Source organism: Kitasatospora sp. NPDC001261, from assembly GCF_042896795.1.
Classification (GTDB): domain Bacteria; phylum Actinomycetota; class Actinomycetes; order Streptomycetales; family Streptomycetaceae; genus Kitasatospora.
In genome coordinates, this window is record NZ_JBIAXP010000014.1 from 1 (window position 1) to 56,276 (window position 56,276).

The 56,276-nt window shown below is 74.7% G+C and carries 47 protein-coding genes; 31 read left to right on the top strand and 16 right to left on the bottom strand.

Annotated features, from left to right (window positions below; genetic code table 11):
* The first annotated feature begins 347 nt into the window (after positions 1-347).
* From ACFY4B_RS19655 to ACFY4B_RS19705, 11 genes are all read left to right on the top strand, one after another.
* Positions 348-1,490: a glycerate kinase gene (locus ACFY4B_RS19655; RefSeq protein ID WP_375873447.1), complete on the top strand. Its 1,143-nt coding sequence runs from the start codon at positions 348-350 to the stop codon at positions 1,488-1,490.
* Between the two features lie 147 nt (positions 1,491-1,637).
* Entirely contained in the window at positions 1,638-3,062 is a 1,425-nt protein-coding gene (gene allB / locus ACFY4B_RS19660; protein WP_387969328.1) for an allantoinase AllB, read from the top strand.
* 10 nt (positions 3,063-3,072) lie between these two features.
* A complete protein-coding gene (alc, locus tag ACFY4B_RS19665; RefSeq protein ID WP_387969331.1) occupies positions 3,073-4,269 on the top strand; it encodes an allantoicase in 1,197 nt (398 codons plus the stop codon).
* A 116-nt stretch (positions 4,270-4,385) separates the two neighbouring features.
* Positions 4,386-5,846, top strand: coding sequence for a catalase (locus ACFY4B_RS19670; RefSeq protein WP_049657798.1), 1,461 nt, complete (start codon positions 4,386-4,388; stop codon positions 5,844-5,846).
* 251 nt (positions 5,847-6,097) lie between these two features.
* On the top strand, positions 6,098-6,877 hold the full coding sequence (locus ACFY4B_RS19675; RefSeq protein WP_074004310.1) for an IclR family transcriptional regulator: 780 nt from the start codon (positions 6,098-6,100) through the stop codon (positions 6,875-6,877).
* A gap of 244 nt (positions 6,878-7,121) precedes the next feature.
* Positions 7,122-8,039 (top strand): metal-dependent hydrolase, encoded by a 918-nt coding sequence (locus ACFY4B_RS19680; protein ID WP_049657802.1) that lies wholly within the window; start codon positions 7,122-7,124, stop codon positions 8,037-8,039.
* A gap of 47 nt (positions 8,040-8,086) precedes the next feature.
* Positions 8,087-9,175, top strand: a complete 1,089-nt coding sequence (locus ACFY4B_RS19685; RefSeq protein WP_387969334.1) for a PDR/VanB family oxidoreductase — start codon at positions 8,087-8,089, stop codon at positions 9,173-9,175.
* A gap of 13 nt (positions 9,176-9,188) precedes the next feature.
* Complete coding sequence (locus ACFY4B_RS19690) at positions 9,189-10,082, top strand: M24 family metallopeptidase (protein ID WP_387969337.1); 894 nt, start codon at positions 9,189-9,191, stop codon at positions 10,080-10,082.
* Positions 10,079-11,833, top strand: a complete 1,755-nt coding sequence (locus ACFY4B_RS19695; protein WP_387969340.1) for an SDR family oxidoreductase — start codon at positions 10,079-10,081, stop codon at positions 11,831-11,833. Before ACFY4B_RS19690 ends, ACFY4B_RS19695 begins: the two co-directional genes overlap by 4 nt.
* A gap of 97 nt (positions 11,834-11,930) precedes the next feature.
* Complete coding sequence (locus ACFY4B_RS19700) at positions 11,931-12,128, top strand: type II toxin-antitoxin system VapB family antitoxin (RefSeq protein WP_049654040.1); 198 nt, start codon at positions 11,931-11,933, stop codon at positions 12,126-12,128.
* Between the two features lie 94 nt (positions 12,129-12,222).
* Positions 12,223-12,843 (top strand): LysE family translocator, encoded by a 621-nt coding sequence (locus tag ACFY4B_RS19705; protein WP_049654038.1) that lies wholly within the window; start codon positions 12,223-12,225, stop codon positions 12,841-12,843.
* Between the two features lie 19 nt (positions 12,844-12,862).
* On the opposite strand, the gene ACFY4B_RS19710 is transcribed toward ACFY4B_RS19705, so the two are convergent.
* The 6 genes from ACFY4B_RS19710 to ACFY4B_RS19735 form a co-directional block, all read right to left on the bottom strand.
* On the bottom strand, positions 12,863-13,156 hold the full coding sequence (locus ACFY4B_RS19710; RefSeq protein ID WP_049654035.1) for a hypothetical protein: 294 nt from the start codon (positions 13,154-13,156) through the stop codon (positions 12,863-12,865).
* Between the two features lie 100 nt (positions 13,157-13,256).
* Positions 13,257-14,471 (bottom strand): XdhC family protein, encoded by a 1,215-nt coding sequence (locus ACFY4B_RS19715; RefSeq protein ID WP_387969343.1) that lies wholly within the window; start codon positions 14,469-14,471, stop codon positions 13,257-13,259.
* A 134-nt stretch (positions 14,472-14,605) separates the two neighbouring features.
* On the bottom strand, positions 14,606-16,105 hold the full coding sequence (locus ACFY4B_RS19720) for an NCS2 family permease (RefSeq protein WP_387969346.1): 1,500 nt from the start codon (positions 16,103-16,105) through the stop codon (positions 14,606-14,608).
* Between the two features lie 291 nt (positions 16,106-16,396).
* Positions 16,397-18,763 (bottom strand): xanthine dehydrogenase subunit D, encoded by a 2,367-nt coding sequence (gene pucD, locus ACFY4B_RS19725; protein WP_198959433.1) that lies wholly within the window; start codon positions 18,761-18,763, stop codon positions 16,397-16,399.
* The gene (locus ACFY4B_RS19730; protein WP_074004315.1) at positions 18,760-19,248 is read right to left on the bottom strand and encodes a (2Fe-2S)-binding protein; all 489 of its coding nucleotides are present in this window, start codon (positions 19,246-19,248) and stop codon (positions 18,760-18,762) included. Before ACFY4B_RS19730 ends, pucD begins: the two co-directional genes overlap by 4 nt.
* A complete protein-coding gene (locus tag ACFY4B_RS19735) occupies positions 19,245-20,132 on the bottom strand; it encodes a xanthine dehydrogenase family protein subunit M (RefSeq protein ID WP_049654028.1) in 888 nt (295 codons plus the stop codon). Before ACFY4B_RS19735 ends, ACFY4B_RS19730 begins: the two co-directional genes overlap by 4 nt.
* A gap of 299 nt (positions 20,133-20,431) precedes the next feature.
* Here ACFY4B_RS19735 and ACFY4B_RS19740 point away from each other — a divergent pair, with 299 nt between their 5' ends.
* A complete protein-coding gene (locus ACFY4B_RS19740; protein ID WP_074004317.1) occupies positions 20,432-22,042 on the top strand; it encodes a PucR family transcriptional regulator ligand-binding domain-containing protein in 1,611 nt (536 codons plus the stop codon).
* Between the two features lie 84 nt (positions 22,043-22,126).
* Here ACFY4B_RS19740 and ACFY4B_RS19745 read toward each other — a convergent pair whose 3' ends face one another.
* Positions 22,127-23,260 carry an esterase family protein gene (locus ACFY4B_RS19745; protein WP_049654481.1) on the bottom strand — a complete coding sequence of 378 codons (1,134 nt, stop codon included), beginning with the start codon at positions 23,258-23,260 and terminating at the stop codon, positions 22,127-22,129.
* A gap of 311 nt (positions 23,261-23,571) precedes the next feature.
* On the opposite strand from ACFY4B_RS19745, the gene ACFY4B_RS19750 reads away from it, so the two are divergent.
* From ACFY4B_RS19750 to ACFY4B_RS19780, 7 genes are all read left to right on the top strand, one after another.
* Complete coding sequence (locus ACFY4B_RS19750; RefSeq protein WP_049654482.1) at positions 23,572-24,591, top strand: sugar ABC transporter substrate-binding protein; 1,020 nt, start codon at positions 23,572-23,574, stop codon at positions 24,589-24,591.
* The gene (locus ACFY4B_RS19755; RefSeq protein ID WP_380781404.1) at positions 24,588-25,634 is read left to right on the top strand and encodes an ABC transporter permease; all 1,047 of its coding nucleotides are present in this window, start codon (positions 24,588-24,590) and stop codon (positions 25,632-25,634) included. The genes ACFY4B_RS19750 and ACFY4B_RS19755 overlap by 4 nt, the downstream gene beginning before the upstream one ends.
* A gap of 38 nt (positions 25,635-25,672) precedes the next feature.
* A complete protein-coding gene (locus ACFY4B_RS19760; RefSeq protein WP_234348494.1) occupies positions 25,673-26,575 on the top strand; it encodes an ATP-binding cassette domain-containing protein in 903 nt (300 codons plus the stop codon).
* Positions 26,572-27,678, top strand: a complete 1,107-nt coding sequence (locus ACFY4B_RS19765; protein WP_387969350.1) for an ROK family glucokinase — start codon at positions 26,572-26,574, stop codon at positions 27,676-27,678. The genes ACFY4B_RS19760 and ACFY4B_RS19765 overlap by 4 nt, the downstream gene beginning before the upstream one ends.
* Before the next feature lie 139 nt (positions 27,679-27,817).
* The gene (gene ggt / locus ACFY4B_RS19770; RefSeq protein ID WP_387969352.1) at positions 27,818-29,608 is read left to right on the top strand and encodes a gamma-glutamyltransferase; all 1,791 of its coding nucleotides are present in this window, start codon (positions 27,818-27,820) and stop codon (positions 29,606-29,608) included.
* A gap of 87 nt (positions 29,609-29,695) precedes the next feature.
* The gene (locus tag ACFY4B_RS19775; protein ID WP_387969355.1) at positions 29,696-30,538 is read left to right on the top strand and encodes an exodeoxyribonuclease III; all 843 of its coding nucleotides are present in this window, start codon (positions 29,696-29,698) and stop codon (positions 30,536-30,538) included.
* Positions 30,539-30,748: 210 nt separating this feature from the next.
* Entirely contained in the window at positions 30,749-31,372 is a 624-nt protein-coding gene (locus ACFY4B_RS19780) for a hypothetical protein (protein ID WP_049654489.1), read from the top strand.
* Positions 31,373-31,480: 108 nt separating this feature from the next.
* Here the strand turns inward: ACFY4B_RS19780 and ACFY4B_RS19785 are convergent, their stop codons facing one another.
* A complete protein-coding gene (locus tag ACFY4B_RS19785; RefSeq protein WP_049654491.1) occupies positions 31,481-32,200 on the bottom strand; it encodes a lysoplasmalogenase in 720 nt (239 codons plus the stop codon).
* A 225-nt stretch (positions 32,201-32,425) separates the two neighbouring features.
* On the opposite strand from ACFY4B_RS19785, the gene ACFY4B_RS19790 reads away from it, so the two are divergent.
* The gene (locus tag ACFY4B_RS19790; protein ID WP_387969358.1) at positions 32,426-34,186 is read left to right on the top strand and encodes a DUF2398 family protein; all 1,761 of its coding nucleotides are present in this window, start codon (positions 32,426-32,428) and stop codon (positions 34,184-34,186) included.
* Positions 34,187-34,301: 115 nt separating this feature from the next.
* On the opposite strand, the gene ACFY4B_RS19795 is transcribed toward ACFY4B_RS19790, so the two are convergent.
* The 3 genes from ACFY4B_RS19795 to ACFY4B_RS19805 all read right to left on the bottom strand — a co-directional run bounded on the left by ACFY4B_RS19795 (position 34,302) and on the right by ACFY4B_RS19805 (position 36,799).
* Positions 34,302-34,481, bottom strand: a complete 180-nt coding sequence (locus ACFY4B_RS19795) for a hypothetical protein (RefSeq protein WP_049659792.1) — start codon at positions 34,479-34,481, stop codon at positions 34,302-34,304.
* Positions 34,482-34,601: 120 nt separating this feature from the next.
* Positions 34,602-36,233, bottom strand: coding sequence for a BCCT family transporter (locus ACFY4B_RS19800; protein ID WP_049659793.1), 1,632 nt, complete (start codon positions 36,231-36,233; stop codon positions 34,602-34,604).
* Positions 36,234-36,367: 134 nt separating this feature from the next.
* Positions 36,368-36,799 (bottom strand): MerR family transcriptional regulator, encoded by a 432-nt coding sequence (locus ACFY4B_RS19805; protein ID WP_063780401.1) that lies wholly within the window; start codon positions 36,797-36,799, stop codon positions 36,368-36,370.
* A 719-nt stretch (positions 36,800-37,518) separates the two neighbouring features.
* Here ACFY4B_RS19805 and ACFY4B_RS19810 point away from each other — a divergent pair.
* On the top strand, positions 37,519-38,949 hold the full coding sequence (locus ACFY4B_RS19810) for a sulfite oxidase (RefSeq protein WP_387969362.1): 1,431 nt from the start codon (positions 37,519-37,521) through the stop codon (positions 38,947-38,949).
* A 62-nt stretch (positions 38,950-39,011) separates the two neighbouring features.
* Here ACFY4B_RS19810 and ACFY4B_RS19815 read toward each other — a convergent pair whose 3' ends face one another.
* Entirely contained in the window at positions 39,012-39,662 is a 651-nt protein-coding gene (locus ACFY4B_RS19815; protein WP_063780393.1) for a TetR/AcrR family transcriptional regulator, read from the bottom strand.
* Positions 39,663-39,774: 112 nt separating this feature from the next.
* Positions 39,775-40,683, bottom strand: a complete 909-nt coding sequence (locus ACFY4B_RS19820; RefSeq protein ID WP_387969364.1) for an acyl-CoA thioesterase — start codon at positions 40,681-40,683, stop codon at positions 39,775-39,777.
* Between the two features lie 207 nt (positions 40,684-40,890).
* Here ACFY4B_RS19820 and ACFY4B_RS19825 point away from each other — a divergent pair, with 207 nt between their 5' ends.
* Complete coding sequence (locus ACFY4B_RS19825) at positions 40,891-42,276, top strand: SWIM zinc finger family protein (protein ID WP_387969366.1); 1,386 nt, start codon at positions 40,891-40,893, stop codon at positions 42,274-42,276.
* A complete protein-coding gene (locus tag ACFY4B_RS19830; RefSeq protein WP_387969369.1) occupies positions 42,273-44,993 on the top strand; it encodes a DUF6493 family protein in 2,721 nt (906 codons plus the stop codon). The genes ACFY4B_RS19825 and ACFY4B_RS19830 overlap by 4 nt, the downstream gene beginning before the upstream one ends.
* Positions 44,994-45,091: 98 nt before the next feature.
* Here the strand turns inward: ACFY4B_RS19830 and ACFY4B_RS19835 are convergent, their stop codons facing one another.
* The 3 genes from ACFY4B_RS19835 to ACFY4B_RS19845 form a co-directional block, all read right to left on the bottom strand.
* Complete coding sequence (locus ACFY4B_RS19835; protein ID WP_387969737.1) at positions 45,092-46,300, bottom strand: MBL fold metallo-hydrolase; 1,209 nt, start codon at positions 46,298-46,300, stop codon at positions 45,092-45,094.
* 351 nt (positions 46,301-46,651) lie between these two features.
* A complete protein-coding gene (locus ACFY4B_RS19840) occupies positions 46,652-47,104 on the bottom strand; it encodes a MaoC family dehydratase (RefSeq protein ID WP_387969371.1) in 453 nt (150 codons plus the stop codon).
* Between the two features lie 75 nt (positions 47,105-47,179).
* The gene (locus tag ACFY4B_RS19845) at positions 47,180-47,695 is read right to left on the bottom strand and encodes a pyridoxamine 5'-phosphate oxidase family protein (RefSeq protein WP_387969374.1); all 516 of its coding nucleotides are present in this window, start codon (positions 47,693-47,695) and stop codon (positions 47,180-47,182) included.
* 117 nt (positions 47,696-47,812) lie between these two features.
* Here ACFY4B_RS19845 and ACFY4B_RS19850 point away from each other — a divergent pair, with 117 nt between their 5' ends.
* The 8 genes from ACFY4B_RS19850 (at position 47,813) to ACFY4B_RS19885 (ending at position 56,251) form a co-directional block, all read left to right on the top strand.
* Entirely contained in the window at positions 47,813-48,703 is an 891-nt protein-coding gene (locus ACFY4B_RS19850) for a hypothetical protein (protein WP_049658838.1), read from the top strand.
* A 137-nt stretch (positions 48,704-48,840) separates the two neighbouring features.
* Positions 48,841-49,464 carry a hypothetical protein gene (locus tag ACFY4B_RS19855; protein WP_147409328.1) on the top strand — a complete coding sequence of 208 codons (624 nt, stop codon included), beginning with the start codon at positions 48,841-48,843 and terminating at the stop codon, positions 49,462-49,464.
* Positions 49,458-50,405: a hypothetical protein gene (locus ACFY4B_RS19860; protein ID WP_049658834.1), complete on the top strand. Its 948-nt coding sequence runs from the start codon at positions 49,458-49,460 to the stop codon at positions 50,403-50,405. The genes ACFY4B_RS19855 and ACFY4B_RS19860 overlap by 7 nt, the downstream gene beginning before the upstream one ends.
* Positions 50,406-50,505: 100 nt before the next feature.
* Positions 50,506-51,357: an SAF domain-containing protein gene (locus ACFY4B_RS19865; RefSeq protein ID WP_117492594.1), complete on the top strand. Its 852-nt coding sequence runs from the start codon at positions 50,506-50,508 to the stop codon at positions 51,355-51,357.
* Positions 51,357-52,781 carry a hypothetical protein gene (locus ACFY4B_RS19870; protein WP_387969377.1) on the top strand — a complete coding sequence of 475 codons (1,425 nt, stop codon included), beginning with the start codon at positions 51,357-51,359 and terminating at the stop codon, positions 52,779-52,781. The genes ACFY4B_RS19865 and ACFY4B_RS19870 overlap by 1 nt, the downstream gene beginning before the upstream one ends.
* Complete coding sequence (locus ACFY4B_RS19875; RefSeq protein WP_387969380.1) at positions 52,771-54,411, top strand: ATPase, T2SS/T4P/T4SS family; 1,641 nt, start codon at positions 52,771-52,773, stop codon at positions 54,409-54,411. Before ACFY4B_RS19870 ends, ACFY4B_RS19875 begins: the two co-directional genes overlap by 11 nt.
* Positions 54,411-55,376, top strand: coding sequence for a type II secretion system F family protein (locus ACFY4B_RS19880; RefSeq protein ID WP_387969382.1), 966 nt, complete (start codon positions 54,411-54,413; stop codon positions 55,374-55,376). The genes ACFY4B_RS19875 and ACFY4B_RS19880 overlap by 1 nt, the downstream gene beginning before the upstream one ends.
* A complete protein-coding gene (locus ACFY4B_RS19885; protein ID WP_049658133.1) occupies positions 55,373-56,251 on the top strand; it encodes a type II secretion system F family protein in 879 nt (292 codons plus the stop codon). Before ACFY4B_RS19880 ends, ACFY4B_RS19885 begins: the two co-directional genes overlap by 4 nt.
* The last annotated feature ends 25 nt before the right edge of the window (positions 56,252-56,276 follow it).

Below are 56,276 nucleotides of genomic sequence, written 5' to 3' on the forward strand. Positions count from 1 at the left end.
GAGGGAGCCACTGCGGAGCATTGGCGACCGACGACAACGCGGCGAGGTGCGTGCCCCGGCGTCGCCCCGCAGACGCGAGTTTGAAGACAGGCCCTCTGGGCCCCTCCCCGCCGAGGGGAGCCCCTCGTACGTCGGAAGCGGGACGAGGGGAACGGCGGGGAGGGGGCGCACCCTCCCGGAGCGGGCCGGCCCGACCGCTCCGGCCACCGTGGCCGCCCCCCGGCCTCCCCGGCCGCCCCGGCCGAGGCGCTGGCCACCCGGAACACCCGGGCCCATGCTGGACGCACGTCAGCCGGACGCACGTCCCGGAACCACCGCCAGACCCGTACGGAAGCGAGGAGCGCGCCATGCCCCCCACCCCCCACCAGGGCCATGTGGTCGTCGCCCCCGACAAGTTCAAGGGCAGCCTGGAGGGTGCCGAGGCGGCGGCCCGGATCGCGGCCGGCATCCGGCGCGCCGCGCCCGGCACCGAGGTGCGCGAACTGCCCGTCGCCGACGGCGGCGAGGGCACCCTGGCCGCCGCGCTCGCGGCCGGCTTCAGCCGGGTCCCGGCCAAGGTGGCCGGCCCGACCGGCCTGCCGGTGGACGCCGCGCTGGCCGTCCGGGACGACACCGCCGTGGTCGAGCTGGCGCAGGCCTCCGGCCTCGCCCGGCTGCCCGGCGGCCGCACCGCCCCGCTCGCGGCCGGGTCCTACGGAGTCGGCCAGTTGATCGCCAAGGCGGTCTCGCTCGGCGCCAAGCGGATCGTGCTGGGCCTCGGAGGCAGTGCCTGTACGGACGGCGGCGCCGGCATGGTGCAGGCGCTCGGGGCACGGCTGCGCGATGCCGGTGGCGCCGAACTGCCGCCCGGCGGCGCCGCGTTGCGCCGGCTCGCGGAGATCGACCCCGGCCCGCTGGCCGAGGCCCTGGGCGGGGTCGAGGTCGTGGTGGCCTGCGACGTGGACAACCCGCTGCTCGGGCCGCGCGGCGCCGCCGCCGTCTACGGCCCGCAGAAGGGCGCCGACGGCGGGGACCTGGTGGTGCTGGAGGCGGGGCTGACCCGGTTCGCCGACCTGGTCGCCGAGGCCACCGGGCGGGACGTCCGGGAGGCGCCCGGCGCCGGCGCCGCGGGCGGCGTGGGTTTCGCCGCCCTGGCCCTGCTCGGCGCGACCATGCGCCCCGGCATCGAGCTGCTGCTCGACCTGCTGGGCTTCGACGGGGCCGTGCGCGGGGCACGCCTCGTCGTGACCGGGGAGGGGTGTCTGGATGCCCAGACGCTCCACGGCAAGGCCCCGGCCGGAGTCGCCGCGGCGGCCGCCCGGGCGGGGGTCCGGGTGGCCGCGGTGGCGGGCCGGCTGGAGCTCTCCGAGCCCGAGTGGCGGGCCGCCGGCTTCGCCGCCGCGATCGCCCTGACCGACCTGGCCGAGCGGCCGGGGGAGAGCATGACCAGGGCCGCCGAGCTGGCCGAACTCGCGGGGGAGCGGCTGGCCGAGGAGCTCCTGTCGCACTGAACCCCGGTGCGTGCGCGACCTTCCCGCGCGGTGATCCCTCGGACGTTCCTCCATTGACGTTTTGTTGAAGGCGGGCCTAGGCTCCCGGCAATCCCTCGCCTCCCCCGTGTTCCGACACCCTCGACTCCCAGGTTCCGGAGGTCCCCCATGCCTTTCAGCCAGCCGACGGTGATCCGCTCCCGGCGGGCGGTCCTGCCCGACGGCGAGCGCCCCGCGGACGTGCTGATCCAGGGCGGGAGGATCGCCCGGACGGCCCCGTACGGCTCGCTCGCGGCCCGCGAGGGCGAGCTCGTCGACCTCGGCGACACCGCCCTGCTGCCCGGCCTGGTCGACACCCACGTGCACGTCAACGAGCCCGGCCGCACCGAGTGGGAGGGCTTCGCCACCGCCACCCGGGCCGCCGCGGCCGGCGGCGTCACCACCATCGTCGACATGCCGCTCAACTCGATCCCGCCCACCACCACGGTGGCGGGGCTGGCGCTCAAGCGGAAGGCCGCCGACGGCCAGGCCTGGGTGGACCTCGGCTTCTGGGGCGGCGCCGTCCCCGGCAATCTGGCCGACCTCGAACCGCTGCACCAGGCAGGGGTGTTCGGCTTCAAGAGCTTCCTCGCCCCCTCCGGGGTGGACGAGTTCCCGCACGTCGAGGCCGCCGACCTGGAGGCGGCGCTGGCCGAGCAGGCCAGGATCGGGGCACTGGCGATCATCCACGCCGAGGACCCGGCCGTGCTCGCCGCCGCCCCGCAGCAACCCGGCGTCCACTACCGGGACTTCCTGGCCTCCCGGCCCGCCGACGCGGAGACCGCGGCCGTCGCCCGGCTGCTCGACACGGCCCGGCGCACCGGCGCCCGGGTGCACGTCCTGCACGTCTCCTCGGCCGCGGTGCTGCCGCTGCTGCGGCAGGCCCGCGAGGACGGCGTACGGGTGACCGCCGAGACCTGTCCGCACTACCTGACCCTCGCGGCCGAGCAGGTGCCGGACGGCGACACCGCCTTCAAGTGCTGTCCGCCGATCCGCGACGAGTCCAACCGGGACGCGCTCTGGGAGGCCCTGGGCCGCGGCGAGTTCATCGCCGTCGTCTCCGACCACTCGCCGTCCACCCCCGACCTCAAGCTGCTGCCCGAGTACGGCGGCAGCGGCGACTTCGCGGCCGCCTGGGGCGGGATCGCCTCGCTCCAGCTGGGCCTGCCGGCCGTCTGGACCGAGGCCCGCCGCCGCGGCCACACCCTGGCCGACGTGGTGCGCTGGATGTCCGCCGGACCGGCCGAACTGGTCGGCCTGACCGGCACCAAGGGCGCCATCGCCGCCGGCCACGACGCGGACCTGGTCGCCTTCGACCCGGACGGCGGGTTCGCCGTCCGCGCGAGCGGGCTGCACCACCGCAACCCGGTGACCCCGTACGCGGGCCGGACCCTCACCGGCGCGGTGCGCGCCACCTGGCTGCGCGGCCGCGAGGTGGACCCGGCGGCCCGCCCCTTCGGCCGGCAGCTCGCCCGGCCGCAGGCCGACCCCACCCGCTTCACCACCGCCACCCCCATCACCACCGCCACCCCCATCCCGTCCGAACGCGCCTAAAGGAGAGTCAGTGACCACTGCCGACACCCCGAGTGCTCCCTTCACCGAGCTGGTCGACCTGGCCTCCCGACTGCTCGGGGCGGGCGTCGTCGCCACCAACGAGGACACCTTCGCGGACGCCGAGAACCTGCTGGTCGCCAAGCCGGCCGAGTTCCGCCCGCACACCTTCGGCCACAAGGGCCAGATCATGGACGGCTGGGAGTCCAAGCGCCGCCGCGGCGTCTCCGCCGACCAGCCGCACCCCACCGACGAGGACCACGACTGGGCGATCGTCCGGCTCGGCGCCGCCGGGGTGGTCCGCGGCGTGATCGTGGACACCGCCCACTTCACGGGCAACTACCCGGAGACGGCCTCGGTCGAGGCCGCGTCCGTCCCCGGCCACCCCTCGCCCGAGGAGCTCCAGGACGCCGAGTGGACCACGATCGTGCCGCGCACCGCGCTCAACGGCGACACCGCCCACGAGTTCGCCGTCACGGACGGCACCCGCTACACCCACGTACGGCTGAACATCTTCCCGGACGGCGGGGTCGCCCGGCTGCGGGTGCACGGCGAGGTGCTGCCCGATCCGCGCGAACTGGACGGCCTCACCTTCGACCTGGCCGCCCAGGAGTACGGCGGCGTGGCCGAGGCGGCCTCCGACCGCTACTTCTCCTCCCCGCACAACCTGAACGCTCCCGGCCGCGCCTCCGTCATGGGCGACGGCTGGGAGACCCGGCGTCGGCGCGACAAGGCCAACGACTGGGTGCAGATCGCCCTGGCCGGGGGCGGTGAGGTCCTGGCCGCCGAAGTGGACACCTCCTACTTCGTCGCCAATGCCCCCGGCTGGGCCGACCTGATCGGCTTCGACGCCTCGACCGGGGTCGACCCGGCCGACGGCGAGTGGTTCGAACTCCTGCCCCGCACGCGGCTCCAGCCCGACACCCGGCACCGCTTCCGGCTCGCCGCCGGCCGCCCGGTGACCCACGTGCGCATCAACGTCCACCCGGACGGCGGCCTCGCCCGCCTCCGGCTCACCGGCCGCCTCACCGGGGCCGGCCGCGCGGCCCTCGCGCTGCGCTGGTTCAACGCCCTCCCGGCCGCCGAGGCCGTCGCGGCCCTCACCGGGGCCGGTCTCACCGCCGACGAGGCCGCCGCGCTGACCGCCGCCCGCCCGGCGGCCGACCCGGCCGCGGCCGCGACCGTCGTCCGGAGCCTGCTCGGAAACTGACGACCCGTCGGATCCGCTCGTCGGGAACCCCAGGGAACCTTTTCCGGCGAACGGATCTGACGATCCGTCACTTCACTCTCCACGCACCGCGCTTATCGACACCTGAAGGACCCTCCATGCCCAAGATCCTGACCACGGAGTCCGGCGCCCCGGTCGCCGACAACCAGAACTCGGCCTCGGCCGGCGAGTACGGTCCGCTGCTGATCCAGGACCAGCACCTGCTGGAGAAGCTGGCCCGGTTCAACCGCGAGCGCATCCCGGAGCGCGTGGTGCACGCCCGAGGCTCCGGCGCGTACGGCTACTTCGAGGTCACCGACGAGGTCGCGCGGTACACCCGGGCGGGCTTCCTCTCCGAGGTCGGCAAGCGCACCGAGGTCTTCCTGCGCTTCTCCACCGTGGCCGGCAACCTGGGCGCCAGCGACGCGGTGCGCGACCCGCGCGGCTTCGCGCTCAAGTTCTATACCGAGGAGGGCAATTACGACCTCGTCGGCAACAACACCCCGGTGTTCTTCATCAAGGACCCGATCAAGTTCCCCGACTTCATCCACTCGCAGAAGCGCGACCCGTACACCGGCGTGCAGGAGGCGGACAACGTCTGGGACTTCTGGGCCCACTCGCCGGCCTCGACCCACCAGATCACCTGGCTGTTCGGCGACCGGGGCATCCCGGCCTCCTACCGTCACATGAACGGCTACGGCTCGCACACCTACCAGTGGGTCAACGCCGACGGCGACGCCTACTGGGTGAAGTACCACTTCAAGACCAACCAGGGCATCCGCTGCCTGGACGGCGACCAGGCCGCCGAGGTGGTCGGCGGCGACGCCGACTCGCACCAGCGCGACCTCCACCAGGCCATCGAGCGCGGGGTGTTCCCGTCCTGGACCCTCTACGTCCAGCTGATGCCGGTCGCCGAGGCCGCGGACTACCGCTTCAACCCCTTCGACCTCACCAAGGTGTGGCCGCACGCCGACTACCCGCTGGTCAAGGTCGGCCGCCTGGTGCTCAACCGGAACCCGGAGAACGTCTTCGCCGAGGTCGAGCAGGCCGCGTTCTCGCCGAACAACTTCGTGCCCGGCATCGGCCCGTCCCCGGACAAGATGCTCCAGGGCCGCCTGTTCGCCTACGCGGACGCCCAGCGCTACCGCCTCGGCGTCAACCACACCCAGCTGCCGGTGAACGCCCCGCGCGCCACCGAGGCCGCCAACTACGGCCGGGACGGCCAGATGGCCGCCAACAGCGCCGGCCGCGGCAGGAACTACGAGCCCAACTCGTACGACGGTCCGGTCCAGACCGGCGACGCGACGGCCGCGCCGGTCAAGGTGAGCGGCCACACCGGCACCTACACCACCCCGGCGCACACCAAGGACGACGACTTCTTCCAGGCCGGCGAGCTGTACCGGCTGATGTCGGACGGCGAGAAGACCCGCCTGGTCGGCAACATCGCGGGCTTCCTGGCGCAGGTCTCGCGCGACGACGTGGTGGAGCGGAACCTCGCCCACTTCCACGCCGCCGACGAGGAGTACGGCGCCCGACTGGCCGCCGCCGTCGCCAAGTTGCGCGCGGGCGACGAGGGCTGACCCGCCCGCACCGCCCGCACCACCCTCCGCACCGCCACCCTCGCGGCCGCCGGGCCCGTACCTGGCGGTCGCGGAACGGGCCCCTCCTCCCGGGCAGTGGGGGAGGGGCCCGTCGCGTCCGCCCAGGTCGGCCGGTGGGCCTGCACGGATTGTCCACGGATATGTACGGACGGCAGTCGTCGGAGCCGCCGGGTCGATAGGCTGGTGTGCGCCCGCGGTCGCTCCGTGGGGGGACATCGGAAGGGGACGACATGTCGACACCAGCCCCGGGTCGTCACGCCGCGCTTGACCAGGGTCCGACGGGCCCGTTCACCTCCCTGCAGCACGCCCTCAGACTGCTGGAGGCGGTCGACCGCCACTCCGACGGAGCCACCCTGGTGGCCCTCGCCCGGGAGACCTCGCTCGGGCTGCCGACCGTGCGCCGGCTCGCCGAGATCCTGGAGGTCGAGGGCTACCTCCAGTGCCAGGACGGCGGTTGGCTGCTGGGCGGCACCTTCGCCCTGCTCGGCCAGCACAACCGGGAGCAGCTGGTGAAGGCCCGGCTCAACCGCAAGCTCGCCGAACTCCGGGACGAGTTGGGCGCCGCCGTGTACTTCACCCGGTACCACGACGGGGAGTTGTCGGTGGAGGCGGTCTCGGCCGCCGACTACGCCCCGGCCGTGCAGGAGTGGGTGGACTTCCGGGCCACCGCGCACGCCAGTGCGATCGGCAAGTGCCTGCTCGGCCAGCTGGACGCGGACGCCCGGCGCGACCACCTCTCCCGGCACCCGGTCGCCCGCCTCACCTCCCGCACCGTCGTCGACGCCGACCAGCTGATGCACCGGCTGGAGCGGCAGCCGGCCACGGTGCCGGTGCTGGACATCCAGGAGTACGCGCTGGGCACGGTGTGCGCGGCCGTGCCGATCACGGCGGGCAGCACGGTCGGCTGCCTGGCCACCTCGATGCCGGCGGACAACATCCACAAGCTGAAGGCCGCCGCCGAGCTGCTGGCGGCCCGGGCGGCGCCGCTGATGCTGGCGATGGCGGTCTGACGGCGGGGCGGCCGTCGCGCGCGTGACGTCGGGGAGGCCCCGCCGGGAGACCGGTGGGGCCTCCCGCGTTTCCCGCGTTTCCCCACGGTGTCCGGTGTCGTCCGGCGGCGCGCGTCGCCCGACGGTGCGCGTCACTTATTAGACTCGATGTCGATAAGGGGCGCCGAACCCCTTGTCCCGATGGCTACCCGCGAGTACGTTTCCCTGGAGCCGAGCCGCCGCCCCCAGGTCAGGAGGGCCTGCCATGCCCCGTTCCACCCCCGTCCCCGCCCTCGCCGCGCCCGCCGCACGCGTGCACGAGAGCCTCGTGCTGGAGCCCCGGGACGTCCGCTTCGACTGGTCCCGGCTGCCGCTGCACTGGATCCCGGACGAGCCGATGGCCACCCACGTCATCAACGTGCTGCACCTGCTGCTGCCCGAGGGCGAGCGGTGGTTCGTCAAGGTGTTCAAGGAGGCGCTGCCGCTCATCCGGGACGAGCAACTGCGCGAGGAGGTCCTCGGGTTCATCGGCCAGGAGGCCATCCACGCCGAGGCGCACCAGGAGGTCCTGGACCACCTGCTCGGCCAGGGGCTCGACCCGCGGCCGTACGTCCGGCAGATCTCCTGGCTGTTCCAGCGCGTCCTCGGCGACAAGCCGGGGCTGTCGCCGGCCCGGCAGCGCGAGAACGTCATCGAGCGGGTCGCCTTCATCGCGGCGATCGAGCACTTCACCGCCTTCCTCGGCAACTGGGCGCTCAACTCCCCGGGCCTGGACCGCGCCAAGGCGGACCCGACGATGCTGGACCTGCTGCGCTGGCACGGCGCGGAGGAGGTCGAGCACCGCAGCGTCGCCTACGACCTGATGGTCCACCTGGACCCGGGCTACCTCCGCCGGGTGCGCGGAATGGCCGTCTCCGGGCCGCTGCTGGTCCACCTCTGGGTGCGCGGCGCCCGGTTCCTGCTCGCCGCCGACCCCACCCTGGCGGGGCGGCTCAAGCCCACCTGGCGGGAGGCCGGCCGGATCGCCAAGCGCGGACTGCTGCCGGACCCGGTCAAGTCGGTCCGCTCCGGGCTGCGCTACCTGCGGCCGGGCTACCACCCGACCCAGGAGGGCTCGTCCAGCCAGGCGCTGGGCTACCTCGCCGCCTCCCCGGCCGCCCGCGCGGCCGCCGGGCGCGGCTGACGCGGGCGACAGCCCCCTCTCCCCCCTCACCCCAAGGACCCCGCCGGATGGACCCGCTCGCCCCGCCCCCCGACCTCTACGGCCGCCCCCGCGCCGACGGCTTCATGCGCCGGCTCACCGCCTTCGGCGACCGCTACTCCCCGGCCCTCGGCAGCCCCCTGCTGCGCCGCAACCCCCGGCGCCCGCTCAGCCGCCCCACCCCGCCGCTCCAGTTGGTCGTCGCCGAACGCCGCCGACCGGCCGCCGACGTCGTCGAGTTGCGGCTCGCCGACCCCTCCGGCGGCCCGCTGCCCGGTTGGCAGCCCGGCGCCCACCTGCGCCTCGTCCTGCCCTCCGGCCGCGAGCGCCACTACTCCCTCAGCGGCGACCCGGCCGACCGCGCCGTCTACCGCATCGCCGTCCGGCGGCTGCCCGAGGGCGGCGGCGGGTCCGTCGAGGTCCACGACGCCCTGCACCCCGGCACCCGGCTCACCGCCCGCCGCCCGCGCAACGGCTTCGCCTTCTGCGCCGAGCCCGCCGTCCTCCTGCTGGCCGGCGGCATCGGCATCACCCCGCTGCTCCCGATGGCCCGCGAGGCGCAGCGGCACGGCCTGGACTGGCGCCTGGTGCACGTCGGCCGCAGTGCCGACACCCTCCCGTACACGGACGAGCTGCGCGCCCTCGACCCGCACCGGGTGGTGCTGCGCACCGACGACGAGCACGGCGGCGTCCCCACCGGCGCCGAACTGCTCGCCCACGCCCCGCGCGGCGCCGCCGTCTACTGCTGCGGCCCGGCCCCGATGCTCTCCGCCGTGCAGCGCGCCCTGGACGGCTCCCCGGCGGCCTCCCTGCACTTCGAGCGCTTCGGCGCCGCCCCGGTCACCGACGGCGAACCGTTCGCCGTCCGACTCGGCACCGACGGCCCGACCCTCGACGTCCCCGCCGACCGCTCCGCCCTGGACGTGCTGCGCGAGGCCCGTCCGGACCTCCCGTACTCCTGCCACCAGGGCTTCTGCGGCACCTGCGAGGTCCGCCTGCTGGCCGGCTCGCCCGACCACCGGGACCGCAGGCTCACCCCCGAGCAGCGCGCCGCCGGCGCCCTGCTGCCCTGCGTCTCCCGGGCCGCCGAGGGTGAGACCCTCGTGCTCGACCTCTAGAAGGAGCTCCGCCATGGCGAAAGCGACCCCCGCCTTCCGCTACACCGAGCGCGACCTCGCCCGCTTCCGCGAGACCCAGCAGCTCGCCTACCACTGCGCCGAACAGGTCGCCGCGTGGATCGAACCCGGCGTCACCGAGCGGCAGACCACCGCCGAGCTGCGCCGCCGCCTGGTCGCCGCCGGGGTGCAGGACTTCTTCCACGTCCCCTTCGCCTGGTTCGGCGACCGGACGGCGTTCCGGCACTTCCACACCCCGCTCCAGTTCTTCGCCGGCAACCGCCGGCTGGAGGAGGGCATGCCGTACGTGCTGGACTGCGCGCCCGTGGTGGACGGCTACACCGCCGACATCGGCTACGGCGGCAAGGTCGGCGAGAACCGGGTCTGGGACCGGCTGGCCGCCGACCTGAAGGTCTACCGCGAGCTGATCCTCGCCGAGGTGCGGGCCCGCAGGCCGCTCGCCGAGGTGTACGCCGCGGTGGACGCCCAGATCGCCGCGCACGGCTACGACAACCGCCACCAGGTCTACCCGGGCCGGGTGATCGGCCACCAGGTCACCCGCAACACCGCGCGCGGCCCGGCCGGGGTGAACGTCTTCGGCTTCGGCGTGCGCACCCTCCAGACCCTCGGCCGCGAGCTCGTCACCGAGCGGCTGCACGGCCGTTCGCCGCTCTGGGCCGACGGGCGGTCGTCCCGGCACGCGCCCACCCCGGGGCTGTGGGCGGTCGAGCCGCACATCGGCTTCCGGGGCGTGGGCATCAAGTTCGAGGAACTGCTGGTGGTCACCGAGGACGACGCCTACTGGCTCGACGACGACCTGCCGCACGTCCGCCGCTGGACCGCCGCCGCCGAGCCGGCCACCACGGAGCCGACCGCCGCCGAGCCGACCACCCTGGAGGCCACCCGATGACGTTCCCGACGAAGCCCCAGGCGCAGGCGAAGCCCCCGGTCCGCCGCCGGACCGTCCACTCCGGCGGCCTCCCGCTCGCCGTCTTCGAGCAGGGCGACCCGGACGCCCCCACCGTCCTCCTCGTGCACGGCTACCCCGACACCCACACCGTCTGGGACGACATCGCCGCGGACCTCGCCCGCGACCACCACGTGGTCCGCTACGACGTGCGCGGCGCCGGGGAGTCGGCCGCCCCCGCCGACCGGTCCGGCTACCGCCTGGAGCACCTCGCCGAGGACCTGTTCGCCGTCGCCGACGCCGTCAGTCCCGACCGCCCGGTGCACCTGCTCGCCCACGACTGGGGCTCGATCCAGTCCTGGGAGGCCGTCACCGCACCCGGCGCCGAGCGCCGGATCGCCTCGTACACCACCCTGTCCGGCCCCAGCCTGGACCACATGGGCCACTGGCTGCGCCACCGGCTGCGCCGCCCCACCCCCCGCCACCTGGGGCAGCTGCTCCACCAGGGCCTGCACTCCTGGTACATCACCGCCTTCCACCTGCCCTACCTCGCCCCCGGCGTCTGGCGCCTCGGCCTGGCCCGGGCCTGGCCGAGGGTGCTGCGCGACCTGGAGCACGTCACCCCGCGCGCCGACCACCCGCAGCCCACCCTGCGCCGTGACGCGGTCCGCGGCATCGAGCTGTACCGGGCCAACTTCCGCCCCACCCTGGGCAGTCCGCGCGAGCGGCCGACCGAGGTGCCGGTCCAGCTGATCACCCTCACCAGGGACCGGTACGTCGGCACCTACCTCTCCGAGGGGCTGGAGCGCTGGGCGCCGAACCTGACCCGCAGGACGCTGCACGCCGGCCACTGGTCGGCGCTGCTGGAGAAGGGAGCCACCGTGGCCGGACTGGTCCGCGAGTTCACCACCCGCACCGACGAGGGCCGGGCCCGCCCCGAGGAGGGCGACGGCCGGCTGGTCGTGGTCACCGGCGGCGGCAGCGGCATCGGCCGGGCGACCGCGCTCGCCTTCGCCGAGGACGGCGCCCGGGTGGTGGTCTGCGACCTCGACCTCGCGGCCGCCGAGCGCACCGCCGAACTGGCCTCGCTGATCGGCCCGCCGGCGCACGCCTACCGGGTGGACGTCTCCGACGGCGCCGCGGTGGACGCTTTCGCGCAGACCGTCGCGGCCGAGCACGGGGTGCCCGACGTCATGGTCAACAACGCGGGCATCGGCCACTCCGGGACGTTCCTGCAGACCACCGAGAAGGAGTGGCAGCGGGTCCTGGACGTCAACCTCTGGGGCGTGATCCACGGCTGCCGCGCCTTCGGCACCCTGATGGCCGACCGCGGCCGGGGCGGCCACATCGTCAACGTCTCCTCCGCCGCCGCCTACCTGCCGTCCAAGGCGCTCACCGCCTACGCCACCAGCAAGGCCGCGGTGTTCATGCTCTCCGACTGCCTGCGCGCCGAGTTCGTCGGCCACGGCATCGGCGTCTCCACCATCTGCCCCGGCATCGTCAACACCAACATCACCCGCACCTCCACCTTCTCCGCCACCACCTCCACCGAGCAGGCCGCCAAGCAGGCCCGCGCCGCGAAGCTCTACGCCCGCCGCGGCTTCCCCCCGGAGAAGGTCGCCACCGCCATCGTGACCGCCGTCCGCACTGGCAGGCCCGTCGTCCCCGTCACCCCCGAGGCCAAGGCCGCCCGCTTCCTCTCCCGCCTCAGTCCCGGCCTCCTGCGCCTCGCCGCCCGCCTCAACATCACCTGACCGGGTGAACAACGGCCGATCGGGCCCCGTGGGGCCTGCGATATCGGATACGGTCGAACCCGATATCGCAGACCCCGCTTCGCTCGGGAGGTTGGTCATGGCCCGTACCGTGATGGACATCAACGACGACCTGCTGGCCGAGGCTGCGGAGATCTTCGGTACGACGACCAAGACCGCCACCGTCAACGCCGCTCTCGAGGATGCGGTGAAGCGTCGCAAGCGCCAGGTCTTCACGACCTGGCTCGAGGACGGTGGGCTGCCCGATCTCACCGGGCCGGTGGAAAAGGGTGAGTGAGCGCTCCACCGAGTGGGTCGTCCCGCCGGGGTCGGCGGACTGAGCGATGGCCGTTTGACGACGCCCCTCCGGGGCTGTGAGAGCATCGAGGCCCATGGAGATGACAACGGCCCTGTGGTCCTTCGCCCTCGTCGTGGGGCTGCTCACGCTCACGCCCGGGCTCGACACGGCGCTGGTCCTGCGGACCTCCGCGTTGGGGCGGCGGCGGCAGGCGTGGGGGGTCGTGCTGGGGATCCAGACCGGGACGCTGATCTGGGGGACGCTGACCTCGGCCGGGGTGACGGCGCTGCTCACCGCCTCGCAGGTGGCGTACGAGGTCCTGCGGTGGGCGGGCGCGGCGTACCTGGTGTGGATGGGCATCGGGATGCTGCGCAACCGGGGCGGTGAGGCGGCGGCCGAGGAGGAGCCGGAGGACGGCGGGTTCGCGCACGGCTGGCGGCGGGGCACGCTGACCAATCTGCTGAACCCCAAGGTCGGGGTCTTCTACGTGGCCGTGCTGCCGCAGTTCATCCCGGTCGGCGTCCCGCACTTCGCCGCCGGTGTGGCGCTGACCTGCGTGCACGTCGTGGAGGGCCTGCTCTGGTCGACCGTCCTGGTGGGTTTCGCCCGGGTGCTGCGCGGCTGGCTGCGCCGGCCGGCCGCCCGGCGGTCGATGGACCGGGTGACCGGCGCGGTGGTGGTGGGCTTCGGCGTGAAGCTGGCGCTGACCGACTGAGGCGGGACGGCCCGGCGGCTCAGCGGCCGAGACGCTTCAGTCCTTCCATGAGTTCGTCCGCGTTCATGCAGATGTGCAGGTCGACGGTGGCATTCAGCTGGGTCCAGAACGGCTCGGCGATGGACGGCAGCGAGGCCTCGTCCGGGACGTCGACGACCATGACCATGCCGCGGCTCCCGTTGCGGTTGAGGAAGTAGGCCGCCTCCGGCTTCAGTTGGGCCAGTATGCGCTGGACCCCTTCGGCCATCGTTCCGTCGCTGATCAGCTTGTTCGAGGCCGCGGTGTCGATTTCGACCTCCAGCAGGGCGCGCATGGTGCCCGCTCCTTCCCCGGGCTCGGGGCGAGTCCGCAACTCCAGCCTCCCGCCGCGCCGGTGGCCACGCAACGTGAGCGGTGCCGGAGCCGCTCCCGGCTCAGGCCGCGTGGGTGCGGGGTGCCGGGCCGCCGGCCGCGCCGACCTCGTCACCCTCCGTCTCCGTGCGCGACAGGTCGTGGTGGATCGGCCCGTCCGAGGCGCTCAGCGGCAGGCAGCTGCCGCCGCGCCGGTGGGCGACGATCTCGGCGGCGACCGAGACCGCCGTCTCCTCCGGGGTGCGGGAGCCGAGGTCCAGGCCGATCGGGGAGCGCAGCCGGGCCAGTTCGGCCTCGGTGAGCCCCGCCTCGCGGAGCCGGGCGGCGCGGTCCCGGTGGGTGCGGCGCGATCCCATCGCGCCGACGTAGCCGACCGGCAGCCGCAGGGCGCGTTCCAGCAGCGGGATGTCGAACTTGGCGTCGTGGGTGAGCACGCAGAGCACGGTGCGTCCGTCGATCCGGCCGAGTTGGGAGTCCAGGTAGCGGTGCGGCCAGTCGACCACCACCTCGTCGGCCTCCGGGAAGCGGCGGGCGGTGGCGAAGACCGGCCGGGCGTCGCAGACGGTCACGTGGTAGCCGAGGAACTTGCCGATCCGCACCACCGCGGCCGCGAAGTCGATCGCCCCGAACACCAGCATCCGCGGCGCGGGCACGTACGACTCGACGAAGCAGGTGACGGTGCCCCGGCCGTGTTCGTCGCAGGGGCGGCCGTCCAGGCCGAGCACCAGCCGGCCGGTGCGTCCGGCCTCCAGCATCGCCCGGGCCCGCACGACGATCGCCCGCTCCAGGGCGCCGACCGTCGAGGGGGTGGGCGAGAGCGCGCCGGCCACGCCGTCCGCGGTGACCGCCAGGGTGGCCCCGACCAGCCCGCCCGCCCCGCCCGGTCCGGCGATCACCCGGACCAGGGCCACCGGTGTGCCGGCCGCGATGTGCGCGATCCCGGTGTCCAGCCCGGCATCGGCCCCCGGCACCACCGGCTGGACGAACACGTCCAGGACGCCGCCGCAGGTCAGACCCACCGCGAAGGCGTCCTCGTCGCTGTACCCGAAGCGTTCCAGCACTGGCTCGCCGCTCGCCAGGGCGGCCCGGCACAGCTCGTACACCGCGCCCTCGACGCACCCGCCGGAGACGCTGCCGACCGCCTCGCCGTCCGCGTCCACGGCCAGCGCCGCCCCGGGGTCGCGCGGAGCGCTGCCGGAGACGCCGACCACGGTGGCCACGGCGAAGGAGCGCCCGGACGCGTGCCAGGCCCGCAGCTGCTCGGCGATGTCCTGCATGGGGGAGGCTCCTTACACGGTTTCGACAGTAGCGGGAGACGCCGCCGTACGGGAAACGATCCCGTACGGCGGCGGTGGCACCCGAGGCGGTCCTGCCCGACGCGGGCGCGAACAGGGCGAAGGCGCCCGGGTGCCTAGTGCACGCCCAGCCAGGACTTGACCGGGGTGATCGCGAAGTACACCACGAACACCGCGGTGAGGATCCACATCAGTACCCCGGGCTCGCGCCAGCGCCCCAGCCCGGCCTTGATGACGGTGTACGAGATGACGCCGGCCGCGACGCCCGCGGTGATGCTGTACGTGAACGGCATCAGCACGCAGGTGAGGAAGGCCGGGACGGCCACCTCGCGGTCGGACCAGTCGATGTGCCGGGCCTGGCTCATCATCATCGAGCCGATCACGACCAGGGCGGCCGAGGCCACCTCGACCGGGACGATCCCGGCGATCGGCGAGAAGAACAGCATCAGCGCGAACAGGGCGCCGGTGACGGTGGAGGCGAGTCCGGTGCGGGCGCCGTCGCCGACGCCGGTGGCGGACTCGACGAAGACGGTCTGCCCGGAGGCGCCCGCCAGGCCGCCGACCGCGCCGCCCGCGCCGTCGATGAACAGCGCCTTGGACAGTCCGGGCATCCGGCCGCGCCGGTCGGCCAGTCCGGCCTCGGTGCCGACGCCGATGATGGTGGCCATCGCGTCGAAGAAGCCGGCCAGCACCAGGGTGAACACCGCGACCGAGGCGCTGATCGCACCCATGCCGTGGCCGCCGAACGCGCCGAACAGGTCGACGTGGCCGAACAGGCCGAAGTCCGGTGCGGAGACGGGGCTGCCGGGCCAGACCGGCACCGAGTTCCGCCAGGCCCCGGCGGGCACGTGGGCGGCCCGGTTGACGATCACCGCGAGCACGGTGCCGCCGGCGATGCCGAGCAGGATCGCGCCGCGGACGCCGCGCGCCATCAGCACGAAGATCGCCAGCAGGGTGACGCAGAAGACCAGCACCGGCCAGCCGGACAGCTCGCCGGTCGGGCCGAGCGAGAGCGGGGTGGGGCCGCCGGTGTGCATGAACCCGGCCTTGTAGAGGCCGATCACCGTGACGAACAGGCCGATGCCGATGGTGATGGCGTGCTTGAGCGGCAGCGGGATGCCGTTCATGATCCGCTCGCGCAGCCCGGAGACGACCAGCAGCACGATCAGCAGGCCGTAGATCACGCACAGGCCCATGGCCTGCGCCCAGGTGGTGTGCGGGACGACCAGCGCGGAGACCGCGCCGGAGACGGAGAGCCCGGCGGCGAGGGCGAGCGGCACGTTGCCGACCAGGCCCATCAGGACGGTGGTGACGGCGGCGGCCAGCGCGGTGGCGGTGGTCAGCGCGGCGGGGTCCAGTTTGGCGCCGGTCGCGTCCGCGCCGCTCAGGATGAGCGGGTTGAGCAGGATGATGTACGCCATCGCCATGAAGGTGGTGACCCCACCGCGCAGTTCGTTGGCGAGGGTCGATCCCCGGGCCGAGATCTTGAAGTAGGCGTCCAGTGCGCCGGTGGGGCGCGGGGCTTCCTGGGGCGACGTGCCGGGTTCGTTCCCGGCGGGTCCGTCCTCGGCGGGTCTGTCTTCGGTGGGGCCGGGCTCCGTGGGGATTCTGGTCATGTCCATCCCAAGTGTCAAAGGGGGTTGGGGTGGGCGAGCCGACCTGACCGCCGGTCAACGAAGCGGCGTAGGGGGACGTATCGACTCACGGGGGCACTCATGAGCAGCGGGGGAGTGCCCGCGGTGCATCAGAGGGTGTGGTGCATCAGAGGGTGGTGCGCACCGCTGCGGGCCCCGGCGTGGGCAGGGCAGCGGGTGTACGGGGACGCCTCCGGGGTGGCGGGGGCGCCCTAGGGTCCCCGGGGCGGTGGGGAAGACGGTCGCCGCCCCGGGGAGGACGAACTCGGGCCGTCAGAGCGGCCGTTCGGTGGTCAGGTGCTCCGGCCGGACCGGGATCCGGTTGAGCGCCAGCCCGGTGGCGTTGCGGATGGCGGCCACGATGGACGGCGTCGCCGAGACGGTCGGCGCCTCGCCGACCCCGCGCAGCCCGTACGGGGCGTTGGGGTCGGGCAGTTCGAGTACCTCCACCGGGATCGGCGGGGTGTCCAGGATGGTGGGGATCAGGTAGTCGGTGAAGGAGGCGTTGCGCACCTTGCCCTCCCGCACGATGATCTCCTCCATCACCGCGAGGCCCAGCGCCTGGGTGCAGCCGCCCTGGATCTGGCCGACCACGGAGAGCGGGTTGAGCGCCTTGCCGACGTCCTGGACGGCGGTGAGCTCGACCACCTTGACCAGGCCCAGCTCCACGTCCACGTCCACCACCGCGCGGTTGGCGCAGAAGGTGTACTGGACGTGGCCGAAGCCCTGGCCGGTCTCCTTGTCGAAGGCCTGGGTGGGCCGGTGGTGGTGCTCGCGGGTCTGCTCGACGGCCTCGTCGCCGAGCAGGTCGACGATGGAGACCAGCGCGCCGGCGCTCTTCGACACCACCTTGCCGTCGGCCAGCACCAGGTCGTCGTGGGTCCAGCCGTAGCGACGGCGCCCCTTGTCGAACAGCTCCCGGCGGACGGCCTCGGCGGCCAGCTTCACCGCCCCGCCGGTCATGTACGTCTGGCGCGAGGCGGAGGTCGAACCGGCCGACCCCACCTCGGTGTTGGCCGGGTGGATGGTGACCTGCTCGACGCCCAGCTCGGTGCGGGCGATCTGGGCGTGCACGGTGACGCCGCCCTGGCCGACCTCGGCCGCCGCGGTGTGCACCATGGCGACCGGCTCGCCGCCGATCACCTCCAGCCGCACCCGGGCGGTGGAGTAGTCGTCGAAGCCCTCGGAGAAGCCGACGTTCTTGATGCCGACCGAGTAGCCGACGCCGCGGACGATCCCCTCGCCGTGCGAGGTGTTGGACAGCGCGCCGGGCAGCCGGCGGACGTCGAGGTGCTCGGTGTCCAGCGGCGGCGGCAGCGGCATCTCCTTGGCCCGCCGCAGCAGTTCGGCCACCGGCGCGGGGGAGTCGATCTGCTGGCCGGTGGGCATGAAGTCGCCCTCGGACATCGCGTTGAGCTGCCGCAGCTCCACCGGGTCCATGCCCAGGGCGGCGGCCAGCTTGTCCATCTGCGACTCGTAGCCGAACGCCGCCTGCACCGCGCCGAAGCCGCGCATCGCCCCGCAGGACGGGTTGTTGCTGTACAGCGCGATGGCGTGCATCCGCACGTTGGGGATCACGTACGGGCCGTGCCCGAGCGAGGCCGCGTTGCCGACCACGGCGGGGGAGGCGGAGGCGTACGCGCCGCCGTCCAGCACGATCCGGCAGTCGGCGTAGACCAGCCGGCCGTCCCGGGTGGCGCCGTGTTCGTAGTGCATCCGCGCCGGGTGGCGGTGCACGTGGCCGAAGAAGGACTCGTCCCGGGAGTAGACGATCTTGACCGGCTTGCCGGTGTGCTGGGCCAGCAGGCAGGCGTGGATCTGCATCGACAGGTCCTCGCGGCCGCCGAACGCGCCGCCCACGCCGGCCAGGGTCAGCCGGACCTTCTCCTCCGGCAGGTCCAGCACCGGCGCCATCTGCTGGCGGTCGACGTGCAGCCACTGGGTGGCGATGTAGAGGTCGATTCCGCCGTCCTCGGCGGGCACCGCGAGGCCGGACTCCGGGCCGAGGAAGGCCTGGTCCTGCATGCCGACCTCGTAGTCGCCGCTGACGACCACGTCCGCCAGCGCCCGCACCTCGTCGGTCACGCCGCGGCCGGAGACCAGCCGCTGCTCGTGGCAGATGTTGCCGTACGCGTGGGACTTGTACTCGTGCGGCTCGTGCACGTACCCGTACGTCTCCGGGTCGAGGCACTGCTCCTCGGTGACGATCGGGGTGAGCACCTCGTACTCGACCGCGATCTTCTTCACCGCCCGGCGGGCCGTCTCCGGGTGGTCGGCGGCGACCAGCGCGATCGCCTCGCCGTGGTAGCGGATCCGGTCGATGGCCAGGACCGGCTGGTCCTGGATCTCCAGGCCGTAGTACTTCGAGCCGGGGATGTCCTCGTGCGTCAGCACCGCGTACACCCCGGGCACCTTGAGCGCCTCGGAGACGTCCACCGACAGGATGTTCGCCCGGGGGTGCGGCGAGCGCAGCGCCGTGCCCCAGAGCATGTCCTCGTGCCACAGGTCGGAGGAGTAGGCGAACTCGCCCCGGACCTTCAGGTTGCCGTCCGGGCGCAGCGGCGAGCCGCCGATGCCGTCCTTGGCCGCCTGGTTGATGTTCTGCAGGTTCTTCTGCCCCTGGATGGTCCGCGCACTCACGCCGCGCCCTCCGTCCCCGCGCACGCGCGGGCCGAGGCTAGCCGCACCGCGTCCATGATCTTCTCGTAGCCGGTGCAGCGGCACAGGTTGCCGGACAGCGCCTCGCGGATGTCGTCGTCGCTCGGCTGCGGGTCCTCGGCCAGCAGCGCGTCGGTCTGCACCAGCAGGCCGGGGGTGCAGAAGCCGCACTGGACGGCGCCGGCGTCGACGAACGCCTGCTGGACCAGGCCCAGTTCGCCGTCCTCCGTGCCCAGGCCCTCGACCGTGCGCACCTCGCGGTCCTGCACCTGGCCGGCCGCGACCAGGCAGGAGCAGACCGGGAGGCCGTCCAGGTAGACCGTGCAGGAGCCGCACTCGCCCTGCTCGCAGGCGTTCTTCGAGCCGGGCAGGCCGACCCGCTCGCGCAGCACGTACAGCAGGCTCTCGCCCTCCCACACGTCGTCGGCCTCGACGGGCCTGCCGTTGGCGGTGAAAGTGACCTTCATGCCGCGCTCCTGATCTGCTTGCCGTAGTCGTTCCAGGTCCAGGTGAGGGTGCGGCGGGCCATCACGGCGAGCGCGTGCCGGCGGTAGTCGGCGGTGCCGCGGACGTCGTCGATCGGCGAGGCCGCGGCCTTCACCAGCTCGCCGAAGCGCTGGACCACCTCGGCTCCCAGCAGCTCCCCGGACTCCCACAGCCCGCGCTCGGCGAGCACGCCCTGGAGGTACTCCTCGGCCTCGACGGCGCGGCGCGGTGTGGGGGCGGCCGAACCGATGCCGGTGCCGACGGTCCCGTTCCGCGGGTGCAGGGCGAAGCCGAACGCGCAGACCGCGATCACCATGGCGTTGCGGGTGCCGATCTTCGAGAACTGCTGCGGCCCGTCCGCCACCGGGATGAGCACGGCCCGGATCAGCTCGTCGGCCTCCAGCAGGTTGCGCTTCACCCCGACGTAGAAGTCGTCGATCGGGATCAGCCGGGTGCCGCGCACCGAGGCCGCCTCGACGAACACGTCCCGCCCGGCCGCGAGCAGCGCCGGGTGCGAGTCGCCGGCCGGGGAGGCCGCGCCGAGGTTGCCGCCGACGCTGCCGCGGTTGCGGATCTGCGGCGAGCCGACGGTGTGGGCCGCCAGGGCCAGCCCGGGCAGCGGACCGGACAGCTCCGCGATGATCCGGGCGTACGGGACCGCGGCGCCGAGCCTCACCACCTCGCCGTCGTTCGACCATTCGGCGAGTTCGGTGATGCGGTTCAGGTCGAGAATCGCGGATGGCCGGTGCACGTCGAAGTTCAGCTCGACCATGACGTCCGTGCCGCCCGAAACGGGCAGCGCGGTCGGGTACTCGGCCTTCGCCGCGAGTGCCTCGTCCCAGGTGGCGGGCCGAAGGAACTCCATGCGGGTGTCTCCTCAAGTCGTCGCCCGCCGGGTGCCCGGCGGCGTGTCGCCCAGTGAACCGCCGCGACGCGGCCCGCTGGCAGTCACCGATGGCATGAAGCCCCGGCTGTGAGCCCGCCCGGCATCCTGTACGTTCCTCTAAGGAGGAGAACCTCGCAGCCCAGGTGTCCGCCGGGTGCTACCTACGACCGTAATCCGGCCGTGACGCGCGGGCTACGGACCCGGGCGGACGCCCGGCCGGACTGGCCCTATCGTTACCCCTTCACCCTCCCCCCAAGCCCCCGTTAAGGAGTCCGCGGATGCGCGTCCGTGACCTGCTCGCCCCCGGCGCCCCGCGACTGCGCCTGCTCGCGGCCGAGGAAGAGCTGGACCGGCAGGTCAGCGGCGTGATGACGACGGACCTCCAGGACCCGGGCCGCTACCTGCACGGCGGCGAACTGGTGCTCACCGGCATGCTCTGGCGCACCGTCCCGGCCGACTCCGAGCGCTTCGTCCGCACCCTCGCGGCCGGCGGCGCGGTGGCCCTGGCGGCCGGCGAGGCCGAGGTCGGCCCGGTGCCCGAGGACCTGGTCGAGGCCTGCCGCCGGCACCGGATGCCGCTGCTCGCCGTCCCCGACGACATCGCCTTCGGCACCGTCACCGAGTTCATCGGCCGCCAGGTCTCCGCCGACCGCGCCGCCGACCTCGCCGCCCTGGTCGACCGGCACCGCCTGCTGGTCTCGGCGGCCGGCGGCGGCGGACTGGACGCGGTGCTCGACCTGCTCGGCGGCGACCTCGACCTGGACTGCTGGGTGCTCACCCCGACCGGTGCGGTGATCGCAGGCCCCGCCGACCGGCTCTCCGCCCAGGACCGCGACCAGCTGGTCCGCGCCCACCTCGCCGCCCAGCGCCAGCGCCGCCGCCCGCCGCACCGGGCCCGATTGGCCGCCGGCTCCTTCTCGCTGCTGCCCGCCCCGGCCTCCGCCGAGCACGACGAGCCGCCGGCCGGCGGCGGCCTGCTGGCCGACTGGGTGCTGGCGGTGGCCGGCGACGTCACCGAGTGGACCACCAAGCGCCAGCAGCTCGCCGAAAACCTGGCCCGGCTGGTCGCCGCCGAGCGCCACCGCCGCGACGAGGGCCGCCGGCTGCGCCGCCGCCTCGCCGACGAACTGCTCGCCCTGCTGCGCCGCGACGCCGACCCGGCCGAGGTCGGCCGCGCCCTGTACGCCTCCTCGGCGATGGCCGCCCGCTACGAGGGCCCCGGGGCCAAGTCCCAGGCGGAGGACGGCTCCTGGCTGGTGCTCAGCGCCGAGGGCACCGGCCTGCCGGAGGGCGCCGTACGGGCGGTGCTGGAGGAGGCGCTCGGCGGCGCCTCCGACCGCGCCCTGGTCGCCGGGACGGGCACCGGCGCCGTGGTGGTGCTGCCCGTCCTGGACGCCCCGGTGCCCGCCGACGCCCTGCGCGAACTGCTCGCCCCGCTGGAGGCCGGGCTCGGCTCGGAGGGCCGGATCACCCTCGGCGTCTCCGCCCCCGCGGCCGGGGCCGGCGGCCTGCGCGGCGCCCTGGAGGAGGCCCGGCACGCCCGCCGGATCGCCGCCTCCCGGGTCGGCCGGGTCTGCGTCGCGGGCCCCGAGGAGCTCGCCTCGCACGTCCTGCTGCTGGCCGCCGTCCCGGACGAGGTGCGCCGGGCCTTCCGCAGCCGGCTGCTGGACACGGTGATCGCGTACGACATCGAGCACCAGGCGGACCTGGTCCGCACCCTGGAGGCCTTCCTGCGCTCGGACGGCTCCTGGACCCGCTGCGCCGCGCAGCTGCACGTCCACGTGAACACCCTGCGGTACCGGATCGGCCGGATCGAGGAGCTGACCGGGCGTGACCTCTCCCGGCTGGAGGACCGGGTGGACTTCTACCTGGCGCTGGAGCTGGCCTGACGCCGCGTCCGGACAAGCGGAAGGGCCCGCCGCGACCTCGGTCGCGGCGGGCCCTTCCCGTACGGTTCGCTGTTGCCGGCCGGCCTACTGGACCGGGATGACCGAGGTCAGCCACTGGAAGGCGGCCGGGACCATCTTCTTCCACTGCTCGGTGGTGTGCGGGCCGGTGCCCTCCTCGACCTGGACGGTGGTCGGGGCCTTGGCCGCGGCGCGGATCGCCTCGCCGTCCTCGTAGCCGTCGCCCTTGGAGCCGCTGACCAGCAGGGCGACCTTCGGCGGCTGCGGGGCGGTCTTCAGGATGTTGACCGGGTTGTTGGCCTCGCGCAGCTTGGCGTCCTTGCCGACCAGGGAGTCCGGCTCCTGGGCCGGGTCGTTGTAGCCGGACATCGCGATGGCGGCCCGGTACCGGTTGGGGTGGGCCAGCGACAGCTTGGCCGCGCAGTGCGCGCCGGCCGAGTAGCCGGCGATCGCCCAGCGGTCCGCGGACGGGTCCGCGCGGAAGTTGTCCAGCACCATCTGCGGGACGTCGCGGGTGACCCAGGCGTCGGCGTTGATCTTGCCGGGGATGTCGGTGCAGCCGGCGTCCTGGTTGTTCAGCAGCTTCGTGCGGGGCGAGACCAGGATGAACGGGGCGACCTTGCCCTGCTGCATCAGCGGCTTGAGCTGCTCGGAGACCTTGAGGGTGCCGTACCAGGTGGAGGAGGAGCCGGGGTAGCCCGGGATCAGCTCGACCACGGGGAACTTCTTGTCCTTGAACGCCGGGTCGTTGTACTGCGGCGGCAGCCAGACCAGCACCTCGCCGTCGACCCCGGACACCTGGCCCTTGAGCTCGGTCCGCTGCACGTCGTTCGGGACGAGCGGGTCGTTCACGCCGCCGAAGCTCTGCTTGACCTTCTGCGGCTCCTTGGCGGGCTCGGCGCCCTGGCCGCCGGCGGCGGCCGCGGCCGGGTCGACCGGCGCCACCACGGGCACCGCGCGGACGTGGTTGCCGGTGCCGAGCAGGTCGTCCCAGTTGCCGTAGATCAGGTTGGCGTTGTTGACCATCACGAAGACCATCAGGACGGCCGTGACCTGGCAGAACATGATCATGACGATCCGGGTGAGGTAGCGTACCGGCTGCGGGCCGCCGACCTTCCCCCAGAACAGCAACGCCACTGTGATGGACACCGGCACCAGGATGACGGTGAGGAGGAAGAATGGCGTACCTGTCAGTTCCATCGAGTTCTCGTATCCGGGTCGCACGCCGCCCGGGGCCCACTCGCCCGAACGCACGTCAATGGCATCAGACGGCGATGGACCGGTGATCGGTTGCCGTCCGAATCTGTGCGGAACCTGAGAGGAACATCACTTTCTTGTGATGAACCGCCTTCGGATCGGCGCCTAGTCTGCCACCCGAACGGACGTCGTCCGGACCAGATGTTCAGCGAACTACCAGGAAAGGTCCCCCGGGGCACCTTACCTCCCAGGCCGTTCGCGCTGCCGGGCGAGGCGGTGCGATACCGCGCGGCACGGGCAGGGAGACTATGGGGATGAGCATCACCCGCTTTCGCCCGTCCCACCGCCTCTGGCCCGCGTGTGCCGTCCTGGCACTCGCGGTCGCCGTGGCCGGTTGCAGCAGTACTGGAGGCAGACGCGCCGAGGAGGCCCGCGCCAAGGCCGCGGCCACCGGCGGCGGCGCCGTCTCGACTCCGCGCTGGAAGGTCGCCATGGTGACCCACGCCGGAGCCGGCGACGCCTTCTGGGACACTGTGCGCAAGGGCGCCGAGCAGGCCGCCGCCAAGGACAACATCACCTTCCTGTACTCCAACGACGCGCAGACCCAGAACCAGGTCCAGCTCGTCCAGGCCGCCATCGACCAGAAGGTCGACGGCCTGCTGGTCACCCTCGCCAAGGGCGACGCCATGGCGGACGTCCTCGGCAAGGCCAAGGCCGCCGGCATCCCCGTGATCACGATCAACTCCGGTCAGGAGTACTCGCAGAAGTTCGGCGCGCTGACCCACATCGGTCAGGACGAGTCCACCGCCGGCCAGGCGGCCGGTACCGAGCTGGCCTCGCGCGGCCGCAAGAACGTGCTCTGCGTGATCCACGAGCAGGGCAACGTCGGCCAGGAGCAGCGCTGCTCCGGCGCCCAGTCCAAGTCCGGCGGAGCCTTCCAGGTGCTCTACGTCAACGGCGTCGACATGCCCGACGCCCGCGCCGCGATCTCCGCCAAGCTGCAGGCCGACCCGTCCATCGACACCGTGCTGACCCTCTCCGGCCCGATGGCCGCCACCGGCCTCCAGGCCGTCCAGGACGCCCACCGCACCGTCGAGCTGGACACCTTCGACCTGGGCACGCAGGTGGTGTCCGGGCTCAAGTCCGGCAGCGTCGGCTTCGCCGTCGACCAGCAGCCCTACCTCCAGGGCTACACCGGCGTCGACCTGGTCTGGCTGTACAAGTACAACCTGAACATGCTCGGCGGCGGCAAGCCCGTCGAGACCGGTCCGCAGATCCTGACCAAGGACAACGCCGACGCGCTCGCCGAGTACGTCGCGAGGGGGACCAGGTGAGCACCCCCGACCTCCTCGCCCACGACGGCCTGGTCGACGGCCGTCCGCCGGCCCTGCGGCGGCTCCTCGCCCGCCCCGAGCTGGGCTCGCTGATCGCCGCCGTCGCGGTCTTCACGGTCTTCGCCGTCGTCGCCGAACCGTTCCTGCGGGTCTCCTCGCTGGGCACCGTGCTGTACGCGGCCTCCACCATCGGGATCATGGCGGTGCCGGTCTCGCTGCTGATGATCGGCGGCGAGTTCGACCTGTCGGCCGGCGTGCTGGTCACCACCGCCGCGCTGACCTCCTCGATGGTCTCGTACCAGTTCACCGCGGTGACCTGGGTCGGCGTGCTGGTCTCGCTGGCGACCACGCTGGCCATCGGCGGGTTCAACGGCTGGATGCTCGGCCGCACCAGGCTGCCCAGCTTCATCGTCACGCTCGGCACCTTCCTGATGCTGACCGGCGCCAACCTGGGCGTCACCAAGGCGATCTCCGGCACCGTCTCCACCAAGTCGATCTCCGACATGGAGGGCTTCGCCGCCTGCCGCTGGCTGTTCGCCTCCGAGGTGACCGTCGGCGGGCTGACCATCAAGGCCACCGTCTGGTGGTGGCTCGGCCTGCTCGTGGTCGGCAGCTGGGTGCTGCTGCGCACCCGCTTCGGCAACTGGATCTTCGCGGTCGGCGGCGACGCGGACGCGGCCCGCGCGGTCGGCGTGCCGGTCGCCCGGACGAAGACCCTGCTGTACCTGGGCGTCGGCTTCGGCGCCTGGGTGCTCGGCCAGCACCTGCTGTTCTCCTTCGACACCGTGCAGTCCGGCGAGGGCGTCGGCAACGAGCTGATCTACATCGTCGCGGCGGTCATCGGCGGCTGCCTGATCACCGGCGGCTACGGCTCGGTGGTCGGCTCCGCGCTCGGCGCGCTGATCTTCGGCATGGCCAGCAAGGGGATCATCTACGCCCAGTGGAACCCGGACTGGTTCAAGTTCTTCCTCGGCGCGATGCTGCTGCTGGCCGCGCTGCTGAACGCCTACGTCAAGCGCCGGGCCGAGCGGGGGCCGCGATGAACACGGACCTCACGGGGGCCGCGACGAACACGGAAGCCATGGGTACCGAACTGCTCTCCCTCGACGGCGTCGGCAAGAGCTACGGCACCGTCCGGGCGCTCCAGGACGTCTCGCTGACCCTGCGGGCCGGCGAGATCAGCTGCGTGCTCGGCGACAACGGGGCCGGCAAGTCCACCCTGATCAAGATCATCTCCGGGCTGCACCAGCACGACGAGGGCACCGTCACCGTCGGCGGCGAGGCGGTCCGCTTCGACTCCCCGCGCCAGGCCCTGGACCGCGGCATCGCCACCGTCTACCAGGACCTCGCGGTCGTCCCGCTGATGCCGGTCTGGCGCAACTTCTTCCTCGGCTCCGAGCAGGGCATGCGCCGCTGGGGCGGCCTGCGGCTGGACGCCGAGGGGATGCGCGCCACCACCCGCGACGCGCTCGCGCGGATGGGCATCGACCTGTACGACGTCGACCGGCCGATCGGCACCCTCTCCGGCGGGCAGCGCCAGTGCGTGGCGATCGCCCGCGCGGTGCACTTCGGCGCCAAGGTGCTGATCCTGGACGAGCCCACCGCCGCGCTCGGCGTCAAGCAGTCCGGGGTGGTGCTCAAGTACGTCACCGCCGCCCGCGACGCCGGGCTGGGGGTCGTGCTGATCACCCACAACCCGCACCACGCGTACCTGGTCGGCGACCACTTCACCCTGCTCCGGCGGGGCCGGATGGCGGGCAGCCATCCGCGTGCCGAGATCAGCCTCGAACAGCTCACCACCGAGATGGCCGGCGGCTCCGACCTCGCCGAGCTCTCGCACGAGCTGGCCCGACCGTCGCTCTCCGACCCCCGTGGCTCCGCCCCCGGCGGCTCCGGCACCGGGCTCCCCGGTGGCGGAGAATCGGCTTCCGGAGAATCCGACCCCCGAGAACCCGACACCCGTGAGGAGCGTCCGCAGCCGTGACCGGCTCCCAAGGCAGCACCCGGCCACCCGTCCTGCCGACCCTGCTCGGCCTCGGCCCGCGCGCCGAGCGCCGCCGCCGCGCCCTGCCCGCCGGGATACTGCGGCTGCCCACGATCGGTGTCGACATCGGCGGCACCAAGGTGGTCGCCGGGGTGGTGGACGGCGAGGGCAAGGTGCTGGAGAAGCTGCGCACGGACACGCCGCACAAGAGCAAGAGCCCCAAGGTGGTCGAGGACGTCATCGTCGAGCTGGTGCTCCAGCTCGCCGACCGGCACGACGTCCACGCCGTGGGCATCGGCGCGGCCGGCTGGGTCGACGCCGACCGCTCCAAGGTGCTGTTCGCCCCGCACCTCAACTGGCGCAACGAGCCGCTCCAGGAGGCGCTCAGCGAGCGGCTGCGCTTCCCGGTGATCGTGGAGAACGACGCCAACGCGGCCGCCTGGGCCGAGTGGCGCTTCGGCGCCGGGCGCGGCGAGGACCACATGGTGATGCTCACCCTGGGCACCGGCATCGGCGGCGCGGTGGTCCGGGACGGCTACGTGGACCGCGGCAAGTACGGCCTGGCGGGCGAGTTCGGGCACATGCAGGTGCTGCCCGGCGGCCACCGCTGCCCGTGCGGCAATCGGGGCTGCTGGGAGCAGTACTCCTCCGGCAACGCCCTGGTGCGCGACGCGCGCGAGCTGGTCGCCGAGGAGTCGCCGGTGGTGCAGCCGCTGCTGGCCCGGGCGGGCGGCACGGTCGAGGGCATCACCGGGCCGCTGGTCACCGAGGCCGCCCAGGACGGCGACCCGGTCGCGACCGAGCTGCTCTACGAGGTCGGCACCTGGCTCGGCGTCGGCATCGCCAACCTGGCCGCCGCGCTGGACCCGGGCCGCTTCGTGATCGGCGGCGGGGTCTCCGAGGCCGGTGACCTGCTGCTCGGTCCGGCCCGGGACACCTTCCGCCGCACCCTCACCGGGCGCGGTTTCCGCCCGGAGGCCGCCATCGTGCACGCCGCCCTCGGCAACGAGGCCGGCCTGGTCGGCGCGGCTGACCTGGCCCGGCAGGTGGCGCGGCGCTTCCGCACGATCAAGCGGCGGCGGGTGGAGCGCAGCGCGCTGTAGCGGGGTGGGGGCGCCTGCCGGCTGTTCTCCTGGCGCCCCCGCCCGCCCCGCCAACTACCCGTTGGTAGCGGCGCGGTGTGGTTGTCGGATCATCCCTCCTGTGGAACAACTGAGTTGACGCAGACTCAGGAGGATTCGGATGAGGGCTCTGACCCGTCTCGCACCACCACTGCTGCTCGCCACCGCGCTGGTCTGGTCCGGCGTCGGACCGGCCGGCGCCGCGACCCCGCCGACGAAGGCGGCCGAGGCGGTGGGCCGGGGCGGAGCGGTCGCCACCGTCGACGCCGACGCCACCGCCGCCGGCATCGAGGTGCTGCGCAAGGGCGGCAACGCGGTGGACGCGGCCGTCGCCGCCGCCGCGGCCCTCGGGGTCACCGAGCCGTACTCCTCCGGCATCGGCGGCGGCGGGTACTTCGTCTACTACGACCACGCCACCGGCCGGGTGCACACCATCGACGGCCGGGAGACGGCCGGGCGCACCGCCGACAGCGGCCTGTTCCTGGAGGACGGCAAACCGCTGGCCTTCGCCGACGCCGTCACCAGCGGCCTGTCCGTCGGAATCCCCGGCACCCCCGCCACCTGGGACGCCGCACTGCGCAAGTGGGGCACCCGCTCGCTCGCCCAGAACCTCGAACCGGCCGAGCGGATCGCCGACCACGGCTTCGTCGTCGACGACACCTTCCGCGGCCAGACCGCCGACAACTACGCCCGGTTCAAGGACTTCCCGGCCACCGCCGCGCTCTACCTGCCGAACGGCAAGCCCCCCGAGACCGGCAGCGTGCTGCGCAACCCCGACCTCGCCGCCACCTACCGGCTGCTCGCCAAGGACGGCGTCAAGGCCTTCTACCAGGGCGAGTTGGCCAAGGACATCGCCAACACCGTGCAGCACCCGCCGGTCGACCCGGCGTCCGGCCGCAACGCCCGCCCCGGCAGGGTCGACACCACCGACCTCGCCGACTACCGGGTCCGCGACCAGGCGCCCACCCACGTCTCCCACGGCGCCTACGACGTCTACGCGATGGCCCCCTCCAGCTCCGGCGGCACCACCGTCGGCGAGGCGCTCAACATCCTGGAGGACGGCGGCGACGTCTCCACGTACAGCGGCACCCAGTACTACCACCACTTCCTGGAGGCCTCCCGGATCTCCTTCGCCGACCGCAACCGCTGGGTCGGCGACCCGGCCTTCAACGACGTCCCCACCAGGGAACTGCTCTCCGAGCGCTACGCCGCCTCCCGGGCCTGCCTGATCAGCCCGGACCACGCGCTGACCAGCCCGCTCGCCCCCGGCGACCCGCGCCACCCGGCCCCCTGCGCCGACACCGGCCAGGCCGTCCCCGAGCCGTACGAGGGCCCCAACACCACCCACCTGACGGTCGCCGACCGCTGGGGCAACAGCGTCTCCTACACGCTCACCATCGAGCAGACCGGCGGCAGCGGCATCACCGTCCCCGGCCGGGGCTTCCTGCTCAACAACGAGCTGACCGACTTCGACTTCACCCCGCTCGCCCCGGGCGTCCCCGACCCCAACCTGCCGGGCCCGGGCAAGCGGCCGCGCTCCTCGATGTCCCCGACGGTCGTGCTGCGCGACGGCGAGCCGCTGCTGGCCACCGGCAGCCCCGGCGGCGCGACCATCATCACCACCACCCTCCAGGTGCTGCTCGGCCGGCTCGACCGGGGCCTGAGCCTGGAGCAGGCCATCGCCGCCCCGCGCGCCAGCCAGCGCAACAGCGCCACCACCCAGGCCGAGCCCGCCTTCCTGGCACTGCCCGAGCGGGCCGCGCTGGAGGGCCTCGGACACAGTTTCGTCAACGGCGGCGAGATCGGTGCCGCCACCGGCGTGGAACGGCTGCCGGACGGCCGCTGGGTGGCCGCCGCCGAGCCGGTGCGGCGCGGCGGCGGCTCGGCCGCGGTGGTCCGGCCCGCGGGCTGACCGGGCCGGCCTGTCGGTGCCGGGCGGTATGTTCGGGGTGGGCCTCCCGCACGAGGGGCGGCCCACCCCGTCCGTATGCCCGACTGCATGTCCGTCCGCACCGAACCACCGGGAAGGCCGCCCGCCGTGACCGTCCGCATCGCCACCTGGAACATCAACTCCGTCACCGCGCGGCTGCCCAAGCTCCTGGAGTGGCTGGAGAGCGCCAAGCCCGACGTGCTCTGCCTCCAGGAGCTCAAGTGCGCGGCCGACGCCTTCCCGTACGAGGCGGTCCGCGAGCTCGGCTACGAGACGGCCGCGCACGGCAACGGCCGCTGGAACGGCGTCGCGATCGTCTCCCGGATCGGCCTGGACGACGTCGTGCGCGGCCTCCCCGACCAGCCCGGCTACTTCGCCGACGGGGCCCTGCTGCCCGAGGTCGAGCCGCGCGCCATCGCCGCCACCTGCGGCCCGGTCCGGGTCTGGTCGGTCTACGTGCCGAACGGCCGCGAGGTCGGCCACGCGCACTACCAGTACAAGCTGGAGTGGCTGGAGGCGCTGCGCAAGGCCACCACCGAGGACGCCGCCGGCCCCCGCCCGTTCGCCGTCCTCGGGGACTTCAACATCGCCCCGACCGACGACGACGTCTTCGACGCCGCCGCCTTCGAGGGCCTCACCCATGTCACCCCGGTCGAGCGCGCCGCACTGGCGGCCCTCGACGGGATCGGCCTCCAGGACGTGCTGCCCCGCCCGCTCAAGTACGACCACCCGTACACCTACTGGGACTACCGCCAGCTGGCCTTCCCCAAGAACCGGGGCATGCGGATCGACCTCACCTACGCCAACAAGCCCTTCGTCGAGGCCGTCACCGACAGCTACGTGGACCGCGAGGCCCGCAAGGGCAAGGGCACCTCGGACCACGCGCCGGTCGTGGTGGACCTCGACCTCTGAGCCGCACCGCGTGAGCGCCACTCCGGGTGAGCGCCACGCGTGAGCCCCGCCGCGGGCGTCACGACGGGTCACGGGTCGTAACCCGAACGGTCGTGAGCGCTGGCCGAGCGTGGGGCGCGTCCCTACCGTCGGTGAATGACCGGGTGCAGTTGCTCGACCACGTGGACATGGGAGTCCCCGGCTGCGCCCGAGAATCCCGGAGGTTCCGGTATGCGCCCCATGCGTACGGCCGCCGCCGCCCTGATCGGCGCGACGGCGCTGACCGGCCTGACGGCCCCCCTCGCATCCGCCAGGGACGGTTCCGCGTCGGTCAGCCCGTCCCAGGCCGCACCGGGCCAGACCGTGACGGTCACGGTCTCCTGCGAGAAGTCGGACAAGCCCGACGCCAAGACCATCACCGCCCGCTCCGCCGCCTTCGAGGGAGGGCCGGCGACCCTCACCCTGGGCCCCGACGGCAAGCACAGCGGCTCCGCCCGGCTGGCCGGCCAGCACGCCGGGGACAGCAAGGTCGACGGCACCTGCCCGGACGGCGGGGCCTTCGCCACCAGCGTCACGGTCACCACCGTGGCCGTGCCCGACAGGGGCGGTGACAAGGGCGGCGACAAGAACCCCCAGAAGAACCCGGGTCTCGGCGAGTGGGGCGAGGCCGCGGGGGAGTGGGCCGGTTCGCTCGGGCAGTCCGGCGCCGGCAACCAGCAGGTCGCCCCGCACGGCGCCGTGCAGACCGGCCTCGGCGGTTCGGTCGCGGCGAACCCGGGGGAACTGGCCGGCGGCCTCGCGCTGGTCGCGGGCGGTGTCGGCGGCTTCTGGCTGCTGCGGAGGCGCGGTGCCTGAAGGCCTCGCGCCCCACTGCGCCCCTGCGCCGCGCCGCTGGATCCCGACGGGATCGGCGGCGCGGCGGCGTGTCGGGACGGCGTGCCGGTTCTCCGGAGCGCCGGTGCGTCAGGCGGTCCGCGGTTCGGCGCCCTCGCGGTGCAGCCGGTCCTGGTGGCGGAGGGTGCCGTCGGCCAGCAGGTACTGGGCCAGCACATAGGTCGCCATGATCCAGAACTGATGGCCCGGCAGCTCCCGCCACTTCGCCAGCTGGGTGGCGATCAGCGTGTCGGAGAGCAGGAACAGCGCCCCGCCCAGCCCGGTCCGCCAGCCCAGCCCGGCCGAGGTGACGGCCGTCGACGCGAGCAGCAGGCTGTAGCCGGCCACCGGGACGCGCAGGTCCCCGAGGTCCGGCCAGAGCTGCCCGACCAGGGCCACCCAGGCCGTCGCGTACGCGGCCGCGACCACCAGGGCCCGGCGGCGGTCGGTGAGCGCGCCGCGCTGGACGAACATCGTCACGTAGCAGACGTGCGCCGCCGCGAACGAGCCCATGCCCGCGAGGAACGCGGGGTCGTTCTTCAGCTGGAGCAGCACGTCGCCGCCCGCGCTCAGCAGCAGCGCCGGTGCCAGCAGTTTCGGCGCCTCCCGCCCGGCCTTCGCGGCCGCGGCCACGCTGTGCGCGGCCAGCAGCGGCATCAGGGCCGGCTTGGTGGCGTTCTGGAGCACCGAGGCGCCGGAGGCGATCGCGCCCAGGTGCGCCGCCGAGGTGGCCGCGAAGCCGCCCAGCAGGCCGGTGGCCGAGCGCAGGCGCGCCCCGAGGCCGACGCGGGTGGTGGTACGGACGGTCATGCGTGCGCCTCTCGGTGATCCGCTGCTTCGGACCGACCCTAGAGGAGCCGGACCGGCGGTGGAAGGGTCGGTTACCGGTGCGTAACCCGGGCGGGGTGCGGCGGATGACGGGGCGGCCGGTGAGCGGAGCGCGGTCGGCCGCTTCGAGGGCTCTTGCGGAGAGTTCCTCAGGAGGGCGGTTGCTGCGGTCGGGTGGCCCGGGCACCGTCTAGTCTGGACCCCGACATGGATCAGCAGGACTACGCGGTCGGCGCCACCCGGGTGGCCGCCGGCAGGCCGGACGGACGCACGGGCGGGGCAGGGCGGGGAACCGCCGCCGCCGTCCTCGCCGTACGCGAAGCCGGTCCCGAGGCTGGCCCCGACGCCGGTGGTGCCTCCGGTTCCGACGCGGGCCGCTCCTCCGGTCCCGCTGACAGGACGCCGGGGGCGGCCATGGGGAGCGGTGCTGACGGCCCGCAGGCGTCGGCCGCTCCGGCCGTCGACACGACGCTCTCGCCCGACCCGGGGCTGCTGCGCCTGGCCCACTGGTTCGCCGCCGCCACCCCCGGCACCGCCGACGACCTCTGCACCGCCTCCTTCGGCCTCTACCCCGCCCGCCACCTCGGCACCGCCGCCGAGCCCGCCGCCGATCCCGGCGTCAGCTGGTGGCACGGCCCCACCGCGCACTTGGCCACGCCCGTACGCCCCCGCGAGGACCGCACCGAGGGCGGGCTGCGCCGCGCCCGGCGCGACGACGCCGCCCTGCCCGTCGTCCGGTCGGGGGCCAAGACGGGCCGGCCGGGCCGGCACCGCAGGCCCGAACGCACGCGGGTGGCACCGCCCACCGTCGTGGCGCAGGATCGTTCCGGCGAGGAGCTCCCGGCGGCCGAACGCCGAATCGCCGCCCGGCTGTTGCTCGCCCACCCGCTGGTCACCGCCTCCGGCCCGCACGCCGACGGCTTCCCGCTGATCCGCCGTCACCGCGACTGGCTCGCCGAGCGCTTCGACACCCTGCTCGGCTACCGCCTCGTGGTCGGCCCCTGGCACGCCCGGCTCTGCAAGGCAGGCCTGGGCCCCGGCGCCGCGCGCCGCCTCGAACACCCCGTCACCGGCACTCCGTTCACCCCGGCCGGGTACGCCCAACTCGCCCTCGCGCTAGCCCTGTTGGTCGACGCCCCGGAGGAGCTCGGCTACCGGCGGCTGCTCGACGCGATGAACACCGCCGCCCCCGAACTCACCGCCGAACCGACCGACCTCGCCATGGCGCTGGCCGCGCTGGCCGGCTGGCAGGTGCTCGGCGAGCTGCCGGCCGAGGGCCCGGCCGACGACTCCTTCGTGCTGACCGTGGACCGCGAACTCGCCCGGGCCGTCCCGGCCGGCCCGCCCGCCCTCGCCGACGACGCCGCCGACCTGATCCGCCGCGCCGCCGAGGCCGAGCCCGCCACCGCCGTCCGCCGCCTGCTCGCCGAGACGCCCGCCGTCCTGGCCGCCGACCTCCCCGAGGACCACCGCGCCTGGCTGGACGAGCACCGGCTCAGCGGCCCGGCGGCGCTCGCCGAGTTCCTCGGACTGGAGGCCGAACTGCGGGCCGAGGGCGTCGCGCTGCTCGACCCGGCCGCCGAACTCACCGACCTCGCCCTCCCCGGCGGGGGCACCCTCACCCAGGCCGCCCTGCTGCTGGTCGAGCGCCTGGTCGAGGAGGTCCGCCCGCTGCCCGACGAGCCGGTGGCCGGCGACGTCCCGATCCCGGACGCGCTGATAGACGGCGTCCTCGGCGACATCGCGGACGAGTTCGGCCTCCCCGCCCGCTACCTCGCCGACCGCACCGCCCTGCGGCGGGACGCCCTCGACGTGCTCCACCGCCTCGCCCTGATCACCCCCACCCCCCACCCCACCCGCCCCCCGGCCTGGCGCCTGCGCCCCCCGGCCGCGCGCTACGCCCCGGCCCCCGACCTCCACCCCACGCCCGGCACCGGCCGCCACTCCCGCCCCGGACAGCCGGCGTAGCGGACCGCCGCCGTGGCGGTGGCGCCCACCGTGCCGCCCCGGCTCCGCCGCCTGGTGGCGGAAAGCAAGAAGCACCGGGCCCGGAACGGGACCGCGGTGCTGGGTGGAGCAGAGGCTACTTGCTGGCGGAGGCGCTCGCGAGGGGGCCGTGTTCGACGGTTTCCACGGTGGCGCCGACGCCCAGGGTGCCGAGGGCGATGGAGGTGAGTACGGCGGTGACGGCGAGCAGCCGGCGGTGCCGTTGGGGCAGGGGGAAGCGCGGTTCCTGGTAGGGCGCCTGAGGGCTGGCGTTCATGACAGGGAGGTTTCCAGGGCGGCGTGAACGGTCGGTACGTGCGGGTGAAGTCCGGACGGGAGTTGGGCGTCGGTTGGCCGCGTACGCCCCACCCGTCACCGGGCGGGGCGTACGCGCAGGTCAGCGGCGTGTGCCCGACTCGCCGACGACCTCCCGGACGGCGTCCCGCAGGCCGTGCGGAGGGTGGAAGCGGGCGGGGGCGGCGGCCGGGTCCTCGCGGAGCTCCTTCACCAGCGAGACGCACAGCAGCAGCATCACGACCACGAACGGCAGCGCGACCAGGATCGTCGCGTTCTGGAGCGCGGTGAGCCCGCCGGCCAGCAGCAGGGCCGCCGCGACCCCGCCCATCAGCACGCCCCAGACCACCACCAGCCAGGTGCGCGGGTGCAGCGAGCCCCGGCTGGAGAGCGAGCCCAGCACCAGCGAGGCCGAGTCGGCGCTGGTGATGAAGAAGGTCATCACCAGCAGCACCGCGACCACGCTGGTCACCGAGCCGAGTGGCAGCGCGCGCAGCATCTCGAACAGCGAGGCCTCCGGGCCCTGCGGGATGGTCGCGACCAGGTCGGCCGCGCCGGTGGTGGACAGCCGGATCGCGGTGCCGCCCATCACGCAGAACCAGATGACCGTCGCCCCGCTGGGCACCAGCAGCACGCCGAGCAGGAACTGCCGGATGGTGCGGCCGCGCGAGATCCGCGCGATGAAGGTGCCGACGAAGGGCGCCCAGGAGAGCCACCAGGCCCAGTAGAAGATCGTCCAGGAGCCGAGCCAGCTCTCGTCGGTGAAGGCGCCGGTCTGGGTGGACATCCCGAGCAGGTCGGAGAGGTAGCCGCCGACCGAGGAGGGGATCGCGTCCAGGGCGAAGACCGTCGGGCCGACCACGAAGACGAAGACCATGATCAGCGAGGCCAGCACGACGTTCGCCGTGGAGAGCCACTTCACGCCCTTGTGCACCCCGGAGAACGCGGAGACCACGAACGCGGCGGTCAGCGAGCCGATGATGATCAGCTGGGCGTTCTGGGTGTTGCGGACGGAGGTGATGTAGCCGAGCCCGTCGGCGACCTGGAGCGCGCCGAGGCCGAGGCTGGTCGCGGAGCCGAAGACGGTGGCGAACACGGCCAGCAGGTCGATCGTCCGCCCGGCCCAGCCGTCCGCGCCGCGCTGGCCGATCAGCGGGACGAAGGCGGCGGAGACCCGGTTGCCCCGGCCCTTGCGGAAGGTGGTGTAGGCGAGGGCCAGGCCGCCGACCGCGTAGATCGCCCACGGGTGCAGGGTCCAGTGGAAGAGCGAGAACTCCAGGGCCTGCTGGGCGGCGGCCGCGCTCTGCGGCTCCAGGCCGGAGCCCGGCTGCGGGGTGGCGAAGAGCTGGAGCGGCTCGCCGACGCCGTAGAACATCAGGCCGATGCCCATCCCGGCGCTGAACATCATGGCGATCCAGGCGAGGGTGGAGAACTCGGGCTCGTCGTCGTCGCGGCCGAGCCGGATCCGGCCGAAGCGGCTGAACGCGAGCAGCACGCTGAGCGCCAGGAAGACGTCGGCGGCCACCACGAACAGCCAGCCGAAGTTGTGCAGTACCCAGCCGAGCGCGGTGTCGGAGGTGCGGCCGAGCGAGTCCTCGGCGAAGACGCCCCAGGCGACCACCGCCAGGACCAGGACGGCGCCGATGCCGAACACCGCCCGGTCGGCCGGAAGGGTCGCGGCGGGTTCGTCGGGCTCCTCCACGGGCTGGTCGGACTGGGGCGGCTGGCTGCTCATCGGATGGACCCCTCGACATACTCGGCGTGCGTCGGCACGCTCGGATTCAAGCTGTATGTCGCACTATGTCCAGTCCGCTCCGTGAGCGGAGGGACGGCGCGCCGGGGAAGCGCGGGGTCGGGACCTACGTCCCGTCAGGCCGCCTGCTCCTCGCCGTAGTCGTGCCCGTCGTCGTGCCGGTGCCCGGGCCCGTGCTGCCGTCCGTGGTCGGGCCCGGAGTCGCGCGCGGTGGCGAGGTAGTGGGAGAGCGCCCGGCGGCTGCGGCTGAGGTCCTCGATCCGGGAGTCCAGGTCGGCGAGTTCGCCGCGCAGGATGGCGAGCAGCTCCGGGCAGGCCTCCAGGACGGGGACCGGACCGGTGGCGCAGGGCAGTAGCTCGGCGATCACCCGGGTGCTCAGACCGGCCGCGAGCAGGCTGCGGACCTGCCACACCCGGACGGTGTCCTCCTCGCCGTACTCGCGGTAGCCGGCCGCCGTGCGGTCCGGCCGGAGCAGGCCCTGTTCCTCGTAGTAGCGGAGCAGGCGGGTGGACACCCCGGTCAGGCGGGCGAGTTCTCCGATGCGCATGACCGGGCGAACGCCGCCGCCTGCCGGGGTGTTCCCCCGGGAGGCTCGGCTCGTGAGGAACTCCGGCAGTACGTCGCGCAGTTCGGGCGGCGCGCCGGCCACCGGCGGGCGCCCGCAGGGGAGTTCGGCCAGGCGCGCGCCGGGGATCAGCCCGGCCGGCGACCAGGGCGGGGACGCCTGTCGCGGCCGGTTCGGCGCGGACGTCGGTCCGGGCGGCGGGCCGGAACCGCTGCCGGAAGCCGTCCGGTGCCGGGGACTTGGGGTGTTCCCGCAGCGGGGGGAGCTCGTCCGGCCGGTCGGCCAGGTCGATGAACAGCTCGGAGAGCGTCCGCCACCGGGCCGGGCCCCGGCCATGCCGGCGAGCAGTGGCAGCGAGCGGACCCGCCCGGGGCGGCGGGTGGCGATCCGGACGGCGACGGCGGCGCCGAGCGGGTATCCGGCCAGATCGAAGGTGTCCGGGCGCCGGCCCCGGCCCCGTGGGCGAGCGGCGGTTCCGGGCCGGGACCCCGGAGGATCCGGGCGGGCGGGGTGGCTGACATGGGCTGCTCCGCTGCGGGGCGGGGTTTCGCCGACACAATGGGAACGGTAGGAGTCCACACCGGTGAGTAGGTCAGACCGGGGAGCGGAAGCCCGTCCAGGACGGCCCGCGGGCCCCGGCGGCGGCCGCGGTCGCGCGCGGCGCCGAAACCGACCACGCTGAAACGGAAGGAACGCCGTTCATGGACGACGAGGTCCGCACCCCGAACGAAGCAGTCCCGACACCGGCCGATCCGACGCCCGCCGACCGGAGGCAGACCGACCGGAGGCAGGCCGACCGGAGCAGGGCCGACCGGAGGCGGGCCGAGCCGACGCGGGCCGCCCGGGACGGCGCGCGTGCCGACGGCGTGGACCGCCGGACGCTGCTGCGGGCGGCCTCCGCCGCCGGGGCGCTCGCCGCGCCGGTCCCGGCCGCGCCCCTGGTCACCGCGGGCCGGGCGGCCGCCGAGGAGGTGTCCGGGCCGGCGCCCGGGGCGGTGTCCGGCGGCTCGTCCGGGCCCGTGCCCGGGATCGTCAAACCGCTGCCCGCCGAGTGGTTCGTGCCGCACGGCACCAACGCGGAGACGCGCTGGGACACCTTCCGCGGCGCCGACGGCGGCGCCGCCATCGGCCGCCACGTGCCGGTGGAGCGGTTCTTCGTCCGCAACCACACCAGCACCCCGCTGATCGACCCGGACACCTGGAGCCTCAGGCTCTTCGGCAGCGGCCTGCGCGGCGCCCCGACGGCCGGGCGCCCGGTCGAGTTCGGCCTGGACGACCTGCGGGAGCTGCCGTCCACCCGGATCAGCGCGCTGATCGAGTGCGCCGGCAACGGCCGCAGCTACTACTCCGGCCAGCAGGGCCAGCCCGTCCCGGGCACGCCGTGGACGCTCGGCGGCGTCGGCTCGGCGAGCTGGCGGGGCGTCCGGCTGGCCGAGGTGCTGCGGGCCGCCGGGCTGACCGGGGCGGCGGTGGACGTGCTGCCCACCGGCCTGGACCCGGACTTCGTCGCGGGCGGCACCAACTACGGCCCGGTGCGCCGCCCGCTGCCGATCGCCAAGGCGCTGGACGACGTGCTGCTCGCGTACGAGATGAACGGCGAGCCGCTGACCCCGGACCACGGCGCCCCGGCCCGGCTGGTGGTGCCCGGCTGGGTGGGCATCGCCTCGATCAAGTGGGTGGGCAGCGTGGAGGTCGCCGACCACCCGCTGTACTCGCCGTGGAACACCGACTTCTACCGGATGTTCGGCCCGGACTACCCGCCCGGCGGGGGCGACCCGCTCACCGTCCAGGTGGTCAAGAGCGCCTTCGAGCTGGCCGCGGGAGCGCGGCTGGCGGCGGACCGCGAGCACCGGCTGCACGGGCGCTCGTGGTCCGGCGTGGCGGCGGTGCGCCGGGTCGAGGTCAGCACGGACGGCGGCCGGACCTGGCGGCGCGCCGAGCTGCGCGACGAGCCGCGGGCCGAGGGCTGGACGCGCTGGAGCTTCGACTGGCGCCCCGGGCGGCCCAGCCCGTACGAGCTGCGCGCCCGCGCGACGGACCGCCGGGGGAACACCCAGCCCGAGCGTGCGCTGTTCAACCGGGAGGGCTACCTGTTCGGTGCCGTGGTGGCCCACCCGGTGACGGCGGTCTGAGCCGAGCGCCGGTCCGAGCCCCGCCACGGACCTCGCCGCCGGGGCTCGTGGCGTGGCGCGGCTCAGCCGGTGGACTGGACCTCGTACGGGGCCGGGTAGCGCGTCTCGTACGGGGTCAGCACCAGCCGCACCACGTCCTCCAGGCGCCGCCGGGCGTCCCCGAGGGTGGTGCGGCCGGTCACCCAGGCGGTCAGCTCGCCCTGCCAGGCGTGGGCCACGATGTGCCGCACCAGGTCGCTCGCGGCGGCCGGCACCTCGGCCGTCACCGCTTGCAGGGCGGTGCTGTCGGCCCGGGCCATGCCCTGCAGGGCCTCGCTGGCGAAGGGGTCGGTGGAGGCGGCCACGGCCACCCGTAGCCGGGCGAGTTCGGGCTGCCGCTGGTAGGCCCGCATCCCGCCCCGGACGAACCGGACGGCCCGGTCGGTGGCCCCGAGCCCGGCCCTCGGTCCGCGCAGCTCGGCCACCAGGTCGGCCAGCAGCAGGCGGTGCCATTCGGCGATCGCCGCAGCCAGGAGGTGGTCCTTGGAGGAGAAGTAGCGGTACGCCGTCCCCAGGGCGACTCCGGACCGCTCGCAGACTTGTTTCATCTGCATACGCTCGACGCCGATCTCGTTCACCAGGGCGAGCGCGGCCGCGATCAGGCTTTCGCGGCGTTCGAGCTGACGCGGAGACATCGCCTCCACCGGCCGTGGTGACAGGTCAACCTTGGTCACCCGCACCATGATACGGGCCGGGGCCGCTCAGGAGTATGACGCCGTCCGGCCCCCTTCCGTTCGTCCGGCGGTCACCGGGGTGCCGGAGGTGTGACGAGGGGGCCCTCGGGCGTCACGACGGGTCGCGGACCAGCGCCTCCTGGACGGCGGAGGCGACCAGCCGGCCGTCCAGGTCGTAGAACTCGCCGAGCGCCAGGCCCCGGCCGTCCGAGGAGGACGGGCTGCGCTGGGCGAACAGCAGCCACTCGTCGGCCCGGAAGGGGCGGTGGAACCACATCGCGTGGTCCAGCGAGGCCATCAGCAGCCGGGGCGGCTCGGTGCGCTGGAAGAAGTTCGACTGCACGTCCAGCCCGACGGTGGAGGCCAGGGTGAGGTCGGACAGGTAGGTGAGCGCGCCGGCGTGCAGCAGCGGGTCGCCGTCCGGCAGCGGGGAGGCGGTGCGCATCCAGACGAACTGCTGGAGCAGCCCGGGGACGGCCGGCGGCAGCCCCGGGGTGTCCGCCGGGACGAACCGCAGGTCGAGGTCGCGGAAGCCGCCGGACGCGGCGAAGCCCCGGCGGACCTCCTCGGGCAGGAGGGCGACGGCGTTCGGCAGCGACTCCGGGTGCGGCAGCGGCGGGATCCGGCGCTGGCGGTCGGCGGCCGGCTCGGGGTGCTTGAAGGAGACCGAGAGGGTGAAGATCTCGTTCCCCCGCTGGAGCGCCGTCACCCGGCGGGTGGTGTACGAGAGGCCCTCGCGGACCCGCTCGACCAGGTAGTCGATCGGGTGGCCCGGGGTGCCCGGCAGCAGGAAGTAGCCGTGCAGCGAGTGCACCGGGCGCTCGTCCTCGCAGGTGCGCCCGGCGGCGACGAGCGCCTGTGCGGCGACATGGCCGCCGAAGGCGCGCATCGGGGCGCCGGCGTGGCAGCAGCCCCGGAACGTGTTCTCGTCCAGCCGCTCGATCTCCAGCAGCTCGGCGAACGGGGCGGCCGGCACGGCGCGCCGTTCGGCCCGGACGTGCGGTTCGGTGAGGTCGGTCACGAGGCCATAGTGGCAGAAGCCAACCGTGTGGTGGTGTGACCTGGGTAACGCCGTCCGCGGGCTCGCCTGATGACATAGAACACGTTCCAGTCCGATCCCCGGTTCCGGCCCCGCGCCCGGCCGGGGCGGGGCCCTCCTGGCGCCCTCGCGAGGCCGCCCCGCGGTCGTCCCGACGGATTGTCAGTGCCCTCACCTAGCGTGCTCGGCATGACGCAATCCGCACACGCGTACGCCTATCTGCGCCCGTCGGCCGTCCTGGACGGCGCCGACGGCCGGCACCTCGACCTGGCCACCTCCGGCGGCGCCACCCCGCTCGGCGCCGCCGCCAACCCGCGCTTCTTCGCGGGCTTCCTGGCCGATCCGGCGCCGGCCGCCGCCGCGCTGCTCGCGGTCGCGGACGTCGCCGCCGCGCGCTACTACCAGCCGCGGCTGCGCGCCTCGCTCGACCCGGTGGTCACCGCCAACGGGGACCGGCTGCGCTTCGAGTCCTTTTCGGGCTGCTGCGGCGTCTACGCCCGGCTCGACGTGCTCGGGGCCGGGCTCGACGGGGACGAGATCGGCCACGGCACCACCAACGTGGACGTCAACAACCCGCTGCGCGAGGCGCTGACCAGGATCGGCCCGGCCGACCCGCTGCACCTCGCGGTCGGGCCGGACGCGCTGGAGGTCACCACCTTCGACGGCCCGCTGGTCGAGAAGAAGGTGCCGCTGCCGGAGCGCTGGCTGCGCGGCTTCGCCGAGACCCAGGTGGTCGCCGCCGGTTTCGAACCGCGCGCCGAGCTGCCCGCCGCCGAGGCGGTGCGGTTCCTGCGCTCGCTGCCGCGCGGCGGGCGGGCCGGCGTCGGCTGGGTCGTCCCGGCCGGGAGGACGCTGCGGCCGACCACCCGGCCGGTGCCCGGCGCGGTCTGCCTGCCCGGGCCCGACCGGCTGGTGGCGCTCCAGCGGGTGCTGCGGCACGCGCTCGCCCTGCGGGTCTACGGGCCGGTCGCGGCCGGGGAGCCGACCGCCTCCGCCTGGGAGGCGGTGCTGCCCGGCATGCGGCTGACCCTGACGCTGTCGCCCAACGCCGCCCGGGGCTTCTCCGGCGAGGGCGGGGTGCTCGACGCGCTCGCCACCGGCACGGCCGAACGGGACGCCGAGCTGATCGCGGTGCTGCTCGCCTGGGAGCCCCGGATCGAGGTCGGGGACCTCGCCGCCCAGTCCGGGCTGAGCCCCGAGCGGGTCCGCGCCGCGCTCACCCGGCTGGGCACCGCCGGGCAGATCGGCTACGACACCGCCGAGGCCGCGTACTTCCACCGGCAGCTCCCGTACGACGCCGGGCGGGCCGAGGCGGCCAACCCCCGGCTGCGGGCCGCCCGGGCACTGGTCGAGGCGGGCGCCGTGCGGCTGGAGGAGGGCGGGGCGACGGCCGTCGTCACGGTGGACGAGCACATCCAGCGGGTGCGGACGGACGAGTCGGGGCGGCTGAGCTGCACCTGCCTGTGGTGGGGCAAGTACCGGGGCGGACGCGGGCCGTGCAAGCACGCGCTCGCGGTCGGCATGGTGCGGGAGACGGCCGCCGGGGCGGCGGGGACGAAGGGGGCCGGAGCGTGAGCACGGTGGAGGGGGCCGACCGGCAGGGGCCGGTCGACGAGCTGCTGACGGCCGTCCGGTCCGGGCGGCTGGCACGGATACCGGAGCTGCTGGCCGGGCTGGACGCGGCCCAGCGGCGGGCCGCCCTGACCGCGCTCAAGGCGCTGCGCAAGGAGCTGCGCCAGGAGTGGTCCCGGGAGGCGACCGAGACCAGGGGCCGCCTGCTGGTGGCCGGGGCCGGCTGCCACTCCGGCCCGGCCGCCGCCGCCACCTGGCTGGCCGGCAGCGACTTCGGCGTCCGTGACTGGGCCCGGAACTCCGTGCTGCACCAGGTCGTCGAGGCGCAGCCGGTGGAGTGGCAGGTCGAGGTGGTCGCCCGGCTCGCCGTCCGGCCGGTGCGCAACCAGGGCTGGTCGATGTACCCGGTGATGGAGGCCGTGGTCCGGCGCACCGGCTGCGAGGTGCCGCGCGGCGAGACCTTCGTCCGGGGCTGGACGGACCGCGTGAGCGACTTCGGCAGCCGCGGCGCGCGTCCCACGCTGGCCGAGAAGCTGCGCCAGGACGCCTTCACCCCGGTGCTGCTGCCCGAGCTGCTCGAACTCGCGGACATCGGCTGGCAGCTGACGCACCGGCACAGCCCGCGCCCCGGCGACGTCTGGACCGAGGCGATCGGCGAACTGGCCGCGGCCGGCCTGGTCGACCGGGCCGAGCTGCTCGACCGCTGCCTGGCCCGGCTGCTGCGCGGCGGCAAGCCGGCCGACCAGCGGGCCCTCCTGGAGGTGCTGCGGGCGCTCGGCCCGACACCGGCCGAGTACGCGGCCCGGGTGCGCGACCTGGTGGCGCTGCTGGACGGCCAGTCGGTGCTCGCCGGGCACGCCCAGGAGGTGCTCGCCGGGCTGGACGAGGCCGGCCTGATCGAGCCCGAGGTGCTCGCCGAGGCCTCGGCGGTGGTGCTGTTCCGGACCGAGAAGAAGCTGGTCCGCGCCCAGCTGGCCTGGCTGGACAAGGCCGCCCGGCGCGCGCCCGGGCGCTCCGGCCCGGTGGTGCTGGCCGCGGCCGAGGTCTTCGGGCACCCCGACGCGGCCCTCCAGGAACGGGCGCTGAACGTGGTGGCCCGGCACCTGAAGGCGGCGGGGGAGGCGGTGGTGGCGGAGCTGCGGACCGCCGCCGAGGGGCTGAACCCGGCCCACCACCAGCGCGCGGGCGACCTGCTCGGCGCGCCGGTCGGCGGCGACGGGGACGACCCGGACACCGGGTGGAACGCCTTCCTCCCGCCGGCCCCCGAACCGCGCCCGCTCGGCGCCCCGATCGGCTCGGCGGTGGAACTCGCGGAGGAGCTGTCCGCCCTGCTCGCCTCGGAGGAGCCCGCCGTGGCGGACTTCGAGCGGGTGCTGGACGGGCTGGTCCGGCTCACCCGCCTGGACCGGAAGGCGCTGGCCGAGGCGGTGGAGCCGGTCCGCCGGGTGCACCCGTGGCGCGGCACCAACAGCGTGGGCGACTGCACGCCCCGGGAGATCCTCTACGTGGTGGCCGCGGTGGCCGGGGAGACGCCGCCGTGGAAGGTCTGGGACTACCTCGGCCGCAAGGGCCGCTCCGTGCTGCGCGGGGCGCACACCACCGTGCACGGGGCCGTCCTCGCCGCCCGCCTGGAGGAGGCCGCCTGGCAGGTCCACCACGCCGGGCTGCCGTACCTGCTCGCCACCCCGACCGACGCCACCGGCGCACTGGACGCGGCCGAACTGGTCGAGCGGCTCGCCGGGTACGAGGCGGCGGGCGTCAAGCCGGGGAAGGCCGACCTGTCCCAGGCCCTGCTGCGGGTCGACGTGCGGGCCCAGGAGGCGGTGCTGAAGGCCGCCGGGGCGCTCACCTCCCCGGCGGGGCGGTGGCTGGCGCACTGGCTGCGCACCGGCGGCCTGCCCGGGCAGCCCTCCGAGCGGGTGGTGTTCGCGCCCGGCAAGGGGGTGCGGCACACCAACGTGCACGGGGACCGCTGGTGGGAGGAGGTCGAGCGGATCGCCGTCGCCCAGCCGGGCATCGGCGCCGGACCGAAGGGGCCGGGCGGCGAGCGGCTCCCGGCCGAGCCGCGGGCCCTGCTGGACGGCACCGAGCCCAGCGTCGCCCGGGCCCGTACGGTGTACGGCTGGACGTGGCGGCCCGTCGCGCACTGGTTCGCGATGCTCCCCTGGCACCGGGAGGAGCTGGCCGCGCGCTGGCTCGACCCCTTCGCCGGGGGCGCCGACCAGGACGAGCGCGGCGCCGCCCGCTACCTCCCGCTGCTCGCCGAGGCCGGCGGCCCGGCCGGGCTCGCGCTGCACCTCGCGCTGGCGTACGGCCTGGGCTCCCGGCACGCCGAGGACCGGACGGCGGCGGTGGACGCCCTGCTGGTGCTCGCCGCGCGCGGCGAGCTGGACGGCGCGCTGCTCGGCCGCGAGCTCGGCGCCCTGGTGGCCTGCGGCACGGTGATGGCCGGCCGGCTGGGGGCGGCGCTCACCACGGCGGCGGAGACCGGTGCCCGGGCGACGGTCTGGTCGGTGCTCAGGGCGGCCCTGCCGGCCTTGCTGGGCGAGGCCGACCAGTCGGCGCGCGGGCTGGGCGACCTGATCGCGCTGGCCGCCGACTGCGCCCGGCGCACCGGGGCCCGCGGGCCGGTCGCCGAGGTGACGGCGGCGGCCGAACGCGGAGGCTCGGGCCGGGTGGTCAAGGAGGCCCGGGCGCTGCGGGACGTCCTCGCGGGCTGAGGGGGCGGCGCGGGCCGGGTGGCGGCTTGCGGCTGACAGCTCTCAGTCGACGGTTTTCGGCGAACAGCTTTCAGCGAACAACTTTCAGAAGACAACTTTCAGCGAACAGATTTTGAAATCTGTTCGCTGAAAGTCGTCGCCTGTTCGCGCGCCCCGGCCGCCCCCGGGCCGGCCACCGCCTCCTCCGGCCGCTCGCCGACCAGCGGCGGGACGCCGTGCGGGCCGGCGGCGACGGCGCGCCACCACAGCCGCAGGGCGGGCGGGGCGGCCGGTTCGAAGGGCTTGCCGGGGCGGGGCACCGCGAGCCGGGCGCCGAGCGTCTGGGCGGCGGTGACCACCCGCTCGGCGGGCTCCTCCCAGGGGTGCGGTGCGAGGTTGAAGGTGCACCAGTGGATCGGCAGCAGCAGCTCGCCGCCCAGGTCCAGGTGCGCCCGCACGCCCTCCTCGGGGGTCATGTGCACCTCGGGCCAGAAGTCGCTGTACGCGCCGACCTGCATCATCGTCGCGTCGAACGGGCCGAGCCGGCGGCCGATCTCGGCGAAGCCGGGGAAGTAGCCGGTGTCCCCGCTGTGGAAGATCCGCCGTCCGCCGCCGGCCACCACCCAGGATGCCCACAGGAACAGCGTGCTGGTGCGCGGCCCGCGGCTGCAGTAGTGGCGGGCCGGGGTGGCGGTCAGGGTCAGCCCGGCGACCTCGGCCGACTCCCACCAGTCCAGTTCGACGATCCGCTCGGCCGGTACGCCCCAGTGCTCCAGGTGCGCCCCGACCCCGAGCGGGACGGCGAACGCCGCGCCCGTCCCGATCAGCGCCCGGACGGTGCCCATGTCGAGGTGGTCGTAGTGGTCGTGGGAGATCACGACCACGTCCACCGGCCCGAGTTCGGACAGCGGCAGCGGCACCGGGTGCAGCCGCTTGGGGCCGGTCCAGGAGAAGGGGGAGCAGCGCTCTCCCCAGACCGGGTCGAGCAGCACCCGCCGTCCGTCGATCTCGGCCAGGACCGTGGCGTGCCCCAGCCAGGTCAGCCGCAGCCCGGACCGGGGCGGCGCGGCCAGGTCGACGGGGAGCAGCCGGTGCACCGGGACGGCGGCGGTCGGCGTCCGGCGGGTCTTGTCCCCGGTCAGCTGGGCCCGGGGGATCTCCAGCGGGCTGCGCTCGTACACCAGGCGGCGGGTCGGCACCGGGTTGCGGAAGGCGCCGTCGGCGAAGTGCGGGGAGCGGCGGATGCGGGCCAGCCGTTCGCCCCGGGGCTCGGCGCCGAAGGCGTCGGTCCGGATCCGGTGCCAGGCGGACCGGGGCAGTCCGGCCAGCCCGGGGGCGGCGCGCTCGGCCGCGGGGCCGGCGGACGGCGGGGCGAGCTGCGACGTCAGACCGGCGAGGCGGGAGAACCACGGGGCGGGGCGGGGCACGGCTCCTCCAGGGACGGTCACGGCTACCGGGCGTGCCGGGGCGCGCAGCACAGCGGCGGGTGGGGCTGCTGCGACACGACAACCATCTCGTCGGAGATTACTCGCCGTGGGCCGTCCGGACCTGGTGGAGAGCCCCGCGCGGTCCAATCGGCGTACCCGGGGAGGGCGGCCCGGGCCGGTGCCCGGGTTCGGCCCGGCGCGGGCCCGCGCCGAGTGGAGCGCGGGCCCGCGCGCCCGTCGGTCCGCCCTCCGTCAGGCGTAGAAGCGGGTGATCGTCTCCGCGACGCAGTGCGGCTTGGTGCTCTGCTCACTGGTCACGGTGAACCGCACCACCGCCTGGACCCCGCCAGGCACCTCGGTCGCCGAGAGCAGCTCGGCGGTGGCCCGGACCGCCGTGCCCACCGGCACCGGCGCGGGGAAGCGCACCTTGTCGGAGCCGTAGTTCAGCGCCATCCGCACGCCTTCGACGGCGTAGCACTCCTTCGCGAGCACCGGGATCATCGACTGGGTCAGGTAGCCGTGCGCGATGGTCGAGCCGAACTGGCTCTCCTTGGCCCGCTCCGGGTCCACGTGGATCCACTGGTGGTCACCGGTCGCCTCGGCGAACAGGTCGATCTGCCGCTGCTCGATGGTGTGCCACTGGCTGGTGCCCAGCTCGGTGCCGACGGCGGCGGTCAGCTCGGCGAGGGAGGCGAAGGTCGTCACGGTGCGCTCCTGGTGGGGGACGGACCCGGGGAGGGATCAGGACGCCGGAAGCGTATGCCTACCCATCGGTATCTGTCAGGAGCCGAGCGGGAAACCGGTGTTCACGGGGCCGGTCCTCACGGGCCCCGCGCTCGTCGGCCCCGCGCCCGTCGGCCGTCGCGCCTGGCGCCCCGGGGCGCCCGGTCCGGTCGGGAACAGCCGGCGGCCGCTCACCAGCTCCGGCACCAGCGCCACGAACAGCGGCTCCGGATCGCCCACCCACGGCCGCAGGCCGGAGCGCAGCACCCGCCGGACCTGCTCGGGGTCGCTCACCACGTCGGCCCGCCCGTGCACCAGTACGCTCCACCCGGTGCGGGTGACCGGGTCCAGCAGATCCGCCTGGAAGGCCACCACCGTGCCGTCCAGCCCGCGCGCGGTGGCACTTCCCCGGCGTACGGCGAGCACCAGCCGCCCGTCCAGGACCTCGAAGGAGACCGGCAGGACGGCCGGCAGCGCGTGCTCGGTGTACACCACGCGCCCGACGGGCACGGTGCTGAGCAGCCGCAGGCACTCGGCCTCGCTCAGGGTCTCCACACGGTCCTCACGCTCCATGCGTCCGATCGTCCTCGGTCGGTGCCCGCATCGATAGGGCCCATGGTCCCTGAGCGGACGGGCCGGGAGCCCCGTCGGCGGCCGTCCGGGGCGGTAGCCTGCCCGGCGGGTGGAGAAATGGTGCAGGAGGGGGACGGCCGGATGGCGGGCGGGGTCGATCTGGTGGTGATCGGGGCGGACGGCGGGCCCGACCGGGCCTTCGGGGGTGCGGCGCTCGCGCCGGACGGTGCCCGGCTGCTCGCCGAGGTGCTGCCCGGGATGTGCTTCGACACCGGCGCGGCCGGCTGCCGGGTCACCACGGTGCCGCCGGACGCGGACGCCAACGCGATGCTCACCGCCGTCCGGGACGCCGCCCTGCACCCCGGCCGCTGGCTGCTGGTCTGCCTGGTCGGCCAGCTGGTGGCCGATCCGCGGGGCCGCCGGCTCGCCCTGGTCACCGCCGGCAGCACCGCCGACAACGCCTACCGCCGGGGCCTGGCCTGGGACTGGGTGGTCAGCGCGATGGTGCACGGGGACCAGGAGGAGGCGCTGCTGCTGGTCGACGCGGCGGTCGACCGGGACGCCTGGGCGGCGCTGGAGCGCGGCGAGGACGGCGCGGGCGAACTGCTGAGCTACTCGCGGGTCCCGCTGTGGGGCCGGATCGGCCGCTACAGCCCGGGCAGCCGCTACGCCCCGGGCAGACGCGGCCGGGACGCCGTCCTGCCGGGCGGGGAGGGCTCGTTCAGCCGGGCCCTGACCACCGTCCTGCGCGAGGGCGTCCCGGGTGCCCCCGCGGCCGTCTCCCCGCTCGATCTCCAGCCGGCCGTGGCCGCGCTGACGGACGGCGGGGAACCGGCCGGTAGTTCGGGTGCGCCTGGCGCGCGCCTGCTCGTTCCGCCGCACGCCGGGCGGCTCCTGATGCGCAATCGGGCCGCGGTTCGGGGCGCATTGGCCGGATTGTCGCTTTCCGAAGAACTGTTGGCCGTTCTGTGGCGGGAAAGTGCCCCGACGGAACCGCCTTCCGCGTAAGGTCAGGGGGCCTGAGGTGTTGCCGTGATGGGGTGGGTTGGCGAAGAATCGATCCCCAGCGGAAACACCGGTGGGACGGCGGAATTCTCCTGGCGGCCGTGGATCACGGATCAGGTCGGTCGCAATGAGGTGGGGCCATGCGGCAGCGCGGAAATGTGTTGCGCCCTGGGGCGGTTGGGGTCGGTGGGGCGGTTCTGGTGTTGCTGCTCGGTGCTTGTGCGGGCGGTGGTGCGGGCGGTTCCGTCGATCGCATCGGGTCGGCCGCGCCCACCGTCGCGGGAGTGAACCCGCTAACTCCTTCGAGTGGTTCGGCAAACGATTCGATCGCGCCGACCAGCGGTCCGGAAGGGGCCATGGCACGGCTGGCTCTGAAGGCGTATCAGGACTGGTGGCAGGCCCAGGCCGAGGTGTTCGGGCGGTCGGATTCGGACGGTTACGGACTGGAGCAGTACTCCTCCGGTCGGGCGCTGTCCGACAGCCTGGTCAGCCTCCGGCAACTGCGCGACGCCAAAGTGGTGATGACCGGAACGCCGCGCAATTCCGCGGTGGTCAAGACCGTCGACCTGAAAGCCGATCCGCAGACCGCCGTGATCGAGGACTGCGTCGACCTGTCCGGCTGGCACCGCGTCGATGCCGTCACCGGGGCCGCCAAGGATCCCGGAGCACGCCTGAACCGGTACGTCGGAACCGCTTCCCTGCGCTGGTTCCAAGCACATTGGTTGATCTACGACTTCAAACGGGAGGTGGATCGGACATGCTGAACGCGCGGAAACCGGCCCGGCGAATCTCGGTCGTCGCGTCGATGTCGGCCGGGTTGCTGCTGTCCTCGGCGGTGGGTGCGACCGCGGACGAACCGCCGAGCGGCGGGGCCGAGCAGTGCTACCCGAACGTGATCTGCGTGGACGTCAATTCCGGGGGGACGACCACGACGCCCGGCGGATCGAAGCCCGGCGGTGGCGGCGGTTCGGGCACCGGCCCGCAGCTGTGCAGCTACCACGACGTCCCCTGGGCCTGCCACGACCCCCAGCTGGGCTGGTTCAGCAGCGACAAGGGCTGCTACTTCCGCCCGCTGGACAACCCGCCTGCCGCGGGCGACCCGGCCTGGGGCGGCCACGACCCGAAGGACGGATCGCTCTACACGAAGGTCTGCCCGCAGACCGACGGGGGCCTGGGCGGCGCCGAGGTCGTCTTCGAGCCCACCTCGCCGGACGGGCAGAACGTCAACGCGGAGGCCACGGCCATCCAGACCGCCTACGACCGGGTCCGCTTCCGGCCCCCGGTGGGCCGGGCCGCGCCCCAGAAAACGGCGGTGGTCAACGCCCCGGTCTGGCTCTGGGCGGACGATGCCGCGCTGCCCGCACCGGGCAACGCGTCGGTCGCGGGCATCTCGGTCACCGTCACGCCCCGGCTGGTGAAGGCGGACTGGAGCTTCGGCGACCACCTCCAGACCTCCTGCACCACGCCCGGCACGCCGTACGTCCCCGCGTACGGCGACGCGAAGTCCCCGGACTGCGGCTACGAGTTCAGGACCAGCTCGGCCCGTGAGAAGAACGGCGTCTTCAGCGCCACGGTGACGATGCACTGGGAGGCCGCCGTGGTGGTCACCGGCGGGCCGAACCCGCGGAAGTTCACCATCCCGGGCATCAACCAGAGCAGCAAGCCCTTCGAGCTCAAGGTCGCCGAGATGCAGGTGCTCAACTGAGCGCGCCGGCGCGGCGATCCGCGCACTGACCAGCCAGAAGAGCCAGACCGGCCGGACGAGCCGGACGAGCCAGAGACGAACGAGGGAAGGGCGGAACCCGGTGGAGAACCGTACGTTCGCGACGCCGGGATCCGGCACCTCCGCGGGCGCGGCGGCGTCCGTGGCACTCCCGGAGCAGCCGGAGCAGGGCGGCCCGGGCAAGGGCCGGGGGCTGCCGCACGCGCCCGGGCGGACCATGCGGGCGCGGCGGCGGCGCCCGGCGGTGCTGGCGATGGCGGTCGCGCTGATCGCGGCCGGCGGGCTGGGCGGGGCCGTCCTCTACAACAGCACCGGCCAGCGGGTCGCGGTGCTGGCGCTGGCCCGGGACGTGCCGTGGGGGCAGGTGATCACCGAGGACGACCTGGTGGTCGCCCGGATCGCGGGGGACCCGGCGCTGCACCCGCTGGCGGCCCAGGACCGGACGAAGGCCGTCGGCATGCGGGCCGCCACCGACCTCAAGCGCGGCGCGATGCTCACCGGGGCCGACCTCGCGCAGGGACTGTCGGTGCAGCCCGGGCAGATCGTGGTCGGGGTGTCGGCCAAGCGCAGCCAGCTGCCCGCCAGCCGGCTCCAGCCCGGCGTGCAGCTGGTCGTCGTCTTCACCCCCGACAACGGCCGGGCCGACTCGCTGCCCGCCACGGTGATCACCGTCGGCCGGGTGGACACCGACGGCAGCCAGGTGATCGACGTGGCGGTCGGCACCGCGGACGGGCCCCGGCTGGCGCAGTGGGTGGCGAGCGGGCGGATCCAGGTGCTGCTGGCGCCGCGCGGCGGGGCGGCGGGCGGCGCCGCGCCGAACCCGGCGCCGAGTGGTGCGCCCTCGGCTGCCCCCGCCCCCGCCGCTCCTACCCCCGGGGCGACCACGCCGGGTGCCGCCACGTCCGGGGGACCGGCCGCGACGGGCGGCGCCTGATGGCCGTGATCGCGGTGGTCGGCGGCCCGGGCGCACCGGGAGCCACCACCACCGCCCTGGCACTGCTGCTGTCCTGGCCGCTGCCGCCCGGTCGGCGGATCCTGCTGGTCGAGGCCGACCCGGACGGCGGCGCGGTGCTCGCCGGCGCCCTGGAGGGCCGGGTCGAGGCGGTGTACGGGCTGCGCAACCTGGCCGTCGCCGACCGGCGCGGGCTGCTCGCGCAGACCATCTGGGAGCAGCTGATCGACCTCTCGCCCGAGGGCAACGCCGAACGGCTGCTGCTGCCCGGGCTGACCGACCCCACCCAGGCGCCCGGCCTCGCCTACACCTGGGAGCCGCTCGCCGAACTGCTGCACGGCGTGGAACAGCAGGGCTACGACGTGATCGTGGACCTCGGCCGCTCCGGCGCCACCGGCCACAGCGCGGTGCTGGCCCGCCGCGCCGACGCGGTGGTGGCGACCGTGCGCACCACGCTGCGCGGGCTGAGCGCGGTCCGGCCCCGGCTCGCCGCCCTGACCGAGGACCTGGCCGCCGCCGGCACCGGCGCGGACGCGCTCGGGCTGCTGCTGGTCGCCGAGGGGCCGTACGCCCGGGCGGAGGTGACCCGGGAGCTCGGGCTGCCGGTGCTCGGGGTGCTGCCGCACGCCCCCCGGACGGCGAAGGTGCTCTCCGACGGCGGGGACACCACCGACCGGCGGTTCATCCGCTCGGAGCTGATGCGCACGGCGCGCTCGGCGGCGGACGAGGTGCAGCTGCTGGTCCGCCGCCGGCGCCAGCGGCTCGCGCCGGGCGCGGCGCCCGCCCAACTGACGGCGGGCGGCCCGGTGGCGGGCCCGGTCGCGGCGGCGGTGCCGACGCCGCCGGTCCCGGCCGCTCCGATGCCGGCGGCCCAGGCCCCGGCCCCGCCGATACCGACCCCGCCCGTGCCGATGGCGCCGCAGCCGTCGATGCCCGCGCCCGCGCCGGGCCCGTACGGGCAGTCGGCGTACGGTCCGGGCGGCCGGCCGGGGTACGGGCAGGGCGGTCACGGCCAGACCCCGTACGCGCCGGGCCCGCAGGCGCAGGGCCCGTACCCGCAGACCCCGCATGGGCAGGGACCGTACCCGCCGGGCCCGTACGGTGCGGCGGCCCACGGCCGCTCCGGGCCCGGCCGCTCCGGCTACGGGACGGCCGAGGGCGAGCAGCCCTCGTACGCCCCGCCGCAGCCCGCTCCGCCGGTGATCACCACCGGACCGGTGGCGCCGCTGGCCGGGCTGGCGCCGCAGCCGGCCGCGCCGGCGCCGTTCCCGGCGCACGTCCAGTCCGCCCCGTACGGCGATCCGGACGACCAGTACCCGCTCCAGCAGCCGTTTGTGACAGACAGTCAGGACAACGTGAACGGGCCGTACCCGCACGACCCCGGGGAGGTGCTCCGTGCGCGGTAGCCCCCTGCACCAGCGTCCCAGCGCCGATCCGGCCGCGCTGCCCTGGGCGGGGCCGGTGCCCGGGCCCGCGCCGGTGACCGGTCCGGTCGCCCCGGCGCACGGGTACCAGCCCGGCCCGGTCGCGCCCCAGCCCGGCCCGGCGCAGCCCGTCGCGCCGCAGCCCGTCCCGCCCGGTGCGGCCGCCGGGCCCACCGCGGTGCCCTCCCAGCTGCCCTCGCTGGACCTGCGAGGCTCCGCCACCCGGCCCGCCGTGGACCCACAGGTCGCCCGCGAGCTCAAGCGCCAGGTCGCGGCCGAACTGCACCAGCAGATCACCCGGTTGACGCTCTCCTCCGGCTCCGAGCCGGACCGCGCCACCCGCCGCCAGCGTGGCCGGGCGCTGATCGAGGAGGCCGTCGCCCGGTGGTCCGACGCGTACGCCCAGACCCACGGCATCCCGCCCACCCGGGACCAGGATCGCGCCCTCGCCGAGGCCGTCTTCGACCTGCTGTTCCGGGCCGGCCGGCTCCAGCCCTACCTGGACGACCCGGAGATCGAGAACATCCTGATCAACGGCTGCGACGACGTCTGGGTCTCCAAGGTGCACCAACCCCTGCGCCAGGTACCGCCGGTGGCCGACAGCGACGCCGAACTCGTCGAACTGCTCCAGGACCTGGCCCGCCAGCACGGCGGCGGCGAGCGCAGCCTGTCCACCGCCAGCCCGACCCTCGCGCTGCGCCTGGAGGGCGGCATGCGCCTCCAGGCGCTCACCGAGGTGACGCCCCGCCCGTACGTGGCGATCCGGCGCCACCGGGTGGCCTCCGCGACGCTCCCCGAGATGGTCGAACTCGGCACCCTGGACGCCACCTTGGCCGCCTTCCTGGCCGCCGCGATCCGGGCCCGGAAGAACGTGATGATCACCGGCACCCAGGGCGTCGGCAAGACCAGCCTGCTGCGCGCGATGGCCGCCGAGATCCCGCCGGACGAGCGGATCGGCACCCTGGAGTCGGAGTTCGAACTCTGGCTGCACACCCTCGGCCACCTGCGCCAGGTCGTCCCGATGGAGGCCCGCGAGGGCAACGGCGAGCGCGTCGAGGGGCGCCTGGCCGGGGAGTTGACCCTCGGCGACCTCATCCCGGCCGCGCTGCGGATGACGCTCTCGCGGATCATCGTCGGGGAGGTCCGCTCCGGCGAGGTCGTCCCGATGCTGCGGGTGATGACCAACGGCGAGGGCGGCTCGATGTGCACCCTGCACGCCCGCGGCCCGCACATGGTCGTCGACCGCATCGCCGAACTCTGCCTGGAGTACGGCTCGCACATGACCGACTCACTCGCCTACCGGCTCACCGCCAACGCCCTGGACCTCATCGTGCACGTCACCATGGTCGACGAGACCGCCGTCGGCGGCCGCCGGCACCGCTTCGTCTCCCACGTCCTGGAGGTCACCGGCCTCGGGGAGAGCGGCCGGCCCGCGCTGAACACCGTCTTCGGCCCCCGGCCGGACCTCGGCGAGCCGCGGGCCGTCCCGCACACCCCGCCGCAGTGCCTGGACGACCTGCGCCGGGCCGGCTTCGACGCCTCGCTGCTCGGCTCCCGGTACGGGAGTTGGGCCACCCCGCTGCAGCTGCGGATCGGCGGTGGCACCCGGTGATGCTGCTCTTCGCCCTGTGCGGGCTGGCGGTCGCGGGCGGCATGGTCGCCCTGGCGCTCTGGGCCCGCGGCAGCGAGCCCGTCGACGAGGACGAGGCCGAGCGGGCGGTCAACCCGCTGGCCGGCCGGCTCCACGTGTTCTGGTACGGCGCGCCCGGGACGGCCGGGCACCGGATGGTGCGGCTGCGCCGCGTCCAGCTGCCGCTGGCGCTCGCCGGCGCGCCGCTGGCCTGGCTGTTCAGCGGCATCCCGCTGACCGCGCTGCTGGTGCCGCTGGCCGTCTTCGGCCTGCCCTGGCTGTTCGACACCACCCGCCCGGACACCCACCGGATCGAGCGGCTGGAGGCGCTCTCCGAGTGGACCCAGCGGATCGCCGACGTGCTGCTGCTCGGGGTCGGCCTCAACCAGGCCATCGTCACCAGCCGGCGCACCGCCCCGGCCGCCCTGGAGGACGAGATCGGCGAGCTGGCCGCCCGGCTGCAGGCCCGCTGGCGGCCCGAGGAGGCGCTGCGCGCCTTCGCCGACAGCCTCGCCGACGCCACCGCCGACAAGGTGCTCGCCGCGCTCGTGCTGCGGGCCGGGGACAGCGGCCCAGGCCTGGCCCGCACGCTCTCCGACATGGCCGACTCGGTGCGCGAGGAGGTCCGCCAGCGCCGCGCCATCGAGGCCGACCGGGCCAAGCACCGGACCACCATCCGCTGGCTGGTCGGCATCATCGTGCTGGTCGTCACCGTCGGCTCCTTCAACACCGAGTACACCCGGCCGTACGGGACCCTCCTCGGCCAGGTGGTGCTCGCCGTGGTCGCCGCCCTGTTCGTGGCGATCATCGCCTGGATGCGGGCGCTGGCCTCCCACCCGCCGGTGCCCCGGCTGCTGACGCCCGACCGGCGCAGCAGGAGCGGACGGCGGACCAGCGCCGCGCCGACCGGGCCGGAGCCGGCCGAGCAGCTCGGGGAGGTCCGATGATCTCCCCCTGGTCCGTGCTGGCCGGCGCCGCCGCGGCCGGCGGCCTCGCCCTGCTGGTCGCCGAACTGCGGCCGGCGCCACCGGACCTGCGCCAGGCGCTGGACCGGCTGCACGCCACCCCCGCCGACCGCGAGCAGGACCCGGACGAGCGGCCCCGCTGGTACGACCGGATCGGCGAGCGGTCCGTCCACCTGCGCGGGGTCTCCGTCCCGCGTCGCGAGCTCGCCCTGATCGGCCGCACCCCGGCCCGGTTCATGGTGCACAAGCTGCTGTTCTCCGCGCTCGGCCTGCTGCTGCCCGCCTACCTGGGCGCGATGGCCGTGCTGATGGGCGTCGGCCTGCCGTTCGCCCTGCCGCTGGTCGCCGGGCCGCTGCTGGCCGGACTGCTCTGGTTCGTCCCGGACGCCGTCGTGCGCGGCGAGGCCAAGGAGGCGCGCACCGAGTACCTGCACGGCATCGCCGCCTACCTGGAGCTCGTCGCGATGGAGCGGGCCGCCGACTGCGGCCCCGCCGAGGCGCTGCGCCGGGCCGCCGCGGTCGGGCGGGGCGCGGTGTTCCGGCGGATCCGCGACGCGCTGGAGCGCGCGGCCACCGACCGGCTCCCGCCGTGGGCCGGACTCGACGCGCTGGCCGAGGAGTTGGGGCTCAGCCCGCTCCAGGACGTGGCCGACATCATGCGGCTGTCCGGCAACGACGGCGCCGCCGTGTACGACACCCTGCGGGCCCGGGCCAAGGGCCTGCGCGGGGAACTGCTCGCCGAGGACCTCGCCCGCGCGAACGCCGACAGCGAGCGGATGGTCGCGCCCGGGGCCGCCCTGACCCTGCTGATGACCGTCCTGATCGTCTTCCCCGCGCTGCACCAGATGCTCAACTGACAGCCGTCCCAGAGCAGTCGACACC

Bases quoted from the DNA above. Each gene is read 5' to 3' on its own strand.
- ACFY4B_RS19655 (WP_375873447.1), top strand. From the start codon at position 348: ATGCCCCCCACCCCCCACCAGGGCCATGTGGTCGTCGCCCCCGACAAG.
- allB (WP_387969328.1), top strand. From the start codon at position 1,638: ATGCCTTTCAGCCAGCCGACGGTGATCCGCTCCCGGCGGGCGGTCCTG.
- ACFY4B_RS19670 (WP_049657798.1), top strand. From the start codon at position 4,386: ATGCCCAAGATCCTGACCACGGAGTCCGGCGCCCCGGTCGCCGACAAC.
- ACFY4B_RS19675 (WP_074004310.1), top strand. From the start codon at position 6,098: ATGTCGACACCAGCCCCGGGTCGTCACGCCGCGCTTGACCAGGGTCCG.
- ACFY4B_RS19680 (WP_049657802.1), top strand. From the start codon at position 7,122: ATGCCCCGTTCCACCCCCGTCCCCGCCCTCGCCGCGCCCGCCGCACGC.
- ACFY4B_RS19685 (WP_387969334.1), top strand. From the start codon at position 8,087: ATGGACCCGCTCGCCCCGCCCCCCGACCTCTACGGCCGCCCCCGCGCC.
- ACFY4B_RS19690 (WP_387969337.1), top strand. From the start codon at position 9,189: ATGGCGAAAGCGACCCCCGCCTTCCGCTACACCGAGCGCGACCTCGCC.
- ACFY4B_RS19695 (WP_387969340.1), top strand. From the start codon at position 10,079: ATGACGTTCCCGACGAAGCCCCAGGCGCAGGCGAAGCCCCCGGTCCGC.
- ACFY4B_RS19700 (WP_049654040.1), top strand. From the start codon at position 11,931: ATGGCCCGTACCGTGATGGACATCAACGACGACCTGCTGGCCGAGGCT.
- ACFY4B_RS19705 (WP_049654038.1), top strand. From the start codon at position 12,223: ATGGAGATGACAACGGCCCTGTGGTCCTTCGCCCTCGTCGTGGGGCTG.
- ACFY4B_RS19710 (WP_049654035.1), bottom strand. From the start codon at position 13,156: ATGCGCGCCCTGCTGGAGGTCGAAATCGACACCGCGGCCTCGAACAAG.
- ACFY4B_RS19715 (WP_387969343.1), bottom strand. From the start codon at position 14,471: ATGCAGGACATCGCCGAGCAGCTGCGGGCCTGGCACGCGTCCGGGCGC.
- ACFY4B_RS19720 (WP_387969346.1), bottom strand. From the start codon at position 16,105: ATGACCAGAATCCCCACGGAGCCCGGCCCCACCGAAGACAGACCCGCC.
- ACFY4B_RS19730 (WP_074004315.1), bottom strand. From the start codon at position 19,248: ATGAAGGTCACTTTCACCGCCAACGGCAGGCCCGTCGAGGCCGACGAC.
- ACFY4B_RS19735 (WP_049654028.1), bottom strand. From the start codon at position 20,132: ATGGAGTTCCTTCGGCCCGCCACCTGGGACGAGGCACTCGCGGCGAAG.
- ACFY4B_RS19740 (WP_074004317.1), top strand. From the start codon at position 20,432: ATGCGCGTCCGTGACCTGCTCGCCCCCGGCGCCCCGCGACTGCGCCTG.
- ACFY4B_RS19745 (WP_049654481.1), bottom strand. From the start codon at position 23,260: ATGGAACTGACAGGTACGCCATTCTTCCTCCTCACCGTCATCCTGGTG.
- ACFY4B_RS19750 (WP_049654482.1), top strand. From the start codon at position 23,572: ATGAGCATCACCCGCTTTCGCCCGTCCCACCGCCTCTGGCCCGCGTGT.
- ACFY4B_RS19760 (WP_234348494.1), top strand. From the start codon at position 25,673: ATGGGTACCGAACTGCTCTCCCTCGACGGCGTCGGCAAGAGCTACGGC.
- ggt (WP_387969352.1), top strand. From the start codon at position 27,818: ATGAGGGCTCTGACCCGTCTCGCACCACCACTGCTGCTCGCCACCGCG.
- ACFY4B_RS19775 (WP_387969355.1), top strand. From the start codon at position 29,696: ATGTCCGTCCGCACCGAACCACCGGGAAGGCCGCCCGCCGTGACCGTC.
- ACFY4B_RS19780 (WP_049654489.1), top strand. From the start codon at position 30,749: ATGCGCCCCATGCGTACGGCCGCCGCCGCCCTGATCGGCGCGACGGCG.
- ACFY4B_RS19785 (WP_049654491.1), bottom strand. From the start codon at position 32,200: ATGACCGTCCGTACCACCACCCGCGTCGGCCTCGGGGCGCGCCTGCGC.
- ACFY4B_RS19790 (WP_387969358.1), top strand. From the start codon at position 32,426: ATGGATCAGCAGGACTACGCGGTCGGCGCCACCCGGGTGGCCGCCGGC.
- ACFY4B_RS19795 (WP_049659792.1), bottom strand. From the start codon at position 34,481: ATGAACGCCAGCCCTCAGGCGCCCTACCAGGAACCGCGCTTCCCCCTG.
- ACFY4B_RS19800 (WP_049659793.1), bottom strand. From the start codon at position 36,233: ATGAGCAGCCAGCCGCCCCAGTCCGACCAGCCCGTGGAGGAGCCCGAC.
- ACFY4B_RS19805 (WP_063780401.1), bottom strand. From the start codon at position 36,799: ATGCGCATCGGAGAACTCGCCCGCCTGACCGGGGTGTCCACCCGCCTG.
- ACFY4B_RS19810 (WP_387969362.1), top strand. From the start codon at position 37,519: ATGGACGACGAGGTCCGCACCCCGAACGAAGCAGTCCCGACACCGGCC.
- ACFY4B_RS19825 (WP_387969366.1), top strand. From the start codon at position 40,891: ATGACGCAATCCGCACACGCGTACGCCTATCTGCGCCCGTCGGCCGTC.
- ACFY4B_RS19845 (WP_387969374.1), bottom strand. From the start codon at position 47,695: ATGGAGCGTGAGGACCGTGTGGAGACCCTGAGCGAGGCCGAGTGCCTG.
- ACFY4B_RS19850 (WP_049658838.1), top strand. From the start codon at position 47,813: ATGGTGCAGGAGGGGGACGGCCGGATGGCGGGCGGGGTCGATCTGGTG.
- ACFY4B_RS19855 (WP_147409328.1), top strand. From the start codon at position 48,841: ATGCGGCAGCGCGGAAATGTGTTGCGCCCTGGGGCGGTTGGGGTCGGT.
- ACFY4B_RS19860 (WP_049658834.1), top strand. From the start codon at position 49,458: ATGCTGAACGCGCGGAAACCGGCCCGGCGAATCTCGGTCGTCGCGTCG.
- ACFY4B_RS19870 (WP_387969377.1), top strand. From the start codon at position 51,357: ATGGCCGTGATCGCGGTGGTCGGCGGCCCGGGCGCACCGGGAGCCACC.
- ACFY4B_RS19880 (WP_387969382.1), top strand. From the start codon at position 54,411: ATGCTGCTCTTCGCCCTGTGCGGGCTGGCGGTCGCGGGCGGCATGGTC.
- ACFY4B_RS19885 (WP_049658133.1), top strand. From the start codon at position 55,373: ATGATCTCCCCCTGGTCCGTGCTGGCCGGCGCCGCCGCGGCCGGCGGC.